The following is a 56010-nucleotide window of genomic DNA, read 5'->3' as shown; positions in this document are numbered from 1 at the left end:
CACAGATGGTCGTCGGGCTGGTGATCCAGCGCGATTAGGGCGCGGGTCAGGTAGTCAGCCCCGCGTGCCATCAGCGCCCGCCCGATGCTGTCGCCCTCTGCGGCGGCCTGTACCACATCAGGGGCGAGGGTGGCGAAGTCGCCGGGTCGCGCCTTGAGGCTGAATTGGACGATGCCCGTGCCGCCGCTGAACCTATCCAGCATCTGTTGTGAAAGCGGGCTGGCGGGGGTGATTCCGTCAACGGCCAGTAGCGTCTGTTCCAGCACCCCGTGCCCCAGCCACGCGCCAGAGGCCTGATCCGACACCTGATAGCCCCAGCCGCCGATGCATGTTTGCACACCTGCCTTCTGACGGCCCACAATAGTGCCTGTGCCAAGCGCGATCAGATAGCAGTCTTGCGCACCCACGGCACCGACGAGGGTGGTGGTCGTGTCTTCGGTCACGACGGATTTGGCAAAGGGCAGACCGGCCTGCACGCGCGGGCCCAATTCGGGCCCTGTGTACCCTGCGAGCCCCAGATGCGCCACGGCGCGGGACATATGGGACACGTCCAGACCCGCCTGCGCAACTGCCTCGCGGGTGGCGGTCAGGATGTTGTCGATTGCGGCGGCGCAGTCTGTGCTGACATTCGCGCGACCCCCTGTGGCTTCGGCAAGGATACGGCCATCGGGGGTGGCAACAGCGACGCGGCATCCGGTGCCGCCGCCATCAACGCCGATCAGAAAGGGAGGGTCAATTTGTGTCATTCGAATTGTGTAGGCCACCTGTTTTGGCGGGGAAAGACAATTTTCACCCTTCGGTTTGCCTGTGACGGCAACGGGTTTGCAAACGGCACTCTGGTGTGATAAGTTAGCGCTAACATACTCACGTATTTGCAGGGAGGCCCCTAGGGTCAACCCCCGCCGCGAAGGGAAGCCTGATGTTGAACGAGACCGTAGCCCGCGTCACCGACCGGATCATCGAACGCAGCGCGCCAAGCCGTGATGCCTATCTTGCGCGGATGCGTCGCGCCGCCGAAGACGGGCCAGCGCGGGCGCATCTGTCGTGCAGCGGGCAGGCACATGCCTATGCCGGTGCGGGGCAGGATCAGGCGGCCCTGGCGACGCAGTCGGCCGGCAATATCGGGATCATCACGACCTACAACGATATGCTGTCGGCGCATCAGCCGTTTGAACGCTACCCCACGTTGATCCGTGATACAGCGCGTGCCGCGGGCGGTACGGCACAGGTTGCGGGCGGCGTGCCTGCCATGTGCGACGGCGTGACCCAAGGCACACCGGGGATGGAGCTGAGCCTGTTTTCGCGCGATATCATCGCCATGGCGGCGGGGGTCGGGCTGAGCCACAACACCTTTGATTCCGCGATCTATCTGGGGGTTTGCGACAAGATCGTACCGGGGTTGGTCATCGCCGCGCAGGCGTTTGGTCATCTGCCTGCGATCTTCCTACCAGCGGGGCCAATGACATCGGGTGTTTCCAACGATGACAAGGCGATCGTCCGCCAGAAGTTTGCCGCAGGCGAAGCCACCCGCGAAGAGCTTATGGCCTCGGAGATGGCGGCCTATCACGGGCCGGGCACTTGTACCTTTTACGGCACGGCCAACACCAACCAGATGCTGATGGAATTCATGGGCCTGCACCTGCCCGGGGCGTCCTTCGTGAACCCCAACACGCCCCTGCGCGATGCGCTGACGGTGGCGGGCACGCAGCGGGCTTTGGCTGTCAGCCATCTGGGCAATGAATATACGCCTGTCTGCGATGTCCTGAACGAAAAGGCCTATGTGAACGGCATCGTCGGGCTGAATGCGACGGGCGGGTCGACCAATCTTCTGATCCACCTTGTCGCCATGGCGCGGGCCGGTGGTATCGTGTTGGACTGGCAGGATTTCTCAGATCTGGCTGATGTCACGCCCCTGCTGGCGCGGGTCTATCCAAACGGTTTGGCCGACGTGAACCACTTTCACGCGGCGGGGGGCTTGGGCTTTATGATCGGGCAGCTGATGTCGGGCGGTTTGCTGCATGACGAGGTCAAAACGATCGCGGGCGAGGGGCTGTCGCGCTATACCCAAGATCCCAAGCTCAAAGACGGTGCTGTCGAATGGGTGGCGGGGCCGACCAAGACGCTCAACGAAAAGATCGTGCGCCCCATTGGCGACCCCTTCCAGCCCACGGGCGGGTTGAAACGTCTGGCGGGCAATCTGGGCAATGCGGTCACCAAGGTCTCTGCCGTGAAGCCGGAGCATCACATTGTCGAAGCGCCGGTCCGCGTGTTCCATGATCAGGAAAGCGTGAAAGACGCCTATCGCAACGGTGAGTTCAACGAAGACGTCATCGTCGTCGTGCGCTTTCAGGGGCCCAAAGCCAACGGCATGCCCGAACTGCACAGCCTGACACCGGTGCTGGCGAACCTGCAAGCGCGCGGGTTGAAGGTGGCGCTGGTCACCGACGGGCGTATGTCCGGCGCGTCGGGCAAGGTGCTGAGCGCGATCCACGTCTGCCCCGAAGCGGTGGACGGCGGACCGATTGCACGTTTGCAAGACGGTGATATCGTGCGTGTCGATGCCCGCGACGGGCAGCTGACGGTATTGACCCCCGGCGCGATGGAGCGTCCGGTCACCACGGCTGATCTGTCGGGCAATGAATACGGGCAGGGGCGCGAGCTGTTTGCCACTTTCCGCAACACAGTTGGCACGGCCGATACCGGCGCCAGCAGCATTTGAACCTGACCAGAGGATGACCCGATGACCCCGCAAGACGCCAGCGCCGCTGCCTATGCCATCTGTAAACGTGCGCCCATCGTGCCGGTATTGGTGGTGCATGACGTGCTGCACGCCCGTCCCTTGGCCGAAGCGTTGGTCGCCGGCGGTTTGCCCGCGCTAGAGGTGACGTTGCGCACGGATGCCGCCCTTGAGGTCATTGCCGAAATGGCAAAGGTCGAAGGCGGCATTGTGGGGGCGGGCACGTTGCTGACGCCTGATGACGTCAAGCGTGCGGTGGATGCGGGGGCGACATTTGGTGTGTCCCCCGGTGCCACGGACAAGTTATTGCAGGCGGCCGAAGATCTGGGGCTGCCCATGCTGCCCGGTGCCGCCACCGCGTCAGAGGCGATGCGCCTGTATGAACGTGGCTATGACATGCTGAAATTCTTCCCCGCCGAAGCAGCGGGTGGGGCGCCGTTTCTGAAATCGCTGTCTTCGCCACTGCCACAGGTGCGGTTCTGCCCCACAGGCGGCGTCAGCCCCGCGAATGCGGAAAGCTATCTGTCGCTGCCGAATGTCGTCTGCGCGGGCGGCAGCTGGGTCGCGCCGGACAATCTGATGCGCAAGGGCGATTGGGCGGCGATCACCGAACTGGCCCGCGCCGCCAGCACCCTTGGCAGCCGCGGTTAAAGCGACGCCGCCGCACGACTGGCCTGATCATATTGACCCGAGATCGCGCGCAGCTGCGCCGCGATCTCGCGCAGGTCATCGCCCTTGATATCGGTGCGCCCCATGCTGTCGATCAGGCAGGTGTTGCGCACCGCGCGGTAGGTCTCTATCAGCTCGGCGCCGCTGGCGGAGGTGCGATAAAACACCTCTTTGCCACGTTTCTCTGCATCGAGCAGGCCGGACTTCAGCAGTTTGCGCAGCGCATAGTTCACCGTGTGCGTGTCTTCGATGTTCAGCAAAAAACAGATGTCCGTCAGCCGCTTTTCACGGTCGCGGTGGTTGGTGTTGTGCAGCACCAGAATTTCAAGCGGCGTCAGATCGGCATTGCCCGCCGCCGCCATGCAACGCGACATCCAGCGGGAGAAGGCGTTGTAGGCAATGATCATCCCGTATTCGAGCTCGGACGCCTCCCATCCTTCGCCCTCGGCAAGGTGGCGGGACGATACGATACGGCGGGATGGGTGCGATTTTGGGTCTGACATCGGGGCCTCGAGACTGGTTTTCACTGTCGTTATGTTAGCGTATTGTCGGTATGGCGCAATCGGTCTGTGCGCCAAGGACACGCCCGCCCGAGAAAAATGTAGCAAGGATGGCGTGACGCGGCGGGGCACGCTAGCAAAGGGACAACGGACGACGACCCTCACAGCCTTTGCGATAGGATAGACGATGCTGCGATTTCTTATGCCGGTATTGGCCGCGCTTTTGCTTCTTCCCATGGATGCACAGGCGACAGAACGGATGCGCCTTGGCTATGGCCGTCTGATCACCAATGACGCCATCGCAGAGTTCCGCGATCGCGAGCGGACCGGTTCCTACGTGTCCTCGCGTGTCTGGGGGCCAGAATGGACAGGTCGCTTGCCAGACCGCTTTGGGCAGTTGATCGAGCTGCGTTTGGGGGTAGAGCTGCTGGCCCCCGCGAGCCTGCGTCGCCCGCGACCTGGATCGCGCCCTTGGGCCGGTGCGTTGTCTGCCGGGGTGCACACGCATTTCGAACGTGACAGCGTCGAATATTCGGTCGGGGCCGCGATCTATGCCACAGGTCCGCAGACCCATCTGGATGACCTGCAACGGGGGCTTCACGATCTAATCGACGCGACCTCGCCCTCGGATCGGGTGCTGGATAACCAGATCGAAGACGGCTTTCACCCCACGGTTCTGGTCGAGGCGGCTCGCAGCTTTCCGATTGGCGCGCGGACAACGTTGCGCCCCTTTGTCGAAGGGCAAGCGGGGATAGAGACATTCATGCGCGTGGGCTTTGATCTGACCTTTGGCGATATCACGCGGGGCGAGCTTTTGGTGCGCGACAGCACCACCGGCCACCGTTACCGCGTGGTGCAGAACACTGACGCGACGGGGTTTGGCTTTGTTATCGGGGCGGATATGGCGCGGGTCAGCGACAGTGTGTTCCTGCCGTCGGACCGTGGCTATGACCTGACATCGCGCCGGGATCGTGTGCGTGCGGGGGTGCATTGGCAGGGCGAGCGTGCGTCGGCCTTTTATGGTCTGACGTGGCTGGGCAAGGAATACGAGACGCAGCCCGACAACCAGCTGGTGGGCTCGGTGCGCCTCAAACTGGTATTCTGACCCTCAAAGCGCGGCCTGCGCGTTGATTCGTTCTTTCCAGCTGGCGATGGCTTTGATACCGTTGCGTCAATAATAATACGAAATAATACGACGAGGCATCAGAGCAGTGGTCAAAACGGGCTTTCGAGGCACGTTTGTCATAAGCTGGTCGCAGACAGAAATAGACGGGCTGGACGCCGCACCGGTGCAATCCCTGAAGGTGGGGGCAGCTTGGGCGTGGCGGGGCGATTCACTTCGCGTTGACGGGCCGAATGACGTGTTGCGGCTGGATCAGGCAGACGAAGCAGGTGACCTGCGCAGACGGGCTGCGCGGATGGTGCATCGTTTGGTGGGGACTGCGTTGGACGGCACCGTGCCACCACACCGGACCTTTGCCAGCGACCGTGACACCCCGTTGATGGACAACAGTTTTACCGTGACCGACGGGGCGCAAAGCTATCTGGTGACGGTGATCGAAGTCGGGCAGGGCAGCCAGCCGCTGCTGATGTTCCTCGACGCACTGCCGCCGCGTAACACTGATTTGTGGGTGGTTTCGCATACGCTGAATACAGCCGCTGCAGATCGCGCGGCGCAGCATAGCAGCGGGGTGATCTGCTTTACCCCCGGTACGATGATCCGCACCGCCGACGGTGCCCGCCTCATCGAGCATCTGCGCGAAGACGATTTGATCCAGACTAAGGATAACGGCCTGCAACCCGTGCGCTGGATTGGCAGCCGCCGGATGAGCGGCGCACGTTTGTTCGCCATGCCTCAGCTGCGGCCTGTCCGCTTTCGCGCCAATGCTTTGGGGGCTGCGCGGCCTGACGCGGATTTGCTGGTGTCGCCCAGCCACCGGATGCTGGTGAAAGGCCCCGTCGCACACGCGCTGTTTAACACCGACGAGGTCTTGGTCACCGCACGTGATCTGGTGAACGGGCGCAGTGTCACCATCGATGCCCACGCGCGCGAGGTAACCTATATCCACCTGCTGCTTGATTTCCACGAGGTGCTTTGGGCCAACGGCGTCGAGACCGAGAGCTTTCACCCGGCCTCTGCCGCGCTGGAAGCATTAGACGCCGCAGACCGTGCGCGTCTGCTGGACCAGTTCCCCCAGATTGGGTCCGATCCGCATACCTATGGCGGCTATGCGCGGCGCAATCTTTCGATGTCCGAAGCGGCGATCCTGGCGCACGCCGCCTGACGCCGCCGGACCGCCTGCTTTGCAGTGGGGTTAGCTGTCTGTCTTGCCCGCGATCAACGCCTGAACGATGGCTTTTGCACTGTCGCTGGACCAATCCGCATCGCCGCGCAGGCGGGCAATCTCGCGACCTTCAGGGTCCATCACCACGGTGATCGGTAGCCCGAAGATGCCCATCTGGCTGGCCAACGCCTGTTTGGGGTCTTGGTGACGGGGCAGGCTGTCGACACCCGCGTCCTGAAAGAACCGTTTGATCCCGTCAGGCGTATTGCGGCCTGTCGCAATTGTCAGCACCTCGAAATCATCCCCGCCGAATTCCTTTTGCAACGCGTTCAGCTGGGGCATTTCCTTGCGGCACGGCGCGCACCATGTGGCCCAGAAGTTGACCAGCACATATTTGCCCTGCCATGCCTCAAGCGTGGTTTCGCCGCCGTCGTCCTCGAGCTGGAATGCGACAGACGACGTGGCGACGGGGGAACCGTGGACGACCAGTTTCTTCATATCACCGTCGCGAAGGGTCTTGATGTCGGCGCTTTGGGCAAAGCTGGGGTTTGCACCAAGGGCAAGGGCCGTATAAACGAGCGCGAGCATAATCTTTTTCATTTTCCCTCCGAGGGGTTGCCTGATGACCGAAACGACTTCGAACAAAATGTGGGGTGGCCGTTTTGCCGCCGGACCAGACGCGATCATGGAGGCGATCAACGCCTCGATCTCGTTTGACCAGCGTATGGCCGCCCAGGACATTGCCGGGTCGCGCGCCCATGCCGCCATGTTGGCTGCACAAGACATCATTAGTGATAGCGATGCCGACGCCATTCGAAAAGGCCTGCTCACGGTGTTGTCAGAGATCGAGGGCGGTACCTTCGCTTATTCGGCCGCGCTGGAAGATATTCACATGAACGTCGAGGCGCGCTTGAAAGAAGTTATCGGCGAACCGGCAGGGCGTCTTCACACGGGCCGGTCGCGCAACGATCAGGTGGCGACAGATTTCAAGCTGTGGACCCGCGACCAGTTCGACGCCGCCGAAAGCGGATTGTTGGCGTTGATCAAGGCGTTGCTGGATCAGGCAGAGGCCGGGGCCGATTGGGTAATGCCCGGTTTCACCCATTTGCAAACCGCGCAGCCGGTCACTTGGGGCCATCACATGATGGCTTATGTCGAGATGTTTGGCCGCGACCTGAGCCGTATGCGGGACGCACGGACACGGATGAATGAATCGCCGCTGGGCGCTGCGGCACTGGCTGGCACATCCTTTCCAATCGACCGCGACATGACGGCGCAGGCGCTTGGCTTTGACCGCCCGTCGGCCAACTCGCTCGATGCGGTCAGCGACCGTGACTTTGCGTTGGATTTCCTAGGCGCGGCGTCGATCTGCGCCATGCACCTGAGCCGTTTCGCCGAAGAACTGGTGATCTGGTCGTCGGCGCAATTCCGTTTCGTGACCCTGTCGGACCGTTTCTCGACCGGGTCCAGCATCATGCCGCAGAAAAAGAACCCCGACGCGGCAGAGCTGATCCGCGCCAAGATCGGTCGCATCATGGGGGCCAATGTGGCGCTGATGATGGTGATGAAGGGGCTGCCGCTGGCCTATTCCAAGGACATGCAGGAAGACAAAGAACAGGTCTTTGACGCCGCCGACAACCTGATGCTGGCACTGGCCGCGATGGAAGGCATGGTCAAGGATATGTCCGCCAACCGCGAAAGCCTTGCGGCAGCGGCGGGGTCGGGCTTTTCCACCGCGACGGATCTGGCCGACTGGCTGGTCCGCGTGCTGGGGCTGCCGTTCCGCGATGCGCACCACATCACCGGATCGTTGGTAGCACTGGCCGAACAGAACGGCTGCGACCTGCCGGACCTGACGCTGGAGCAGATGCAATCCGCTCATGGCGACATCACGTCGGACGTCTTTGACGTTTTGGGCGTGGAAAATTCTGTCAATTCGCGTATGTCTTATGGCGGGACCGCACCTGCACAAGTGCGCGCGCAGGTGGCCCGTTGGAAAGGGATCATCGGATGAAACCCGTCGCCGTTATTGCCTTGTTGCTGACCCTCGCTGCCTGTGGTGTGGACGGGGAACCCGTGCCGCCACAGGTGAATAGCACGGTGACGCTGTCGTCGTCAGGCATGTCGGTCGGGACGGCTGTCACCCTTGGCCGCGGCCCGTTCCGGCTGGGTCTGGGGGCGGCGCTATGATCCGCGCGGCGGCTCTGGCTGTGATCGCGACCGTGTTGCTGGCGGGCTGTGACGGCCCGCAAGCCCATGCGCCATCTGCCTATGACAGCCGCGCCTACCCCCCCGCGACGGACACCAGCACCCGCAAGAACCGCAGTAACTACCAACCCGGGGTGCATGTCTCGGGGCATGTGGATGTCGGTGTTTCCAAGACGTTCTGACCTTTGGGGCGATTGGCGCTGATTGCCATTCCCGCGCCCTTTGGTATTGGGGTAGGCAATGGTCTGCCGCTGTCTCTTTTCCTGCGGTCCGCCGCCTTTAAAATATCGCCGGCAGCTTTCGGCGGGAAAAGCTTAGGAGCCCGAAAACATGGATCATTTCCTGTACCGTGATGGCGCGCTGTTCGCCGAAGATGTCGCCGTATCCGAAATCGCAGCCGCGGTCGGCACGCCTTTTTACGTCTATTCAACCGCCACGCTTTTGCGCCACTTCAAGGCGTTTGATGATGCGCTCGACGGGATGGACCATTTGGTCTGCTACGCGATGAAGGCGAATTCAAACCAGGCGGTTCTGAAAACGCTGGCACAGGCTGGTGCGGGCATGGATGTGGTGTCGGCGGGCGAATATCTGCGTGCCAAGGCGGCAGGCGTACCGGGTGACAAGATCGTCTTTTCAGGCGTTGGCAAAACAGTGTCGGAAATCCGGCTCGCCCTCGAAGGCGGCATCCGGCAGTTCAACGTCGAATCCGAACCCGAGATGGCAGTGCTGGACGCCGTCGCACGCTCTATGAACAAGGTCGCGCCGATCACGATCCGTGTGAACCCCGATGTCGACGCCAAAACGCACGCCAAGATTGCCACCGGCAAGTCCGAGAACAAGTTCGGCATCCCCATCGCCCGTGCGCGCGAAGTCTACCGCATGGCCGCCGCGATGCCGGGGCTGGAGGTCGTGGGCATCGACGTGCACATCGGCAGCCAGTTGACCGATCTGACGCCATTCGAACTGGCGTACCAGAAGGTTGCCGAGCTGACAGAACAGCTGCGTGCCGACGGGCATACCATCCGCCGTCTGGATTTGGGCGGGGGTCTGGGCATCCCGTATGAACGTAGCAATGCGGCCCCGCCACTGCCCACAGACTATGGTGCGATGGTGCAAAAGACGCTTGGTCATCTGGGCTGCGAAATCGAGATCGAACCGGGCCGCCTGATCGCGGGCAACGCGGGCCTGATGGTGAGCGAGGTGATCTATGTCAAATCTGGCGAGGGCCGCGATTTCCTGATCATCGACGGCGCGATGAACGACCTGATCCGCCCCGCCATGTACGACGCCTACCACGACATCGTGCCCGTCGTCGAAGCCGAGGCGGGGGTAGAGCAGCAGCCTTATGACATCGTCGGACCAGTCTGCGAATCCGGTGATACCTTTGCCAAACAGCGCATGATGCCAAAGCTGGTTGCAGGCGATCTGGTGGCGTTTCGCAGCGCAGGTGCCTATGGCGCGGTGATGGCCAGCGAATATAATTCGCGCGCGCTGATCCCCGAGGTCTTGGTCCATGGCGATCAATTTGCGGTTATCCGCCGACGCCCGACCTTTGACGAAATGATAAATCGCGATACCATTCCTGAATGGCTGTGACCGCGCTTTGCGTGTCCGGCTTTTAGAGGCAGGGCCCGCATGACGCTTTTCACCGCCAAGGATCACGACACCACGCCCGAGCAGGGTCTCAAGGCGATCCGCTGGCCCTTGCGTCTGACGTGGGCCGGTATCTGGGCAGAGGTGGTGGTGCAGGCGTTCTGGCCGCTGATGGCATTGGTGCTGGCGGTGCTGGCTGTGCTGATGCTGGGGTTGCTCGATAGCGTTCCGATGTCCGTGGTGATGGGCGCTGTCGTTGTTGTGGGGCTCACGGGGGTGGGGGCGCTGGTTTATGCACTGCGCCACCTGCGGTTTCCCCGCCGGATAGAGGCGCTGACCCGCCTTGACGCCAGCCTGCCCGGACGTCCTATTCAAGCGCTGATGGATATGCAGGCGATCGGTACGGGGGATGACGCCTCTGCCGCGGTGTGGCAGGCGCACCAGCGCCGCATGGCCGCCCGTGCAGCGACCGCGCAGGCGGTGCCTGCAGATTTGCGCGTCGCAGGGCGTGACCCTTTCGCATTGCGCTATGTGGCACTACTGGCCTTTGTGACCGCGGTGGTTTTCGGATCGGTGCTGCGCATCGGATCGGTGGCGGGTTTGACCGCGGGCGGGGGGGCTTTGGCCTCGGGTCCGGTCTGGGAAGGCTGGGCCGAGCCGCCGCGCTATACCGGTAAGCCGACGCTGTATTTGTCAGACCTTGCCGAAGGGCCGCTGAACCTGCCTGCGGGCACGCTGATCACCCTGCGCATGTATGGCGAAGTCGGTGCGTTGTCTGTTTCCGAGACCGTTTCGGGCAAGTCCCAACCAAAGGGGGACGCCCCCGCCATCGTGCAGGATTTCAAGGTCACGCAAAGCGGGCAGATCGCCATCGAGGGGCCGAACGGGCGGGCGTGGAACGTGACAATGCTGCCCGATGCCAAGCCGCAGATTGAAATTACCGGCCCGCCGGACGTGACCGCGCTTGGCGAGATGCAGCTGCCGTTCGTGGCGCGGGATGATTATGGCGTAGAGGCGGGCGAGGCGCGGATCGATCTGGATCTGACCGCCGTGGATCGGCGCTATGGGCTGACCATCGCCCCTGACCCGCGTGCAAAGCTGATCGTACCACTGTCGCTGCCCATTGCGGGGGATCGCCGCGATTTCGAAGAAAACCTGATCGACGATTTTTCGAAACACCCTTGGGCCAACCTGCCAGTCGAGGTTACGCTCAGCGTGCTGGACGCATCAGAGCAGCAGGCGACCACCCCACCGACGCAAATGATCCTGCCGGGTCGGCGCTTTTTCGACCCGTTGGCGGCGTCGGTGATCGAACAGCGGCGCGATCTGCTGTGGTCCAAGGGCAATGCCGACAGTCTCGCGCAGGTGTTGCGGGCGGTGTCCTATCGCCCTGCGGATGTGTTCCGCTCTGACACGGCAGCGCTGCGTCTGCGGCGGCTGATTGAACGGATTGAAATTCGCGCCCGCTATGGATTGCCAGACGAGGTGCAGACCGAGATCGCGGATGATCTGTGGGATTTGGCGATTGAACTGGAAGAGGGCGTGCTGGCCGATGCGCTCGACCGGATGCGCCGGGCGCAAGAACGTCTGCAAGAGGCGATGAAGAACGGTGCCTCGGATGCCGAGATCGCAGAGCTGATGGAAGAGCTGCGCCGCGCCACTGACGACTACATGCGCCAGCTGCAACGCCAGCAGGCGCAAGAAGGGCAAGACGGCGAACAGCAGCAGGGCGAGACCATGCAGATGACGCAGGACGACCTGCAACGCATGATGGACCGCATCCAAGAGCTGATGGAACAAGGCCGGATGGCGGAGGCTGAACAGGCGCTGCGCGAGCTGCAAGAGATGATGGAGAACATGCGCGTCACCCAAGGTCCGCCGGGTGAAGGTGGGCAATCTCCGGGTGAGCAGGCGATGGAGGGGCTCGCCGACAGTCTGCGCGAACAGCAAGAGCTGAGCGATCAGGCGTTTCGCGATTTGCAGGACCGTTTCAACCCCAACGCGGATGACGGCCAGCAGCAGGGGCAGGAACAGGGCCAACAGTCCGGCCCGCCGCAGGACGGGAACCAGCCGGGCCAACCGGGGCAGCAACCCGGTCAGAACAACGGCCAAGGCGAACCCGGACAGGGGCAAGGATCAATTGCGGACCGCCAGCAGGCACTGCGCGATGAACTGCGCCGCCAAGAGGGGCGTCTGCCCGGTGGCGGCACCCCCGAAGGCGACGCTGCCAGTGATGCACTGGACCGCGCCGGTCGTGCCATGGACGGTGCCGAAGAGGCGCTGCGCCGCGATGATCTTGCCGAAGCGATCGACAACCAGTCGCAGGCAATGGAAGCGCTGCGCGAGGGGATGCGCGCCTTGGGCGAGGCGATGGATCAAGACCAGCAAGCGTCCGAACCGGGGCAGGGCACAGCCCAAGGCAACCGCCGTGCCGAGAATCAGGATCCTCTGGGCCGTGAACAGGGTGCCAATGGCGCACAGGGGTCAGAGGGCGAACTTGCGCTTGATAATGACGCCTATGGCCGTGCACGCGAACTGCTGGACGAAATCCGCCGTCGCTCGGGCGAGGCGACACGGCCAGAGGTTGAACGCGATTACCTGCGCCGTCTGCTTGACCGGTTCTGATACACTTGTTGCAGTCTAGGCGTCAGCGCAGGCTGCCCGCGCGGCCCTAGCTGCCTGACTGGGATGCCCGCGCATCGAGCCATTGCAGCGACACCTGCAATGCACCGTCGAGCCATTGCCGTCCGTTATCCACCTGCGCCACATAGCTGGCAAGATAGGGGCGCAACGCAGGAACAGCCTCTGAAATCTGCGGCGAAAAGACATAGAGCAGCACCAGCACCGACGCGAGTAGCACGATCAGCACGAAACCGCGGCTAAACCCGCTGCGCTTTTGCGGATCAGGCTGTGCGGCGTCGCCACCGGCATTGGGGATTGTGCGTCGCTCTGATCCGGTGCGCAGGGTCGAATTGATTTCTTCGATGTCGGGCAGCAATTCACGGCGCGATGCGACAGCCGCCGCGGCGGCATTTGTTTCGGCCACGCTGGGTTGCGCCTCGCCGCGCAGACGCGACATGCGGACCTTGGCCTGCTGCGCACGGTCGCTCTCGCTTGGGTGATCCGCCTCTTGCAGACCCAGCTCGGGCTGGCTTTCCAGCGGCTCTGCCTGACGGCGACGGCGGGCTTCCTGTTCGGCTTCGGCCTCTTGGCGCAAAATATCAGCAACCGAGGGGTCAAGCTGTTTGCGGGGCGGCGCGGCAGGAGGCACAGGGGCTGGCTGTGCCGGTTCCGGCTCTGCGGGCGTGTCAGCGGGGGCTGCGTTTACCTTGGGGGTATCCTCATCGGGCTGCGACACGGCAGCGGTGACAGTGCTAAGCCGGCCGCCATCCTCTTCGTCAAGGGGCATGAAATCGGGGTGATGCTGGAACCAGGTCTGGCCGCAGTTGGAGCATTGCACATCACGCCCGGACAAGGGCATCACCTCGTCCGGCACTTCGTACTGCGCATCGCAATTGGGACAGATCAGTCTCATGTTGCGCACCGAGCCATTGGAAACCTCTTTGTTTTCACGTCAGATCAACCTTATGTCCTAGAAAACCGTAGGAAAAGTGCAATCTTCATGCAATGCCTGCGCCGGGGTGCATTGAAACCCAAGCGGTGCTGGGGCACAACAGTTCAAACCAAGCGGGATATGCGTGTGATCGAGTTTGAAAACGTGGCCTACAGCTATGGCGGGGGCGAGCTTTTGTCCGATATCTCGGTCAAGCTGGCACCGGGATCGTTCCATTTTCTGACGGGTCCGTCCGGCTCTGGCAAAACCACCTTGATGAAGCTGTGCTATGGTGCGCTGCTGCCGACGGCAGGGCATGTGTCGCTGTTTGACAAGGACGTCCGCACAATGGAACGCGACGACATTGCGATGATCCGGCGGCGTGTGGGCGTGGTGCATCAGGACTGTCAGTTCCTGAACCATCTGCCGGTGGCCGAAAACATCGGGCTGCCGCTGACCGTTTCGGGCCGCCATGCGGAAACCGGCGGTGAAGATCTGCAAGAGCTGCTGTCCTGGGTCGGGCTCAGCAGTCGTGCCGATGCGCTGCCACCAGAACTGTCGGGCGGTGAACGCCAACGGGCCGCATTGGCCCGTGCGGTGATCATGTCGCCCGATGTGGTGCTTGCGGATGAACCCACTGGCAACGTCGACTGGGAGATGTCGCAGCGGTTGTTGCGCCTGCTGGTCGAGCTGAACCGCATGGGCAAGACGGTGCTGATCGCGACCCATGATCTAGGACTTATCCGCGCCACCAAGGCACAGGTGCAGGCGCGGGTGCTGCGCATCGCGAACCGCCGCATCCAGCTGGCGGGGGCGGATCTATGAAGATATTGCGCATTGCGCTGACGTCACTGTGGAACGGCGACCGTCAAGCGGACCGTGTGGTGCCACCGTCAGGATTTACCGCGCAGCTGACCTTGTTTGCTGCCGCAACAATGGCGTTTCTGGCGGTATTTGCGCTGGCGCTGTCGCTCGCGTCGGGGCGGTTGGCGCATATCTGGGGGCAAGAGCTGGCGCGTACCGCAACGATCCGCGTCGTAGCGCCCATTGACCAGCGCAGTGCCCAGACCGACGCCGCGCTGCGCATCCTCGAGACCACCAAAGGCGTCGCCACGGCGCGTGCATTGACCGATGAAGAACAGCAATCACTGCTGGCCCCTTGGTTCGGACCAGAGCTGGCGATTGACGCCCTGCCGGTGCCGCGCCTGATCGAGATTATCGAAGAAGACGACGGCATGGACGCCGACGGTCTGCGCTTGCGCCTTGCGGCAGAGGTGCCCGGGGCGGTGCTGGACAACCACAGCCGCTGGCGCGCACCGCTGGTCAAAGCGGCATCGCGGCTGAAGCTTCTGGGCTGGGTGTCCATGACGCTGATCATCGCGACCCTTGCCGCGATGGTGACACTTGCCGCCAATGCAGCGCTGTCGGCCAACGCTCAGGTCATCGCCGTGCTGCGTCTGGTGGGTGCGACCGACAGCTATATCGCACAGGCTTTCATCCGGCGCTTCACTCTGCGTGCGCTATCGGGGGCTGCGGCGGGTACGGGGTTGGGGCTGCTTGCCATTCTGCTGCTGCCAAGCACCGCGGACGCAGGGGGCTTTCTGACCGGCTTGGGCTTTCAGGGCTGGCACTGGATTGTGCCGTTGGTGATCCCGTTTCTCTCTGGTGGGGTGGCGTTTGCCGCGACAGGGGCCGCGGCGCGCCGTACACTGAAGGACCTTGCATGATGTTGCAGTGGGTACGATCGATCACCTTCATCGTGCTGGCCACCGTCTATATGCCCATGATCGGGTTGTTTTACGCACCTTGGGCCATGTTCTCGCGGCGGGGGGCCTATGCCGCGTGCAAGGCCTATGCGGCAGGGACCATGTGGATGGCCAAGGTCATCGTGGGGCTGGGGTGCGAGGTCCGCGGCGACGTGCCGGACGGGGCCGTGCTGGTTGCCGCTAAACACCAGTCATTTCTTGATATCCTGATGATCTTCCATGCCCTACCGCGCGCGAAATTCATCATGAAGCGTGAAATTTTGTTCACGCCGGTGATTGGGCAATACGCTAAACGCATGCAGATGATCGCGGTAAATCGGGGCAAACGCGGTGCGGCGATTTCCAAGATGCTGGCCGATGTTAAAGCGGGGGAAGCGGAACCGGGCCAGCTCGTTATCTATTCGCAGGGCACACGCGTCGCCCCCGGCCTGTCCGTGCCCTATAAGGCGGGCACTGCCGCGCTGTACGAGCAGATGAACCAGCCCTGCATCCCCGTTGCTACCAACGCCGGATACTTCTGGCCAAGGCGCGGGCTGTACCGGCGACCGGGTATTGCGGTGGTCGAATTCCTGACCCCGATTGCGCCGGGGCTGGAGCGGGGCACGTTCATGGAAATTCTCGAAAAAACGGTCGAGACACGGTCAGACGCGCTGCTGTCAGAGGCGGGCTTCAAGGCATTTCAACCGACATAGGCGCTGCCAACACGGATCGACGCGCAATACAATTAGAACACAATAAAAAAGGGTGGGCCTATCGGTCCACCCTTTGTCGTTTCACTGCAGGCGGCTGCCTTACATGTGGATTGCACCGTCCCCGCAGGCCAGTGCGGCTTCGCGGACCGCTTCGGAATAGGTCGGGTGCGCGTGGCAGGTCATGGCCAGATCTTCGGCAGAGGCACCGAATTCCATCGCGACGCAAACCTCGTGGATCAGATCGCCGGCACCGGGGCCGATGATATGTGCGCCAAGGATACGGTCGGTTTCCTTGTCGGCGATCAGCTTGACGAAGCCTTCGCCCGCGAAGACGGCCTTGGCTCGGGCGTTGCCCATAAAGCTGAACTTGCCGACCTTATAGGCGCGGCCTTCTTCTTTCAGTTGCTCTTCGGTGGCACCGACATTGGCCACTTCGGGGTGGGTGTAAATCACGCCGGGGATCACGCCATAGTTCACGTGACCATGCTTGCCCGCCACGACCTCTGCGGCGGCCATGCCTTCGTCTTCGGCTTTGTGGGCCAGCATCGGGCCTTCGATCACGTCGCCGATGGCGTAGATGCCTTTGACAGAGGTTTCCCACGTGTCGTTCACCGCGATCTGGCCGCGTTTAGTAAGCGCGACGCCTAGACTTTCAAGGCCCAGCCCGTCGTGGAACGGCTTGCGGCCTGTCGACACCAGAACAACGTCGGCGTCCAGCGTGTGTTCGCTGTCATCCTTGCGCAGTTTGTAGGTCACTTTGGCTTTGGTTTTGCTCGCTTCTGTGCCCTGCACCGCGGCCCCCATGACAAAGTTGACACCTTGCTTTTTGAGAATGCGCATGAAGTTCTTTTGCACTTCGCCGTCCATGCCGGGGGTGATCGCGTCCAGATATTCAACGACGGTCACTTCGGTCCCGAGGCGCGCGTAGACGGACCCAAGCTCGAGCCCGATCACGCCTGCGCCGATCACGACGAGTTTCTTGGGCACCTTGTTCAGCGACAGCGCACCGGTGGAGGTCACGACGACAGTCTCGTCGACCTCGACGCCGGGGAGGGAGGCAGGCTCGGAGCCCGTTGCGATGATGATGTTCTTGGCCTCGTGGACCTCGTCACCGACTTTGACCTTGCCGGCCTCGGGGATGGTGGCCCAGCCTTTGATCCAGTCGATCTTGTTCTTCTTGAACAGGAACTCGATCCCCTTGGTGTTGGTGTCGATCGTGTTCTGCTTGTAGGTCTGCATCTGCGCCCAGTCGACCGACGGGCTTTTGCCCTTGAGGCCCATGTCGGCAAAGTTGTGTTCGGCTTCGTGCAGCATATGGGTGGCATGCAGCAGCGCTTTGGACGGGATACAGCCGACGTTCAGGCACGTGCCGCCCAACGTCTCGCGGCCTTCGACGCAGGCGGTTTTAAGGCCCAGTTGGGCGCAGCGGATCGCGGATACATAGCCGCCGGGGCCGGAGCCGATGATGATGACATCGTAGCTGGACATGGAAGGTCTCCTTGGTGGTCGGAAAGTGGGTAATCGGGAAGGTGTGGGCGGTCAGGGCATAGGCGGGCGGGGCGTGATGTGGCCAAGGCTAGGGGGCGCTGCCCCCGTGCGCAAGCGCACGCCCCCGGGATCTATGCCAATTGGAAGATCAAAAGAGCGCGGCCAGCAGCATCAGCACTGTCGCGCCAAGGCCAACTGCCCAGATCAGCGAGCGTCCGGGGCGCAGGCCAAATGCATAGGCCGGCACGTAAGCGACGCGGGCCGCGAGGAAGACCCACGCGAGGATCGCGGTGTAGGTCGTGTTCTGGCCAGACAGGTGGAGCACAACCACAGCAACGGCGAACAGAGCAAGTGCTTCGAACATGTTATCAAAGGCGCGGCCCAGACGGGCGGTGCTGTCGGACAGCGACTTTGACGGTTCACGGTCGCGCGCGGACATGGTGTAGCCGGGTCCAAGCTGCCGGTTGGCGGGGATCGCATAGGCAACGAACGTCGCGACCTGAAGCAGCGCCGCAAGGGTGAGAACGGTAAGTTCGGGTGTCATGGGCGCGTTCCGCTATAGAGCGAGGAAGTAGAGAATGGCGGTGGCCGCAAAGCCTGCCAGCCAAGCGAGGGTACGAATTGCCGGCACGCCGAGGGCATAGACCGGCAGGTAGATGATCCGCGCAAGCAAGAAGACCTGCGCCGCCAGCAAAGACGTTGCATTGGTCCGGTCCAGCAGTTCAAGCAGCAGGATCGCAGGCGCGAAAAGGGCGAGCGCCACGACGGAGTTGTCTAGCGCACGTTTCACCCGGGCCGTCATACCTGTCATCGAGCGGCCTTCGTCGCGCGACGAGATCAGATAGCCCAAGCTGAGTTGTTGGACACCGCCCAGAACCTGAAGCAAGATTGTCAGCATAACGAGCAGGCCGTAAGCGGCGAGGATCGTGGTCTCTGTCATCATATGTCCTTTCTGGGCGGTGGAATGCGTGGATTACAGGTCCATCAGCAGGCGACGTGGGTCTTCGAGCGCTTCTTTGACGCGCACAAGGAAGGTTACAGCACCTTTGCCGTCAACGATACGGTGGTCATAGCTCAGCGCCAGATACATCATCGGACGGATCACAACCTGACCATTGATCGCCATGGGGCGGTCCTGGATCTTGTGCATCCCCAAGATACCCGACTGCGGCGGGTTCAGGATTGGCGACGACATCAGCGAGCCGTAGACACCGCCGTTGGAGATGGTGAAAGTGCCGCCCTGCATGTCGGCCATCGACAGTTTGCCGTCGCGGGCCTTGGCCCCGAGTTCACCGATTTCCTTTTCGATGGCGGCAAAGGACATCGCTTGCGCGTCCTTGACCACAGGCACGACCAGACCGGTTGGTGTTCCAGCCGCGATGCCCATATTGACGTAGTTTTTGTAAACCACATCGGTGCCATCGATTTCGGCGTTCACTTCGGGGACTTCGTTCAGGGCGTGGATACAGGCCTTGGTGAAGAAGGACATAAAGCCAAGTTTCACGCCGTGCTTTTTCAAGAACAGGTCTTTGTATTCGTTCCGCAGGGCCATGATCTCTGTCATGTCGACCTCGTTATAGGTCGTCAGCATCGCGGCGGTGTTCTGGCTTTCTTTCAGACGCTTCGCGATGGTCTGGCGCAGACGGGTCATCTTGACGCGCTCCTCGCGGGAGGCGTCTTGGGGGGCGGAAGGCGCGCGTGGCGCGGCGGCTGCGGGTTTTGCGGCGTTGGTCCCCGCGGCGACGGCCTTGGCCACGTCTTCCTTCATCACACGTCCGTCACGGCCGGTGCCGGTGACCTGATCACGGCTGATGCCTGCTTCGGCCATGGCTTTCTTGGCGGATGGCGCGTCTTCGACGTCGCCCGAGGGGGCGTTGCCTGGCGCAGACACCTGACCGCCGGCTTTGGGCTCGGAGGTTTTGTCAGCAGGGGCGCTGGCGCTGCCGCCTTCGCCCTGGCTGATCACCGCAAGCTTGCCGTTTGCTTCGACGGTGCTGCCTTCTTCGGCGATGATCTGGGTCAAGGTGCCAGAGGCCGGCGCAGGGACTTCGACGCTGACTTTGTCGGTTTCCAGCTCGCACAGCATTTCGTCTGCTTCGACGTGATCGCCGACATTTTTGAACCACGTGCTGACTGTCGCCTCAGAGACGGATTCGCCAAGCGTGGGGACCATGACATCGACATCATCCGCGGCATCGCGGGGTTTGACGTCTTCGGCACCGGCATCGACGGATTTCGGCGCGTCATTCTTGACCGGTGCGGCGTCCCCTTCGGAGATATTGGCCAACAGCGCATCAACGCCGACGGTTTCGCCTTCGGCAGCAACGATATCGGCCAGAGTGCCCGCCACGGGAGAGGGCACTTCGACGGTGACCTTATCCGTCTCAAGCTCGCAGAGCATTTCGTCAACTGCGACGCTATCGCCCGGCTTTTTGAACCATGTCGCCACGGTCGCTTCGGTCACGGATTCACCCAGAGTAGGGACGCGTACTTCGCTTGTCATGGTTATTTTCCTTCGATGGTCAGCGCATCGTCAACGAGGGCTGCTTGTTGTGCTTTGTGTTGGGAGGCAAGGCCGGTTGCAGGCGAGGCCGAAGTGGCGCGGCCGACATAGGTCGGACGGGTGTGGGTGGCGTCAATGCGGCCCAGAACCCATTCGATGTTGGGTTCGATAAAGGTCCAGGCCCCTTGGTTCTTGGGCTCTTCCTGACACCATACCATTTCCGCATTCTTAAAGCGTTCCAGCTCTTTTACCGCGGATTGTGCAGGGAACGGATAGAATTGTTCAAAACGCAGCAGGTAGATGTCGTCGATGCCACGCGCGTCGCGTTCTTCCAGCAGGTCGTAGTAGACCTTGCCCGAACACATCACGACGCGTTTGATCTTGTCGTCTGCCGCCAGTGTCGTGTCGGAGTTGCCCTGTTGTGCATCGTCCCAGAGGACGCGGTGGAACGAGGAACCGGTTGTGAACTCTTCGGCCTTGCTGACAGCCAGTTTGTGGCGCAGCAGCGATTTCGGCGTCATCAGCATCAGCGGTTTGCGGTAGCTGCGGTGCAACTGGCGGCGTAGCAGGTGGAAGTAGTTCGCAGGCGTGGTGCAGTTGGCCACGATCCAGTTGTCGCCACCACACATGGTCAGGAAGCGTTCCAGACGGGCAGAAGAGTGTTCGGGCCCTTGGCCTTCATAGCCGTGCGGCATCAGGCAAACGAGGCCGGACATGCGCAGCCATTTGCTTTCGCCTGAGCTGATGAACTGGTCGAACATGATCTGCGCGCCGTTGGCAAAGTCGCCGAACTGGGCTTCCCACAGGGTCAGGGCGTTGGGTTCAGCCAGCGAGTAGCCGTATTCAAAGCCCAATACCGCGTATTCCGACAGCATGGAGTCGATGACTTCGTATTCTGCCTGACCTTCGCGGATGTGGTTCAGCGGGTAGTAGCGGTCTTCGTTTTCCTGATTGATCAGGGCCGAGTGACGCTGAGAGAACGTGCCACGGGAGGAGTCCTGACCGGACAGACGTACTTTGTACCCTTCGGTCAGCAAGGACCCAAAGGCCAGCGCCTCGGCGGTGGCCCAGTCGAAACCTGTACCGGAGTTGAACATCTCGGCTTTGGCATCCAGCAGGCGCGCGACAGTTTTGTGCAGCGGGAACCCGTCGGGTGCGGTGGACAGCGCCTTGCCGACATCGGCCATGGTTTCGGGCGCGATGGCCGTCTTGCCGCGCTGATATTTCTTTTCTTTCGCCTTATCGAGGTGCGACCACTTGCCATCCAGCCAGTCGGCCTTGTTGGGGCGGTATTCTTTGCCGGCCTCGAATTCGGTGTTCATCTTCGCTTGGAAGGCGGCCTTCATGTCCTCGATTTCGCCTTCGGGGATCAGACCGTCCTTGACCAGCCGCTCGGTATAGAGCGTCAGCGTGGTCTTTTGCTTTTTGATCTTTTTGTACATCACCGGGTTGGTGAACATCGGCTCGTCGCCTTCGTTGTGACCAAAGCGGCGGTAGCAGATGATATCCAGCACCACGTCTTTGTGGAACTTCTGGCGGAATTCGGTGGCCACGCGGGCGGCGTGTACGACCGCTTCGGGATCGTCGCCGTTGACGTGGAAAATCGGTGCCTCGACCACCAGCGCGTTATCGGTGGGGTAGGGGCTGGAGCGGCTGAAATGCGGCGCGGTGGTAAAGCCGATCTGGTTGTTCACCACGATATGCATGGTCCCGCCGGTGCGGTGACCGCGCAGACCCGACAGCGCGAAACATTCGGCTACAACACCCTGACCGGCAAACGCGGCATCGCCGTGCAGCAATATGGGAAGAACGGAGGTGCGTTCCTTGTCGTTCAACTGGTCCTGCTTGGCGCGGACCTTGCCCAGAACAACGGGGTTCACGGCCTCAAGGTGCGAGGGGTTGGCGGTCAGCGACAGGTGGACGGTGTTGCCGTCGAATTCACGGTCAGAGGACGCGCCAAGGTGGTATTTCACATCGCCGGACCCATCGACATCATCGGGTTTAAAGCTGCCACCCTGAAATTCGTTAAAGATCGCGCGATAGGGTTTCTGCATGACGTTTGCCAGCACGGACAGACGGCCGCGGTGCGGCATACCGATGACAACGTCCTGAATGCCCAGCTGACCACCGCGCTTGATGATCTGTTCCATCGCGGGGATCAGGGATTCACCGCCATCAAGGCCGAAGCGCTTGGTGCCCATGTATTTGACGTGCAGGAATTTCTCGAAGCCTTCGGCTTCTACCAGCTTGTTCAGGATGGCCTTGCGGCCATTACGGGTGAACTGGATTTCCTTGCCGTAGCCTTCGATCCGCTCTTTCAGCCAAGCGGCCTGTTCGGGATCAGAGATGTGCATGTACTGCAGCGCGAAGGTGCCGCAGTAGGTGCTTTTGACGATATCGACGATCTGCTTCATGGTCGCGATCTGCAGGCCAAGCACATTGTCGATAAAGATCGGGCGATCCATGTCCTTTGGACCAAAGCCATAGGCGGCAGGGTCCAGTTCGGGGTGGGTGTCGCTGTCGCGCATGCCAAGCGGGTCAAGGTCAGCGGCCAAGTGGCCACGGATACGGTAGGCGCGGATAAGCATCAACGCGCGGATACTGTCGAGCACGGCACGTTGCACCTGCGCATCAGACAGTTCGATCCCCTTGGAGGACGCTTTCTCAGTAATCTTCTGACCGGCGGCTTTTGCTTCGGTCGGGACGGGCCATTGGCCGGTCAGCGCCGCAGTCAGGTCGTCTTGGGGCATGGGGGGCCAGTCGCTGCGTGCCCAGGACGGGCCAGCGGCCTCGGCCTTCACGTCGGCGTGGTCGTCATCCATCGCTTCGAAGAATGCCTGCCATGCGCCATCAACCGCATTGGGGTCGTCTGCATAGCGGGCATACATTGCCTCTAGGTATTCGCCGTTCTGCCCCTCAAGAAAGGAGGTATCGTGGAACTGGGCGTTTTTCGGTTGGTCTGTCATGGCGATACCTCTGATGAGAGCGCGACGTTTAAGTAATAGCGGTCGGGCCTGACGAATGCAGGCCCGACCATCTGGCGTTAGCCGTTGTTGATGGCTTCCTGAACGGCTTCGCCCAAAGTTGCGGGGCTGTCCGCAACGACGATGCCTGCTTCTTTCATGGCTGCGATCTTGGATTCCGCGTCACCTTTGCCGCCTGCGACGATCGCACCGGCGTGGCCCATGCGGCGGCCGGGAGGGGCTGTACGGCCCGCGATGAAACCGGCTGTTGGCTTCCAACGGCCTTTTTTCTTTTCGTCGGCCAGGAACTGTGCCGCTTCTTCTTCGGCGGACCCGCCGATTTCACCGATCATGATGATCGACTGTGTCTCTGGATCGGCCAGGAACATCTCGAGGATATCGATATGCTCGGACCCTTTGATGGGGTCGCCGCCGATACCAACCGCAGTGGATTGGCCGAGGCCAAGATCGGATGTCTGTTTCACAGCTTCGTACGTAAGCGTGCCCGAGCGTGAGACAACCCCGACGGTGCCGCGCTTGTGGATGTGGCCGGGCATGATGCCGATTTTGCAGGCGTCAGGCGTGATCACGCCGGGGCAGTTTGGCCCGATGAGGCGCGACTTGGACCCTTCGAGCGCGCGCTTGACGCGCATCATGTCCAGAACCGGGATGCCTTCGGTGATGCAGATGATCAGTTCCATCTCGGCGTCGATCGCCTCGAGGATCGAATCCGCTGCAAAGGGGGGCGGCACGTAGATGACTGTCGCGTTGGCTTCGGTGACGTGGCGGGCTTCGTGGACAGAGTTGAACACGGGCAGGTCAAGGTGGGTCTGGCCGCCTTTGCCGGGGGTCACACCGCCGACCATTTTGGTACCATAGGCGATGGCCTGTTCGGTGTGGAACGTGCCCTGCGAGCCGGTGAGGCCCTGACAGATCACTTTGGTGTTTTCGTTTACGAGTACGGCCATGTTATGTGCTTTCTTCTCAAGTTCAATTCAGGTGGCGCCGGTCTCAGGGCGCGGTGGAAGGGGCCGCCGCCGCAATGCGCGGCAGTCGGTATGTCAGATAAATCGCAACGGCGAACATCAGCGGGATGCCCAGTTCGCCGACTTCCTCGATGACGTAGGCAAGGTCGATCTGTTCGCGGCCGAGCGTGATGCCAAAGGGTTCCAGCTTGCGGGCCAGCCCGTCGGTCAGCTTGTAGACGACGATGAACAGCAGGCCGATCAGGACAGCCAGCTGCGGTGCCGCGCCTTTTACGACCCCACGGATGAAGCCCCGCGTTTCGCGACGCAACAGGATCAGACCCGCCACGATGATTGTCAGCAGAATGATGCCGGCAATGCCCTTTTCCATCAGGCTGACGCCATCGCTGGAAAACTGGCGCGCTTTCAGCAGACCTTCGGTGAACGGCTTTTTATCCAAGTCCAGCTCGCGGGCAGCGAACAGGGCCATGAACACCGCAAAGTACCACCGACGCGCAACCGATGCCTTTGGCCACAGCGCGAACATCATCAAGATGCACAGGCCATAGCCGACCACAGACAGCGTCTCGAACGGGCCGCCTTCGGCCAGCAGGGAGCCCTGCATTGGCAAGGGCAGCTGCGCGACAACCGCCATCATTGCGAAAACCAGAAGGGTCATCCCAAGGACGATGGTTTTGCCACCCAAGACGGTGTTTTGCGGGGCTGTAGTCATTGGTTTGCCTCGTTCAGCGGGATCAAGCGTTCGACCCGCGCAAAGGTTTCGACGCCTTGTGCCCCGTCACGGACCCCCGATTGCACCACAGCGATGCGGTTGGGGTTCAGCATGACGGCAGCGCGATAGGTGGCCCCCGTCGTGGTGGGGAACCCTGCGGGGATGTCTACCAGATCAGTCAGGTTTTCCTGTGCCAACCCGGTCGTGATCCCTTGGTGCGCAGCCTGCGGTTCAGCCCCGTCAAAGGATACTTCGCAGCGACGGTCCGTGCCCGCCGTTGCAGCCGCGCCCGTCACCGGAGACTGAGGTGCCGAGGTAAAGGGAAGCAGGTCATAGAAATCGACCCGCGCCCCTGTGGTGCCAAGCTGTGCCAGCGCCGTCCGAGCCGTCAGTCGCGGGCTGAAACAATGGTCTGCAAAGGCTTGGGCGATGTCCGCCGCGCGCGTTGTCTGTGCCATAGCGCTACTGGCCGCCCCGAAAGGGACAGCCAGCAACGTGATGGAAAAACAAAAGGCGAGACGATGCATCATCCAAGCTTTCCAGCCAGTTTTAGCCCTTGACCGCTTTCACGATCTTTTGCGCGCCATCTTTCAGGTTGTCCGCAGCGATCACGTCCAGGCCGGAGTTGTTGATGATGGCTTTGCCTTCTTCAACGTTCGTGCCTTCCAGACGGACAACCAGCGGAACCTTCAGACCGACTTCTTTTACGGCTGCAACCACGCCTTCGGCGATGACGTCACAGCGCATGATGCCGCCGAAGATGTTCACCAGGATACCTTTTACCTGCGGGTCGGAGGTGATGATCTTGAACGCTTCGGTCACTTTCTCTTTGGTCGCACCGCCACCAACATCAAGGAAGTTCGCGGGCTCGGCACCGTAGAGCTTAATGATGTCCATTGTGGCCATCGCAAGACCGGCACCGTTCACCATGCAGCCGATTTCACCGTCCAGAGCGATGTAGTTCAGGTCGTACTTGGACGCCTCGAGCTCTTTGGGGTCTTCTTCGGTGGTGTCGCGCAGGTCGGCAATATCGCCGTGGCGATACATTGCGTTGCCGTCAAAGCTGACTTTGGCGTCCAGCACTTTCAGGTCGCCGCCGTCGGTGACGATCAGCGGGTTGATTTCCAGCATCTCCATGTCTTTTTCGACGAATGCTTTGAACAGCTGGCCCATCAGGGTGACACACTGTTTGACCTGCTTGCCTTCAAGCCCAAGGGCGAAAGCAACGCGACGGCCGTGGTAGGGCTGGAAGCCCGCGGCGGGGTCTACAGAAAAGCTGATGATTTTTTCAGGAGTTGACTCGGCCACTTCTTCGATGTCCATGCCGCCCTCGGTGGAGCAGACGAACCCGATGCGCGACGTCTGGCGATCCACCAGCAGCGCGAGGTACAATTCGGTTTCGATGCCCGAACCGTCTTCGATGTAGATGCGGTTGACCTGTTTGCCCGCGGGGCCGGTCTGGTGCGTAACCAAGGTGCGGCCCAGCATTTTCTTGGCTTCTTCGGCGGCTTCTTCAACCGATTTGGTCAGGCGTACACCGCCTTTGTCGCCAGCGTCGGCTTCTTTGAAAGAACCCTTGCCGCGGCCACCTGCGTGGATCTGTGCCTTGACGACCCAAAGAGGTCCGTCCATCTCGCCTGCGGCTGTTTTCGCATCTTCGGCTTTCAGCACGACCCGGCCTTCGGATACTGGCGCGCCGTAGCTACGCAAAAGGGCTTTTGCCTGATATTCATGGATGTTCATAAAAAACGGTCCCGTCTTTGTTCCAGTCTAATCGCGGTATACGATTGAGTCTTGATACTCGGTAAACAGTTTTTCGGAGAAATACAGGATTATCCAGAGAAAAGCGACATTTGTGATCACACGAATTTCGCGTGTGATCACAAATTAGCGCTAACGGTGTAAAATCTGCGGAATGTTGCCGATGCAACGGCTGTCGCGCTCGAAATCCCCAAGTTTTAAGGGCCGAACGCGACATATAGTTGTTTGTTTTGCGACCGATCAGGTGTCGTCAAGGGGGCGTCTTACTTGGGAATCAGTGCCCAGTAATCGAGGTCGAGCAGGACATCGGGCAGATATTTGCCGTCTTTGCCCTTCAGCTTGAACGGCTCCCCGCCTTTGGTCGCGACCAGACGCAAGCGCAGCGCGCCGACGCCAGGTTTGTCGGTATCGGCTTTGTCCAGAACCTCGGTCCAGGCGCGGATGGTGTCGCCGGACAGACAAGGGTTCGCATGGGCCCCGCCGTTCAGCCCGACGATCATCTGCGCATTGGCCAGCCCGTTGAACGACAACGCACGGGCCATTGAAATCACGTGCCCGCCATAAATCAGCCGCGAACCGTCAGGGCGGGCGGAGGTGTCAAAGTGCACTTTCGCCGTGTTCTGCCACAGGCGGGTGGCCAGCATGTGTTCGGCCTCTTCGACAGTAACGCCGTCCACGTGGTCGATCATCTCGCCCACCGTATAGTCGTCCCAGCGGTGCGCTTCGCCCGCGAGGGTAAAGTCATAATTGCTGAAATCGAGCGTTTCGGGGATCGACAGATCGGCAACCGCCAGCGCGTCGGGCAGGTCGGGCACGACCGTTTCGGGGGCAGGCGCATCGACATCGCGTTTGCGCACCATCACCCAGCGGACATATTCCAGCACTTTGGTGTCATTCTGGTTAAAGCCGGTGGTGCGTACATAGACGACGCCGGTTTTTCCGTTGGAGTTCTGCTTGAGCCCGATCACTTCGGATTCCGACCGCAGGGTATCGCCGGGCCAGACCGGTGCCAGCCAGCGACCCTGCGCATAGCCAAGGTTGGCGACTGCGTTCAGCGATACATCAGGCACAGTTTTCCCGAACACGATGTGAAAGGTGATCATATCGTCCAGCGGGCTGGCGGGCAGGCCGCAGCTTTGCGCGAACTGGTCAGAGGAATAAAGCGCATGACGCGCAGGATATAGTGCGTGGTATAATGCCCGCTCGCCATCTTTGACGGTGCGCGGCACCGCGTGGTGCAGTGTCTCGCCGACTTTATAGTCCTCGAAGAAGCGCCCTTTGTTGGTTTTTGCCTGTGCCATCAATGCGCCCCTAGTTTTGTATCCGGCGTGTAGGTGCCTTCGACTTCCTTGGTGACGGCCTGACCGCAGCGCATAACATTCGCCGCCGCGTCCCATGTCTGTGTGGGCGTGCCGTATAGTTCCCAACCCTTGTTCAGCGCGTCGGTGACTTTGTGGCAAAAGGCGGAAGTGTCCTCTTCGGACAGGAAACGATAGAGTTTCATGGGGGTTCTTTCAGTAACTCAGGAAAAGGGAGAGACGCCAAGCAGGGTGTGGATCGCGGTCACAACAACCAGCATCACCAGCGTAATCACCACAAGGCGGATATAGGTAGCTTTGCCCGCAGGGGCAGGGGGCGTCCAGTTGGGTTCGGCGCGGTTGATCAGGATCACGGACCCGACGGCCCAAGCCAGCATAGAGCCAAACAGCAGGATAGACGCAACATCGCCGTTCACCAGCAAGTGCGCGACCGCCCAGATTTTGACGGCCATCAGCTGCGGGTGGCGGGTTTTCGACGCGGGCCATGCCTTGGCCCCTTTGGCGGCGCTGGACCCGTAGACCCAGAATGCCAGCACCATCAACAGGTTGTTAAGATGCGTCAGGAAGGGCGGAGGCGTCCAGACGGGGATAAACTCGGCCCCGCGGTATCCGATGATGATCAACACCAGCGCCACCACGATGGCGACAGCGATGATGCCTTTGCCCTTTTTACCCATGGCGGCGCGTTGGTCCGGCATGAAGCGACGGAAATAATGGGCACCGACCCATAAGATCAGACCAAGGATCAAAAGCGCCATCATCAAATTCACTCCGTTTGCAGGGCCGCAATTGCGTCCAGTTTTGCCAATGTTTCGCGCGCGGTGGCGACATGCAGGTTTTCAACAATCCGCCCGTCCACGACCGCCACACCCTGACCTGTCGCTTGCATTTCGTCAAACGCTGCAATCTGACGGCGGGCCAGATCGGCCTCGGCCTCGGAAGGGGAAAACGCCTCGTTTGCGACGTCCAGCTGGGCGGGGTGGATCAACGTCTTGCCGTCAAACCCCATGTCACGGCCCTGATCACATTCGACGCGGTGACCTTCGTCGTCCTTGAACGCGTTATAGACACCATCCACAATCGCGATGCCGTTGGCTTTGGCGGCCAGCACACATAGGCCAAGCCCCGTCATCAGCGGCAGCCGGTCCGGGCGCACGCGGGTTTGCAGGTCTTTGTTCAGGTCGTTGGTGCCCATTACCATGCACTGCAATTTCGAATGCGCGCCGATCGCGGCGGCGTTCAGCATAGCGCCGGGCGTTTCCATCATCGCCCAAAGCGGGATGTTGCCGGTGATTTCGGCCAACGCGTCCAGATCGGCAGGGCTGCCGACTTTGGGCAGCAAAATGGCGTCGCATTCCATGTCGACAGCGGCGCGGGCATCGTCGGCCCCCCACTCGGTGTCCAGCCCATTGATGCGGATTACCTTGAACCGGGTGCCATAGCCGCCGTCTTTCAGCGCCTTGGCGAGTGTTTCACGTGCAGCGGTTTTCTCTTCGGGGATTACGGCGTCTTCAAGATCAAAGATAATCGCATCGGCTGGCAGTCCGCGGGCTTTGTCTAACGCACGGTCCTTGGAGCCGGGGATATATAGAACAGAACGCAGGGGGCGGGTGATTTTCGACATTTGCGAGTCTCCAAGAAATAATGTTGCGTGCAGGTCTGCATTTTTAGACGAAAACTTCAAGCTCAAACGCGCCGCAGCGCAGCGTCGGATTTTTTTGCGGCTTTAACCTGCCCTTCAGCTTTCTGCGCCACAAAGACCCGGCAGGATCATGAGGGGTGTCGTCTAGGCTGGCGAAATACGCGTGGTGCCACGTGGAAAGGGGCGAGAATGATAAAGTTTTTTAATCTCATCGGGCTGGCGACGGCCGCGGCGGCGGTGGTCGCGTTGTCGCAAGATGTGTCAGCAGCCGTGCTGATGTGTACTGCGGATGATAGAGTGACGATTTTCGTTAGAAATTCTTCTTCGATGGATGATCAACAAACAAAGGGGAATGACGCCCTTTGATACGTCATAGATTAAAAAATTTGCGAAAAAAGATGCGGAGCGTCGGAACGCAATCGCCTGATCTTGGTTGATATCACAACGGAGTGATTATCACCCGGAACTTCTAAAGGAGTATCAACAATGAAACGTATTCTTGGCACAACCGCAATCATCCTGAGCTTGACTGGCCCCGCATTTGCAGACGCACATTCTGCTGGTTTTGGTACCGTGACAGCGCAAGAAACTGACTTCTTCGCGTCCGACCTGATCGGCATGCGCATCTACAATTCCGAGACCGAAGTCGAAGCGAACTCCACCATCGCTGCTGACGGCGAAAAAGAATGGGACAACATTGGCGAAATCAATGATGTTCTTCTGGATGCCGAAGGCAACGTAAAAGCTGTTATTCTTGGCATTGGTGGCTTCCTCGGCATGGGCGAGCGCGACGTAAGCGTTAACATGGACGAAATCCGCATCGTGACCGAAGAAGGTGACATGGGCGATCGTTTCCTCGTCGTCACCACAAGCAAAGAGATGCTTGAGCAAGCCCCCGTTTTCGAACGTATGGACGACGACGCGGACATGGACAAAGAAGCGAAAGTGGACGCTGACGCCGACATGAAGGCCGATGCTGAAGTTAAAGAAGCAGATGTAGACGCCAACGCTGACGTCGACACCGAGACCGAAGTTGAAGCAGATGCCGAAGCACTGGCAAACGAAGCTGAAATGGAAGCAAAAGAAGCTGCGGCTGACACCGAAAAGGCCGTTGACGAAGCAACCACCGAGCTGAACGAAGAAGCGAACGACGTTGAAAAAGCCGACATGGACCGCCCCATGCTGACAGCCCCAGCGGTTGAGCGTGAAGGCTATGCCAACGCCACAGTTGACGACCGGAATGCGCTGACCGCAGAAGACCTGGAAGGGTCTTATGTTTACGGTGCTGACGACGAAACTGTTGGTGAAATTGGTGCCTTGGTGATGGGTGACAACGGCGAAGTAAGCCAGGTTGTGATCAACGTAGGTGGTTTCCTGGGCATTGGCGAAAAGCCAGTAGCCGTTACATGGGACGAGCTGCAAGTCATGAAGAACGCTGAAGGCGACGACTTCCGCATCTACATCGACAGCAGCGAAGAAGCTCTGGAAGCACAGCCCGAATACAAAGGCTAAGCTATCGACCCAGAAAACCTCAGCAATAACGTGCTGAAAAGCTGATCAGACGGGATCGTTTCGCAAGAAACGGTCCCGTTTTTTATGACGTTCGCGATGGTGACGTGACGCAGGTTGACGCGCAACTTGCACGGTGCGCCGCATTTCGGTATCCCGAGGCGAAATGTAACCCTGTCGGAGTATACCACATGGCCAGACCCAAGATCGCGCTTATCGGCGCAGGGCAAATCGGGGGCACGCTTGCCCACCTCGCAGCAATCAAAGAACTGGGCGACGTTGTCCTGTTCGATATCGCCGAAGGCATCCCACAGGGTAAAGCCCTCGATATCGCAGAATCAGGCCCATCCGCCAAATTCGACGCGACGATGACCGGCGCGAACGACTATTCCGAAATCGCTGGTGCAGACGTCTGCATCGTCACCGCCGGTGTCGCCCGCAAGCCCGGGATGAGCCGCGATGACCTGCTGGGCATCAACCTCAAGGTTATGAAATCCGTTGGCGAAGGCATCGCAGCCCACGCGCCAGACGCATTCGTTATCTGCATCACCAACCCACTGGACGCTATGGTTTGGGCGCTGCGCGAATTCTCCGGTCTGCCGCACCACAAGGTATGTGGCATGGCTGGCGTTCTTGATTCGGCGCGCTTCCGTCACTTCCTCGCGTCGGAATTCAATGTTTCCATGAAAGACGTTACGGCCTTCGTTCTGGGCGGCCACGGCGACACCATGGTCCCCCTGACGCGCTATTCCACCGTTGCGGGCATCCCTTTGCCTGATCTGGTGAAAATGGGCTGGACCACACAGGACAAACTGGACGCGATCGTTCAGCGCACCCGTGATGGCGGTGCCGAGATTGTTGGCCTGCTAAAGACCGGTTCGGCTTTCTATGCGCCTGCTACTTCGGCAATCGAAATGGCCGAAGCCTATCTGAAAGACCAAAAGCGCGTCCTGCCCTGTGCCGCCTATGTTGATGGTGCCTATGGTCTGGACGGTTTCTATGTCGGCGTGCCCACCGTGATCGGTGCCGGCGGCGTAGAGCGTGTTGTCGAGATTTCTATGAACAAAGACGAGCAGACGATGTTCGACAACTCTGTCAGCGCCGTTAAAGGTCTGGTCGATGCGTGCAAAGGCATCGATGAATCGCTGAAATAATGTGACGGGGCGCAGCGGGCGGGGGCGTAATATCCTCTGGTACCACCCGCTGCGCCCGTTTTTCGATGACAGAGCCGCCGGGACCACCAGTGCCCGAATTGCTCTGCCACGCGGCGTAGATGCCGCTGTTGACCCAACCGCATCTCACAATTTCCGGATCATTTGCTGGCATTCAGCCCAGCGATATTCACGGTTTTCCGGAGTTGTGATCACACTTTCAAAATTAGTGATCACAAATATCATCAATGTCCGGCGCTAACCGAAGGGTTTCGGCAACTGGGCCAATAAACCGTTGCAAAATCACGCCTCTGGACGTGACAGTGCGGAAAATACCGTTATCTATGACCGTAACCTGACGAGAAAAGGAATCCATCATGGCAGATGTGAACCGGGGCAACCGCCCGCTGTCACCCCACCTGACGATCTATCGCCCGCAACTGACCTCCATGACGTCGATCCTGACGCGCATCACCGGCAACGCAATGCTGATCGCTGCGCTGCTGATCGTATGGTGGTTCCTGGCAGCTGCGACGTCGGCGGATTATTTCGACTTTGTAAACGGTTTCATCACCAGCTGGTTCGGTGACCTGATCATGTTCATGTCGCTGTTGGGGCTGTGGTATCACACGCTGGCCGGCATCCGGCACCTGATCTGGGACAACGGCTATGCGCTGGACATCCCGACGGCTGAAAAGCTGGGCTGGGCCGCGCTGATCGGTTCCGTCGTTTTGACCATCATCACCGCGCTGATCATCTGAGGAATAGACACATGGCTTATTTGACAGACCGCAAACGCGCTATGGGCTTGGGCTCGGCCAAATCGGGCACCGCACATTTCTGGGCGATGAAAGTCAGCTCTGTTGCGCTGCTGATCCTGATCCCCCTGTTCGTTTTCACCTTCGGGTCCGCCCTGGGTGGCACCTACGAAGCGATCATCGCTTACTACAGCAAGCCCTTCCCTGCGATTGTCGCTGCCCTGACGCTGATCGTTGGCTTCAAACATTTTAATGACGGTGTCCAAGTGCTGATCGAGGATTACGTCCACGGGCTGTCGCAGAAAGTTGCGATCATCCTGATGACCTGCCTCAGCTATGGTGCGGCCGCGGTTGGCGTTTTCGCCATCGCCCGCATCGCGCTTTAACACACGCCTACGCTATACCGGAGACCGAGACATGGCTGCATATGAATATGAAACGCATGAATATGATGTCGTTGTCGTGGGGGCTGGCGGTGCTGGCTTGCGTGCGACACTTGGCATGGCCGAGCAGGGGCTGAAGACAGCCTGCGTCACCAAAGTTTTCCCGACCCGTTCGCACACAGTTGCGGCGCAGGGCGGTATCGCGGCGTCCTTGTCCAACATGGGCCCCGACAACTGGCAGTGGCATATGTATGACACCGTTAAGGGGTCGGACTGGCTGGGCGACACGGATGCGATGGAATACCTCGCGCGCGAAGCCCCCAAGGCCGTGTACGAGCTTGAGCACTACGGTGTGCCTTTCTCGCGGACCGAAGCGGGTAAAATCTACCAGCGTCCGTTCGGTGGCCACACCACCGAATTCGGCGAAGGCCCCCCCGTGCAGCGCACCTGTGCTGCAGCCGACCGGACCGGCCACGCGATCCTGCACACGCTTTATGGTCAGTCGCTGAAGCATAATGCTGAATTCTACATCGAATATTTCGCCATTGATCTGATCATGTCAGATGACGGTGTGTGTCAGGGTGTGCTGTGCTGGAAGCTGGATGACGGCACCATGCACCTGTTCAGCGCCAAGATGGTTGTTCTGGCGACAGGTGGTTACGGTCGCGCCTATTTCTCGGCGACATCGGCGCACACCTGCACTGGTGATGGCGGCGGTATGGCGGCACGTGCAGGCCTGCCATTGCAGGATATGGAATTCGTGCAGTTCCACCCCACCGGCATTTATGGCGCGGGTTGCCTGATCACCGAAGGCGCACGTGGCGAAGGCGGGTATTTGACCAACTCCGAAGGCGAACGCTTTATGGAGCGGTATGCCCCCACCTACAAAGACCTTGCCAGCCGTGACGTTGTTTCGCGCTGTATGACGATGGAAATCCGCGAAGGCCGCGGTGTGGGCGAGAACAAAGACCACATCCACCTGCACCTGAACCACCTGCCCAAAGAAACGCTGGATCTGCGTCTGCCGGGGATCTCTGAGTCCGCGCGCATCTTTGCCGGTGTGGACCTGACCAAAGAACCGATCCCGGTTCTGCCGACCGTGCACTACAACATGGGCGGCATCCCCACCAACTATTGGGGCGAAGTGCTGGCACCGACCGACGACGCACCGGACCGCGTGGCACCCGGGCTGATGGCCGTGGGCGAAGCTGGCTGTGCCTCGGTGCACGGCGCTAACCGTTTGGGCTCGAACTCTCTCATCGACCTTGTGGTCTTTGGCCGCGCCGCTGCGATCCGCGCAAAAGATGTCGTCGACGCAGAGGCCCCCGTGCCGACGCCGAACCAGAAATCGGTCGACGCCGCGTTTGAACGCTTTGACAGCCTGCGCTATGCCAAGGGCCAGACCACCACAGCCGAGCTGCGCCTCGAGATGCAGAAAACCATGCAGGCCGACGCCGCCGTTTTCCGCACCGACAAGACGCTGAACGAAGGCAAGGCCAAGATGGATGAAGTCGCGGCCAAGATCGCTGATCTGCACGTGACCGATACATCGCTGGTCTGGAACTCTGACCTGATGGAAACGCTCGAGCTGACCAACCTGATGCCGAACGCCGTGGCCACCATCACCGCCGCTGCCGCACGCAAGGAAAGCCGCGGTGCCCACGCGCACGAGGATTACCCTGATCGTGACGACGCAAACTGGCGCAAGCACAGCCTCGCGTATTTCGACGGTAACAATGCCACGCTCAGCTACCGTGGCGTGCACCTTGATCCGCTGACGACAGAGGCCGAAGGCGGCATCGATATGAAAAAGATCGCACCCAAAGCACGGGTGTATTGATCTTAAACCCTGCTCCCGCTTTTGGGGGCAGGGGACCAAATTGGGGGCTCTTGCCCCCGTCCTGCAAGGCGGAGGGCAGGCGACATGAAACAGTTTATCGCTATGACCATGATCCTGGCCGCGTCTGCTTGTGCGCAAGCAACGCAGCAGGTTGACAGCATCGGCCGCGAAGCCGCCAAAGGGGTCATCACCGAAACCCTTGCCACCCGCTTTCCGCAGGTGCCCAAGCAGCTGATTACGCCGTTTACCAATTGCATCGTCGACAACGCCGACGCCCTAGAGGTGCGCGTTTTCGCCAAATCCGCTGTGATCGGCGTGGATGATACAACCGTCGCCACTGTGCGCTCGGTTCTGTCGCGCCCCGAAACTGTGCAATGTCTGTCGCGCTCTGCCAGCGGCGTCCCGGGGCTTCTGGGCTAATGGGTCACCCGATTGCCACCTCAGATGCGGACGTCGTAGACGCGGGCCATATGGCCGATTTGCGCGCGCAATTTCGAGAGGGCGATACCCATGTGCGGACCCGTATCAAGTCGCAGCTTGGCCCCACAGAGGTTGAGTTTGCCGACATCCGGATGGTGGTGGACCCGCGCGACAATTACACCGAAACCTGCATCTGGCTGAACGAATACCCGCCCGAGATCAAATCGCTGGTCGCCTTGGTCGAACTGGTCGAAGATCGCAACGTGCTGGTCTTTGATATCGGTGCGAACTGCGGTGCGTATTCGATCCCGCTGGCCATGGCTTCGGGCGAAGGGTCGCGCGTCGTTGCGTTCGAACCCAACCCGCTGATGATTGGCCGCCTTGGAATGAACATCGCGCTGAACAATCTGACCGACAAAGTCCGCATCGAAGGCTGCGCTCTGTCCGACCGCGACGGCGAGGCGATGCTGAACTTCCGTGGCCACAACTACGGTCAGGCATCGCTGCTCCCGATCGAGGGTAAACAACAAAACGGCGGCGTGCTGGTGCCCACCCGGCCCCTGTCCGCCTTTACACACGCCGCACGGCACCACGACGCGGCGATCCTCAAGATTGACGTCGAGGGGGCCGAAGAAGTCGTGCTGAAGCCGATCCTCGCGCAGGGCAAATCCGGCGGCTGGCTGCCCGATGCGATCTTGATAGAGGTCCGCCACGCGGACCAATGGGGCACCGACTTGTGTGCAGAAATACTGGCCTGCGGGTACCGCCAAACCCTGCGCGCCGAAGGAAATGCGCTTTACATCCGAAAGACGTAAGCGCCAAAATTGTAACGAACTGGGCATCTGCCCGACAGACCAGGAGAAGCGATATGGTTCAACTCACGCTCCCCAAGAACTCCCGGATGACGACCGGTAAGACATGGCCGAAACCCGAAGGTGCCAAAAATCTGCGGCAGTTTCAGGTGTATCGCTGGAACCCCGATGACGGGAAAAACCCGGCGATCGACACGTATTTCGTCGATATGGATACCTGCGGCCCGATGATTCTGGACGCGCTGATCAAGATCAAGAACGAGATCGACCCGACGCTGACCTTCCGCCGGTCCTGCCGCGAGGGTATCTGCGGGTCTTGCGCAATGAACATCGACGGGATCAATACGCTTGCCTGTACCTATGGCGTGGACGAGGTGAACGGCGCGGTGAAAATCTATCCGCTGCCTCACATGCCCGTGGTCAAGGATCTCATCCCCGACTTGACGCACTTCTATGCGCAGCACGCATCGATCCAGCCGTGGCTTGAAACCAAGACAGCTGAACCCGCCAAGGAATGGAAGCAGTCAATCGATGACCGTGCCAAGCTGGACGGGCTCTATGAATGTATCATGTGCGCCTGCTGCTCGACATCCTGCCCCAGCTACTGGTGGAACGGCGACCGCTACCTCGGGCCAGCAGCATTGCTGCATGCCTACCGCTGGATCATCGACAGCCGCGATGAGGCCACAGGCGAACGTCTGGACGAACTTGAAGATCCGTTCAAACTGTACCGCTGCCACACCATCATGAACTGTGCCAAAACCTGCCCCAAGGGCCTGAACCCTGCCGCAGCCATTGCCAATATCAAAAAGATGATGGTCGAACGCACCGTTTGATCCCATCGCAACCCACGGCCCCCGCCGCCATTGGCGCGTGGGGCCGTGACAAGTGCCCCTTATGATCCTCATTGCCTTTGTTATCGCCTTTGCGATTGTCGCCTATTTTGCCTACCGCGATAAAGCGGTGCGCGGGTGCCGCTGGCGCAAGGACAGCAACCGCGACAAAGGCAGCCTTCAGTTCTATCACTGCGTTGCGTGCGGTGCCGAAGCCTATACCGGCACCAAAGGCCCGCCCCGCGACTGCAAGGCCAACGTTGGCGGCCGGCCGCTCTGATGTCGCGAAAGCTTGGCGCGGGATCGAACCCTAGCAGACAGGATACCCCCTATGACCATGCCCATCGATGCGGATGCCCGCCGCGCTGTCGCGCCCGTGATTTGCTACCCCGTTGAAACCCTGCCCGCGCCTGACATGGCACAATATGGCCGTGCGCGCGAAACGCTGACCAAGGTAGACGAGGCCCTGGTCGCACCCCACGACGCGCGCTGCTTTACCGTGCCCGCGGGGCATTTCTTTCGCATCACTTCAGTCGAAGGGCCGCAGGTCGGCGATTTGAACCTTTGGGCACGGCACGACCTGTCTGAACGGTTCTATTCCGGCAAGACGCGCGCGTTGCATGGCACGCATATCACCACAGGCCAGCGTATGTGGTCCAGCTTTCCTACGCTGCGCCCCATGGCGACCCTGACCCATGATACGCTGGATTGGTACGGTATCGATGATTTTGGCGGCTCTGTGCATGATGTGATCGGCACGCGTTGCGATCCTTATACCAACCAGCTTTTATCCGGCGGGCAGTATCACCATTGCTGCCATTCAAACCTGATCCGCGCATTGGCGGACCATCAGGGTATATCCTACGCCGAAGCAGAGCCGTTTGTGCATGATGTGCTGAACGTCTTTATGTGCACCGGCTTTACCCGTGATACCGGCCAGTATTTCATGAAGGCCAGTCCGGTGCGCCCCGATGATTACCTCGAGTTTTTTGCCGAGATCGACCTGCTCGGCGCGCTCAGCGCTTGTCCGGGCGGCGACTGTTCGTCGAAGCATTCGGCCGATACCGCCGCTTGCTATCCGCTGCTGGTAGAGGTTTTTGCCCCCGCAAGTGGCACGCTTGACGGCTGGCAAAGCCCGCAGCCTAACGGATACGACCGCAGCCACGGGGGCTGAGGGCTAGGGTCGACACCGGCCTGATAATTCAAAATGGCAATAAATCCCCCGCGGAGCGTCCGACGGGGGATCAAGACGCATCAGCTGTTCGGGAACGCCGCCTGCAGCGCGATCTCTACCATATCGCCAAACGACTTCTCACGCTCTTCCGCAGGCAGCGCCTCACCGGTTTGCAAGTGGTCGCTAACGGTCAGCACAGCCAGCGCACGGCGCTTGTGACGCGCGGCAAGCGTATAGAGTTCAGCTGCTTCCATCTCGACGCCCAGAATGCCGTGGCGGGTCATCTGTTCGTCCAGATCAGGGCGTTCGGCATAGAATACATCCGAGGAATAGATCCCGCCGACATGTGTTTTTGTGCCTTTTGCTTCGGCAGCATTCACAGCGGCACGCAGCAGGGACCAATCGGCGCAAGGGGCGTAATTCATCTCGCGGAAGATACCGGAAGACGGCGAGGTAATTGTCGTCGCCGTCATGGCAATAATCACATCGCGAATGCCAACTTGCGGTTGCATCCCGCCACAAGAGCCAATCCGAATTAGGGTTTGTGCGTTGAATTCGGAAATCAATTCATTGGCATAAATCGAGAGCGACGGCATCCCCATGCCCGAGCCTTGAATCGTGACGCGGTTGCCATTCCATGTGCCCGTGAAACCCAACATGCCGCGGACTTCATTCACAAGTTTTGCATCTTTAAGAAATGTTTCCGCCGCCCATTTCGCGCGATAGGGGTCGCCCGGCATGAGAACTGTTTCCGCGATGTCGCCGGGTTTTGCGCCGATATGAATTGTCATAGGATGCTCGTCTATTTCCAAAGCCAAGAGGATGCGCCGCGGGGGCACGGACATCGCAAGGGGTGCGATGTCCAAGTTTACTTACAGTTCCAGGGATTCCGGTGCTGTGCCATTGGAAACAAGATTGCGGAACCAGTTGGGCTGACGGCCTTTGCCGGTCCATGTCTGGCTAGGATCTTCGGGGTTGGCGTATTTCGCGGCAGCTTTTGCAGCTTTGCCCTTTTTCGCGCCGCTGGAAACTTCGTCCAGTGAAAAGCCGTATTCGGCGGCTGCTTTTTCAGCTGCTTTGCGGGCTTCTACACGGTCGCGTTCATATGCGTTTTTAATCGCCATCTTCACGTCTTCCAAATGCTGTTCAAGCTCTTTGTGGGACATTGTGCTCAGATCAATACTCATTTCGCTCATTCCTTTGTCGAAAAGCCATTCGTTGCTTTACTCCAAAAGAATGAACAAAAAAAGTATTTATTGAATAAGCGGCTTTTATTCCGCGGCCACTGTTTCAGGATCGGCCAGTGTGACGATGTCTGCCATAATCGTATTCAATTCAAAGTCCTTCGGCGTGTAAACGCGGGCAACACCCATGGCGCGCAATCTTTTGGCGTCTTCTTCTGGAATAATTCCACCTACGATTACGGGAATATGCGCCAATCCGGCGTCACGCATTTGTTTCATCAAATCCTCGACCAATGGAATATGCGATCCCGAAAGAATGGAAAGTCCGACGACGTGATGCTCTCCCTCCAGGGCGGCGGAAACAATTTCGGACGGGGTAAGCCGAATACCCTCGTAGGCGATTTCCATACCGCAATCGCGTGCGCGCACGGCGATCTGTTCGGCACCGTTGGAATGGCCGTCCAGCCCCGGCTTGCCCACCAGAAAGCTCAGGCGGCGGCCCAGACGGGTGCTTACGGCGTCAACGGCGTCGCGCAGATCGTCCAGCCCTTCGGTCTTGTTCGACCGGCCTGATGCGACACCTGTGGGCCCGCGGTATTCCCCGTGGACGCTACGCATCTGTTCCGCCCATTCGCCCGTTGTGACGCCCGCTTTGGCGGCTGCGATCGACGGCTCCATGACGTTGCGACCTTCGGCGGCGGCGGCGCGCAGATCGGCAAGGGCTTTGTCTACGGCCGCTTGATCGCGGCTGTCGCGCCATGCATTCAGACGGTTGATCTGGTCTGCCTCAACCGCGGGGTCCACGACCATGATGCCACCATCGCCGGTCATCAACGGCGAGGGTTCGCCCTGCTGCCACTTGTTGACGCCCACCACGATCGTCTCGCCCGCTTCGATGCGGCCCAGACGGTCGGCGTTGCTTTCGACCAGACGCGACTTCATGTAGTCAATCGCGGAAATTGCGCCGCCCATGTCGTCAAGGTTGGCAAGCTCGGCCCGTGCGCCTTCTTTCAGCGCTTCGACTTTGCGGTCCACAGCGGGGTTGCCGTCGAACAGGTCGTCGAACTCAAGCAGGTCGGTTTCGTAGGCCATGATTTGCTGCATCCGCATTGACCACTGCTGGTCCCACGGGCGTGGCAGGCCAAGCGCTTCGTTCCAGGCGGGCAACTGCACGGCGCGGGCGCGAGCGTTCTTTGACAGGGTCACCGCCAGCATCTCGATCAGGATACGGTAGACGTTGTTTTCGGGCTGTTGTTCGGTCAGTCCCAGCGAATTCACCTGCACACCATAGCGGAAGCGCCGGTATTTGGGGTCCTCGACGCCGTAGCGTTCAAGGCAAATCTCGTCCCACAGATCACCAAAGGCGCGCATCTTGCACATCTCGGTGACGAAACGGATGCCGGCATTCACAAAGAAGGAGATCCGGCCAACGAGTTTCGGAAAATCTTCTTCGGGGACGCGGGGGCGCAGAGCGTCCAGCACGGCGGTCGCAGTGGCAAGGGCAAAGGCCAGTTCTTGCTCGGGCGTCGCGCCGGCTTCTTGCAGGTGGTAGGAACAGACGTTCATCGGGTTCCATTTGGGCACGTTTGTATAGCAGTATTCGGCCACATCCGCGATCATCTTGAGCGACGGGGCAGGCGGGCAGATATAGGTGCCGCGCGACAGGTATTCCTTGATCAGGTCGTTTTGTACGGTGCCTTGCAGCTTAGACACGTCCGCGCCCTGTTCCTCGGCCGCGGCGATATACAGCGCCAGCAGCCATGGGGCAGTGGCATTGATCGTCATCGACGTGTTCATCTGTTCAAGCGGGATGTCCTTGAACAGGCTGCGCATGTCGCCCAAATGGCCCACGGGCACGCCCACCTTGCCGACTTCGCCGCGCGACAGGATGTGGTCGCTGTCATAGCCAGTCTGTGTGGGCAGATCAAAAGCGACCGACAGGCCGGTTTGCCCTTTCAAAAGGTTTGCGCGGTACAGCGCATTGGATGCCTCGGCGGTAGAGTGTCCGGCATAGGTGCGGATCAGCCAGGGGCGGTCTTTTTGCGGTTGCGACATGGGGCGGCCTTTCGTGAATCGAATGGGTAATATTATTGCGCTGGTCGATTGATACGTGAAATAATCGGGCGCTGTCAATTCGCTGCATCGCGGCATGGCACCTAAAGGCTTCGCGCTGCCTTAGGCGGCGGCGGGTATGGCGTTCTTTCGGGTCTTCTTAACGCAGCGCATTTTGCTTTTGTGTTGCCCAGACTGTGCGCCTCCTGCAAGGGTTGGGCAATGACGCAAACTATTGAACTTCCCGTTTGGCTTTTCGCCGTGATCCTGCTTTTCGCCGCGGTGACCGCGCTGAGCCACTTTTTACTGCCCTCGGTCAGGTGGTTTTTTCGCAGACGGCTGGAAAAGGCTGTCGCGCAGTTGAACACACGGCTGACCCGCCCAATCGAGCCGTTCAAGCTCGCGCGGCGTCACGATATGATCCAGCGGCTGATTTATGATCCGCAGATCAGTCAGGCCATCGTGGATCACGCCCGCGCCAACGGCATCCCTGAAAACGTCGCGTCAGAACAGGCGCGACGCTATGCCCGCGAAATTGTCCCGAGCTTTAGCGCCTTTGCCTATTTCAGCTTTGGCATCCGGCTGGCGCGGTTTCTGGCGAACGCGCTTTACGATGTGCGCACGGGTACCCAAAATGACGCCGTGATCGAAGGTATTCCGTCAGACGCCACGGTCATCTTTATCATGAACCACCGAAGCAATATGGATTACGTGCTGGTCACCTACCTCGCGGGGGAGGCATCCGCGCTGAGCTATGCCGTGGGGGAATGGGCGCGGGTCTGGCCCCTAAGCCGGTTGATCCGGTCAATGGGGGCCTATTTCATCCGGCGCAAATCGCGCGGTGCGCTGTATCGCAAGGTGCTGGCGCGCTATGTGCAGATGGCGACCGAAGGCGGCGTGACCCAAGCGATCTTCCCCGAAGGCGGGCTGAGCCTGAATGGCAAGCTGATGCCGCCCAAGATGGGGTTGCTCGGCTATGTACTGGAGGCCGACCTGAAAGACCGCGATGTCGTTTTTGTGCCCGTGGCGATCAACTATGACCGGGTACTGGAGGATCGCGTCCTGATCTCGGCGGATGAGGCGGGCACGCGGCGGTTCGACGCGCAAATCTCGGTCATTCTGAAGTTCATTGTGCGCAAGGTCTGGCTGCGTATGCGCGGCAAGTTCCTGCGCTTCGGAGAGGCCGTGGTGGTGTTTGGCACGCCGGTGCATCTGCGCGACTATGGCAGCACCCCCGATGTCGACGGGATCGCGCAGGACCTGATGGGCCGGATCGAACACGAGATGCCGCTGCTGTTTGTACCCTTGCTGGCACGGGTGTTGTTGTTGGCGGAAGTGCCGCTGGACGGTGTGGCGCTTGAACAAGAGATGGCCCATATGGCAGCCCTTGCTCCGGTCAATACATTTGAAGGGGACGAAGGGTTTGGCACCAATGTGGTCAAGGCACGCCAACATCTGTTGCAACGCGGGATAATCACAGCGGTAGAGCGGGGATATCGGCCTGCTGACAGTCAGCGGTCGGTGCTGCGCTTCTATGCGAACTCGATCGCGCATTTCTTTGATCGATAGGTCAAACAGGTGAAATTGCTGCGACTGCAAAGTCATAAAGTTACAATTGGAGGGCAATTGGTGTTGCATTGTTGCGTCAAGGATCATATTCCACCTGTAGACGCCGCGATTCTGCACTGCGGCACAAACCTATTCTGACTGTGGAGACCGACATGGCCTTGGACACGAATATCGCGCAATATGACGCTCCGGAAAAAGACCTTTACGAAATCGGGGAAATTCCTCCGATGGGCTATGTTCCCAAGCAGATGTACGCATGGACCATCCGCAAGGAACGTCACGGGAATCCCAATACGGCGATGCTCGAAGAAGTCGTGGACGTGCCGACGCTCGACAGTAACGAAGTGCTTGTCCTCGTGATGGCAGCGGGTGTGAACTATAACGGTGTCTGGGCTGCGTTGGGCAAACCGATTAGCCCGTTTGACGGGCACAAGCAGCCCTTCCACATCGCGGGCTCTGATGCGTCCGGTATCGTCTGGGCCGTCGGTGACAAGGTTAAGCGCTGGAAGATCGGCGACGAGGTCGTGATCCACTGCAACCAGGATGACGGCGACGACGAAGAGTGCAACGGCGGCGATCCGATGTATTCCCCGAGCCAGCGCATCTGGGGCTACGAGACACCCGACGGGTCGTTTGCACAGTTCACCAACGTTCAGGCGCAGCAGCTTATGCCACGCCCCAAGCACCTGACATGGGAAGAGGCGGCGTGCTACACGCTGACGCTGGCCACTGCGTACCGGATGCTGTTTGGCCACGAGCCGCACGATCTGAAACCTGGTCAGAACGTTCTGGTCTGGGGCGCATCGGGTGGTCTGGGGTCTTATGCGATCCAGTTGATCAATACCGCAGGTGCCAATGCGATCGGTGTGATTTCGGACGAATCCAAGCGTGACTTTGTGATGGATCTGGGCGCCAAAGGCGTGTTGAACCGCAAGGACTTCAACTGCTGGGGCCAGATGCCCACCGTGAACACGCCCGAATACGCCGCGTGGTTCAAAGAGGCGCGCAAATTCGGTGCCGCAATCTGGGAGATCACCGGCAAGGGTGTGAACGTCGATATGGTGTTTGAACACCCCGGCGAGGCGACATTCCCTGTATCCACCTTTGTCTGCAAAAAGGGCGGCATGGTCGTGATCTGCGCGGGGACCTCGGGCTTTAACCTGACGTTCGACGTGCGCTATATGTGGATGCACCAGAAGCGCTTGCAGGGCAGCCACTTTGCCCACCTCAAGCAGGCGTCGGCGGCGAACAAGCTGATGGTCGAACGCCGTCTTGATCCATGCATGTCCGAAGTGTTCACTTGGGCCGATCTGCCTGACGCGCACATGAAGATGCTGGCAAACGAACACAAGCCCGGCAACATGTCGGTGCTGGTGCAGTCGCCTAAAACCGGCCTGCGCACTCTCGAAGACGCGCTGGACGCGAAAAAATAATCAGACAGCTCATTTCGCGGGGGCACTGACCAGACACCCGTGCGCCGCATCCCGGCGTGCGGGTGTTTTGCGTTTCGGGCCTCGCAGGGACGTTGTGGCGCAAGCTGAATGTGCGAATAACCGTGATGCCATCTGGCCCCCGGCGCGGCGCTCAACTAGGGTCGCGCCATGACAGTACCTGCCCTTACCTATTCCGACGATCAGGCCGCTGCTTTTGATAGCGTAGCCGAAATGTTGCGCCATGCGGGCATTGATCTTGATGACAACTTGCTGATGCCGCCTGCGGGCGGTGCAGATCAGGTGCTGGCGGTGACCGGCAAGGCGGGGTCGGGCAAGACTCTGCTGCTGGCAGAGCTGTACAAGGCATTGGAAAACGCGGGCGTCGACATCGTGTCGGGTGACTATGAACGCAAAAAGAAAGACAAGCGCACGCTGGCGATCCTCGCGCCCACCAACAAGGCGGCATCGGTCCTGCGTTTGCGCGGTGTGCCGGCGACCACGATCCACCGTATCCTCTATACCCCTGTGTATGACCCCGAATATGAACGCATCGCAGAGTGGCTGGCAGGCAACGGCGACCGTCCGGTGATTGAGGGGATGAACGAGATTGCGTTGGATAGGGCACTGGCGTTCTATCAGAAAAACAAATCAATCCCCGGCGCATTGGCTGCAGCGGGGCTGCGCGGCAGTGATTTCATCACCGGATGGAAACGCCGCGAAGAACCGCTCGACATCGGTTTCGTCGATGAAAGCTCTATGCTGGATGACAAGCAGTTCGAGGATCTAAAAGAGATTTTCCCGACGCTACTGCTATTTGGCGATCCGGCACAGCTGGCCCCCGTGGGGCAGTCCGGCACGATGGTGTTCGAAAAACTACCCAAAGAACGCGTGTTGAACCTGAGCCGTATCCACCGGCAGAAGGCCGACAACCCGATCCTTGATCTGGCGCACGCGCTTGCCGATCCGGCGCTGACATTCGAGCAGTTCGAACGCATGATCGAAGACGCGTCAAAGAAAGATGACCGCGTGGTCTGGGGCCAGCGGGTAGAGGTTGACCTGATGGCGCGTTCGCCTGTGCTGGTCTGGCGCAATGCGACGCGCATCCGGCTGATCAACGCATTCCGGGCGGTTTATGGGGCGCCAGAAGACGCCCTATTGGAAGGCGAGCCGCTGATTTGTGACGGGATCGAGCTGCCACTGAAACACCGCAAGAAACGGCTGGACCTCGAAGCACGAGGCCTGATCAAAGGCGCGCAGGTCGTCTATCTGGGCAATGGTCGCAAGCCGGGTTTCAGCCGCCTGCATGTGATGGGGGCCGAAGACCCTCAGATCTCTGCCGCGTCCATCGTAAAGATCGAAAAACCGGACGAGGAAGAGCCGTTCATCCCCTTTGCCGCGCGCATGGGGGCCACGTTCTTGCACGGGGCTGCCGTCACCATCCACAAGGCGCAGGGCAGCCAGTGGGATACAGTGCAGGTGTTTGCACCCGATCTGTTCGCAGCGGCGCGTATGGGCCGGTCTGAGGCGGGGCAACCCCTGTGGAAGCGCCTTGCCTATGTGGCGATCACCCGTGCGCAGGAGCGCCTGATTTGGGTGGTGCGTAACCGTCTGTCGAAACCGTCGGGCGTGTTGCGAGTAGATGACTTGCGTGCAGCCCCTGCGGCACCGCTCAGCCTTGATGTGCAGACGGATGACCCCGCCGCATAAAGGCTGGTTTTGGCTGCTCCCTGCACCGCCACTTAGCGGCGCAGCGCACCAAAGATGGCAGATGCACCCCATCCTGCGGCAATAGCGATGGCGAGTGACATCAGCCCGTATAGCAGCGCGTTTTCACGCGACATGTTGTAAAGCCAACGTTCCAACCCGACCTTGCGCACGTCGATTAACGTCCCGTATTGGGCCACGACCGATCCGCCACGGGTCAGGAAAATGCGGGTATTATAGTCGCCCTCTATCAATGATGCGGGCAGCTGTACCGTCGCCCGGAACAGGGTTTGTTCGTCAACGCTCACGCCTGCTTCGTCCAGCTGGTACTGGTTTGCGTTGCTGCGGATACGGATCAGCGCGTCTGAAAAGGCGGCGGAATCCTCGATATCCATCGGGGCCCCGACAGATCGGATGGCACGGGGCACAGAGATTTTGTAGCGCAGGTCTTCGGTGCGGCTCAGGACGTCTTGGAGTGGGCCGCTGGTGGCGACGGCGTAGAAGCTGGGGGCGCGGTCCACCTCTACGGCAGCGGTGTTAATCCAGATGCCAAAAGTCTTTTCCTTGCGCCGGACTGTCACGGGGGCAGACGGGCCCGAAACGGTAACCACGACCTCAAGCTCGGGGCCCTCTGGGATAGGCTCCTCGCGTTTAACCGCGCCAAAAATGATGATCTCGGACCCGTTAAAGTTGGTCGAGATAGATACTTCGCTTTGGTTCAGCCCCAAAACGATTGCCTCTTCGGCGAGCGCAGAGAACGCGATGCAGGTCAGGACTGCAGCGATTAAAGCACGCCAACGGATCATGATTTGAACCCGATGGAGTAAAGTTCAGCCGGTTGCAACAGCAGGTCCAGCGCCAGCTTGCCGCAGACGATCAGCACCAAAAGCGCCAACAGGATGCGCAGCTGTTCCGCCTTGAGCTTGGTCCCAAGGGTAGTGCCGAACTGTGCGCCGATGACGCCACCGATCAGCAGCAGCACGGCCAGCACGATATCGACGGTATAGTTGGTGGTGGCATGTAACATCGTGGTAAATGCTGCGACAAAGATGATCTGGAACAGCGACGTGCCGACAACGACTTTGGTCGGCATCCCCAGCAGATAGATCATCGCGGGCACCATGATAAAGCCGCCGCCAACGCCCATGATCGCGGCCAGAAGCCCGACAAAGGCCCCGACCAGCAGTGGTGGAATGACCGAGATATAAAGCCCCGTAACCCGAAAGCGCATCTTGAATGGCAGCTTTTGTATCCACGTGTGTTTCTTGCGCGGGGGGCGTTTTCCGGTGCGTGTCTTGTACATCGCGTTCAGCGATTCAATCAACATCAGCCCGCCGATGATCCCAAGGAAAACGACGTAGCAAAGGTTTACCAGCAGATCGACCTGGCCCAGCGATTTGAGGTAGTTAAAGATCGTGACACCAGCCGCAGCCCCGACCAGACCGCCCGCCAGCAAGACGCTGCCCATGCGCAGATCAACCGTCTTGCGTTTAAGATGCACCAACAGCGCCGAAAACGACGACGCCACAATCTGGTTCGCGCCTGTGGCCACGGCCACCGCTGGGGGGATGCCGATAAAAAACAGCAGGGGCGTGATCAGAAACCCGCCTCCGACGCCGAACATGCCGGATAGAACGCCCACAATCCCGCCCAACCCCAAAAGGAGGAACGCGTTGACCGACAATTCGGCGATGGGCAGATAAATTTGCATAGACGCAGTTAGTCCGATCGAAAGGTTGAAATCAATCGCGGATGCTGCGCCGCCGCAATTTGCAACGGCGCAACGAGAGTTAGCGTTCTTTCACGTAGGGCTCGCCACCGGCACGCGGCGGGATCGCCTTGCCGACGAAGCCCGCCAGAATGATCACGGTCATCACATAGGGAAGGGCCGCGAGCAACTGCCCCTGAACCTTGAAGTTCACCAGCGCCTCGATCACGTCGGGGCGGGTTTCAAGCGCACCGAACAGGCCGAACAGCAGCGTCGCCCATAGCGCGTACCACGGGCGCCATTTCGCAAAGATCAGCGCCGCCAATGCGATATAGCCACGGCCTGCGGACATGTCCTTGATAAAGCCGGCCTGAAGCGCTGTGCTAAGATACGCGCCCGCAACGCCGCAAAGCACGCCGCAGATCAACACCGCCGCATAGCGCAGGCCAACGACGGAAACCCCCGCCGTATCGACTGCCGCAGGGTTTTCACCCACCGCGCGCAGGCGCAGGCCGAAACGTGTACGATAGAGCAGCCACCACGTCGCAGGCACCGCAAGGAACGCCATATAGACAAGGATCGAGTGACCCGAGATCAGCTCGGCGTAGAGCGGTCCGATGATGGGTGTTTGAGCAATGTCGTCAGCGAAAGGCAGGGTGATCGGGCTGAACCGCGCCCCGCCGATCAGCGACGGCGTACGCCCGCCTTGCTGGAACCAGTCTTGCGCGATCAGAACGGTCAGCCCCGCCGCGAGAAAGTTGATCGCAACGCCTGAAATCAGCTGGTTGCCCCGAAAGGTAATCGATGCAAGCCCGTGCAGCAGGCTCAGCGCCATCGACGCCGCGATCCCCGCCAACAGCCCCAGCCAGACGTTACCCGTCAGTGACGCCACTGCCGCCGAAAAGAATGCCGCCGCCAGCATCTTGCCATCAAGGCCGATGTCGAAAATGCCTGCACGTTCTGAAAACAGACCGGCAAGGCACGCCAGCAGCAATGGTGTCGCAAGGCGCACGGTGCTGTCGAACAGTTGGATGAGCGTGATGTAATCCATTATTCCGCTGGCTCCACCGGTTTGCGTTCAGGCTTGGGGGCGCGTGCGGCGCGCAGCGCCAAAAAGATTTTCTCGAGCGGCATACGCACCATATTGTCCAATGCGCCGGTAAAGAGGATCACCAGCGCCTGGATCACGACGATCAACTCGCGCGGGATCGAGGTCCAGAGCGCCAGTTCCGCGCCGCCCTGATAGAGGAACCCGAACAGGATCGCGGCAAGGAACACGCCCAAAGGATGGCTACGCCCCATCAGTGCAACAGCGATGCCGATAAAGCCCGCGCCTTCCGTGGCGTTCAAGACCAGCCGTTCGGCTTCGCCCATGACGTTGTTAATCGCCATCATCCCCGCCAGACCACCCGAGATGGTCATCGCGATCATGGTGATCTTGACCGGAGAGATACCGGCGTATTTCGCAGCCGATTCCGAATGGCCATAGGCGCGGATTTCATAGCCAAGCCGCGTGCGCCAGATCAGCACCCACAAGAAGATACAGGCCGCAACCGCCACCAAAAGCGAGATATTGGCCGGTGCCGCCTTGGAAAATTCGATCCCGAGCGGGGCCAGAAGATCGTGCAACGTTGGCAGTTTTGTCGCGTCAGGAAAGCGGGCGGTCGCAGGGTCCATGCTGCCTTGAGGGCGCAGCATGTTGACCAGAATATAGTTCAGTGCCGCGGCGGCAATAAAGTTGAACATGATCGTTGTGATCACGATATGGCTGCCGCGCTTGGCTTGCAGGAACGCGGGGATCGCGGCCCATGCGGCACCAAAGACAGCCGCCATCGCAGTGGCACCAAAAAGCGCCAGCGACCAGTGGGGCCACGGGATATACAAACAGGCGAGCGCCACACCCAAACCGCCCAGCATTGCCTGACCTTCGCCGCCGATATTGAACAGCCGCGCATGAAAGGCGATGGCGACGCACAGGCCGGTGAACATAAAGTTGGTGGCGTAATACAGCGTATAGCCCCACCCATAGGTGCTGCCCAAAGCGCCGGTTACCATCAGTTTAACGGCGGCAACGGGGTCTTCACCGATGCCCAGAATGACCAGCGCCGACAGGATCGCTGCCAGCAAAAGCGATATCAAAGGCACGAGGACGACCTCGGCCCATTTTGGCATTACGTCCATGTCACACTTCCTTATGCGGATCGCCGCCCGCATGGGCCAGATTGTCTTCGATTTCGTCGATGGAATGGGGCGCATCGGTATCGGTGATGCCGGCCATCAACAAGCCCAGTTCTTTTTCATCGGTCTTGCTGGCGTCGCGAATGCCCATGACCTGACCGTCGAACATGACGGCAACCCGATCGCTCAGCGCCAGAATTTCCTCCAGCTCGACCGACACCAGCAGGATCGCCTTGCCCTGATCGCGCAGGGCGACAATCTGTTCGTGGATGAATTCGATCGCACCGATGTCGACGCCACGGGTCGGTTGACCGATCAGCAGCAGGTCCGGGTTGCGTTCGATCTCGCGGGCCAGAACAATCTTTTGCTGGTTGCCGCCCGAAAAGTTCTTGGCCGCCAGTTTGGGGTTGGGGGGGCGCACGTCGAAACGTTCCATCTTTTCGACAGTGTCCGCTTTGATCGCCGCGTTGTCCATCAGCAGGCCGCTGCGATAGGCGGGGTCTTTGTGATAGCCGAAAGCGGTGTTTTCCCACGCCTGATAGTCCATGATCAGACCTTCGCGCTGGCGGTCTTCGGGGACGTGGGCGATGCCATGATTGCGGCGCGACTGGCCGTCGGATTTATTGCCGGTGAGGTCCAGCGCCGTGCCATTGACGCGCACGCTGCCCTTGCCGGGCCGGTAGCCGCCCAGAACCTCCAGCAGTTCGGATTGCCCGTTGCCAGCCACGCCAGCGACGCCAAGGATTTCGCCCGCACGGACTTGCAGATCAATGCCGCGCAGACGCTCTACGCCTTTTTCATCAACGACGCGCAACCCTTCGATATCCAGAATGACAGGGCCGGGGGCGGCGGGTTTTTTGTCCACACGCAGCAGGACCTTGCGGCCGACCATCAGCTCGGCCAGTTCGGCGGGCGAGGTCTCGGCGGTTTTGACGGTGGCGGTCATCTGGCCACGGCGCATGACGGATACGGTGTCGGTCGTTTCCATGATCTCGCGCAGCTTGTGGGTGATCAGGATGATCGTCTTTCCCTCAGAGCGCAGACGCCCGAGGATGCGGAACAATTGATCCGCTTCGGCAGGGGTCAACACGCCGGTGGGTTCATCCAGAATGAGAATATCTGCCTGACGATACAGCGCCTTGAGGATCTCTACGCGTTGCTGCATGCCCACGCCGATGTCTTGTACCAGCGCATCGGGATCGACCTTGAGCCCGTAATCATCCGCCAGTTTCAACAGCGACTTGCGCGCCTTGGCGAGCGACGGTTTCAGCAGCCGTCCGTCTTCGGCCCCCAGAATGATATTTTCCAGAACCGTAAAATTTTCAACCAGTTTAAAGTGCTGGAACACCATCCCGATGCCTGCGGCAATCGCGGCCTGGCTGTCAGGGATATCGGTCTTTTTGCCGGCGATAAAAATGTCGCCTTTGTCCGCTTTGTAGAATCCGTAAAGGATCGACATCAGCGTCGATTTGCCCGCACCGTTTTCACCGATAATCCCGTGGATTGTACCGGGCATGACGCGGATAGAGATGTCTTTGTTGGCCTGTACCGGACCAAAGGCCTTGGAAATGCCTTTCAGCTCGATCGCCGGAGCGGCAGTTTCCTGCCGCTCCGTCTGTGTTGGAGTGCTCACGCTTAGAAGCTCAGGCTCGGGCAGCTGTCGTCGGACATGTAATCATGTACCTCAAGCGACCCGTCCGCGATCTTGGCCGAAGCTTCGTCGACAGCGGCTTGCATTTCAGCTGTGATAAGCGGCTTGTTGTGTTCGTCGATCGCAACGCCCACGCCTTTGTTGCCCACGCCCATGACGTTAAAGCCTTTTTCCATGCCGGGGCCGTCGGACATCGCGTCATACACAGCGTTATCCACGCGTTTGATCATCGAGGTCAGGACCTTGCCTGCGTGCAGGTGGTTTTGGTTGCTGTCCACGCCGATCGACAGGATGTCTTCGTCAGCGGCGGTTTGCAGAACGCCGACGCCTGTGCCGCCAGCAGCCGCATACACAACGTCAGCACCTTGGCTGATTTGCGCTTTGGTCAGTTCGGACCCTTTTACGGGGTCGTTCCATGCAGCAGGAGTCGAACCGGTCATGTTCGAGATCACGGTCGCGTCGGGGTTCACGGCCAGAACACCTTGGGCATAGCCACAGGCGAATTTGCGGATCAGGGGGATATCCATGCCGCCAATAAAGCCGACCGTGTTGGATTCGGACGCCATCGCCGCCATCATGCCAACCAGATAGGACCCTTCGTGCTCGTTGAAGACCACGGAACGAACGTTCGGCGCATCGACAACCATGTCGATGATGACGAAATCGGTGTCGGGGTAATCGCCGGCCACTTGACCAAGGGCATCACCAAAGGCAAAGCCGGTCATCACGATGGGGTTGGAGCCCGCTTCGGCGAAACGGCGTAGGGCCTGTTCACGCTGCGCTTCGGACTGCAGTTCAATCTCGCGGAAGCTTTCGCCGGTTTCTTCGGCCCAGCGTTGCGCGCCGGCAAAGGCGGCTTCGTTGAAGGATTTGTCGAATTTGCCGCCAAGGTCGAAGATCAGGGCAGGTTCGGCCAAAGCAGCACCGGCGCTAAGCGCGGTTGCCGCAGCGGCGCCGAGGAATTTGGTCATAAGGGTCATGGAATGTCTCCCGGTTTATTGTGTTGGGGCGCAAGCAAGGAGCCTTTGCCCGGTCGCAGGTCCGCACTTGTGCACGGCTCCGTTGATCAGATGTACGATACTGCGTAGCCCATGGGTGGGGTCAACCGGATTCTCAAGCGAGGGCAGATGATATTGCGCGTTAACCCTGCGTAAAGCATCGCGAAAGGATCAACGCATCAACTGGCGGCGTATCTTTACGCAGATAATACCCGCGTCGGCTGGCCGTTTGGCTAAACCCCGCCGCCGTATAAAGCGCGATGGCGGCAGCGTTATCTGCGGCGACCTCAAGAAAGGCGGTTTCTGCCCGCCCCTCGAGCCCGTCCAGCCAGCGTTGCAACAGCCTGCGGCCAATGCCCTGACGCTGTGCCGCGGGATCAACGGCGAGGGTCAAAAGCTCTGCTTCGCCCGCAATCAGGCGGGTCAGGGCAAAGCCGTGCGGCTCTGCCAGATGATCCACAAAGGGGGAGCTTAGCAGATCAGCAAACTCTTGCGCGCCCCAGCTGCGGTCATGGATGAAAGCGGCAGCATGGATCTGCGCCATGGTTTGCGGGGTCATGCAAGGATCGTTGGCGGCTTGTCGCGGGCGGGGGCGGCATCGGCCGGGCGCAGATATAGCGGAGCAGGGCGCGGGTTTTGCGTGCCCAAGCGGGCCCTCGCGATATGCGCCGTCGCCTCTGCCACGGGGCTGCGCGGGGGTAGGGCGGTGCCATTGCACAGCGCTGCGATCAGGTCAGCCTGATGCCCCACACAGATAGGGTCGGCACGCGATGGCACTGCGGGCAAATTATCAAGGCTGCACATCACCGGTTCGCGGTCGTCCATGGTGCCGAATACCTGCACGAACAGCTTGTCCTGACGGGCATCGATGCTGCTGATGACCACACCGTCATGCCCATAGGCCAGCGCCTGCAAATGCGACACGCCAATCGCGGACACCCCAAGTCCAAGCGCCAGCCCGCGTGCGGCGGAGACGGCGATGCGGATGCCCGTGAAATTCCCCGGCCCGACGCCGACGCCGATCGCGGTCAGATCGCCATAGGTCACATCCGCGCTGGTCAGAACCTCGGCGCAAAGGCCAAGCAGACGTTCGCCCTGGCCCTTGCTCATGGGTTCCTGAACGCTGGCTATGATCTGGTCGTCTGACAGCAAAGCGGCCGCACAATGTGCGGCCGATGTATCAAACGCCAGGATAAGAGGCGTCTTAGGCAACCGGGCGTACCTCGGTCACTTCGGGGATGTAGTGACGCAGTAGGTTTTCAATGCCCATTTTCAGCGTCAATGTGGACGATGGGCAGCCAGCGCAGGCCCCTTGCATATGAAGGTATACAACACCGCGCTCAAAGCCGTGGAAAGTAATATCGCCGCCATCTTGGGCAACAGCAGGGCGCACGCGGCTGTCCAGCAGTTCCTTGATCTGGCCCACGATCGCACCGTCTTCGCCGGTGTGTTCTGCGTGGCCCGATGCGTGGTCATGGCCCTTTTCCATCACGGTCTGGCCGGATTGGAAATGCTCCATGATCGCGCCAAGCAGGGCGGGTTTCAGGTGGTCCCACTCGATCCCGTCGGCCTTGGTGATGGTCACGAAATCAGTGCCAAAGAACACGCCGGTCACACCTTCGACGGCGAACAGACGCGTGGCCAAGGGCGATGCGCTTGCTGCTCCGGGGGCGGGGAAATCGGCAGTGCCCATTTCCAGCACGGTCTGACCGGGCAGGAATTTCAACGTTGCGGGGTTGGGCGTGGATTCGGTCTGAATAAACATCACATGCTCCTCAAAGGGTTGATGCAGATATGCGACTTGAATGCGGCCAAGTCAAGGTTTGGAACGATTCTAAGTTGGCGGAGGCTTGCCGTGCCGCCTTAGGTAATCATCTCTAGGCGCTCTTTGCTCATGTCGCCGGGAACGATCGTAATCGGTACCGGCAGCGAGCCTGCGTTGCGCGACAGCTGGGTGACCAAGGGGCCGGGGCCGGATTTCTTATCCGTACCCGCGCCGAGCACCAGCACGCCGACTTGGGGGTCTTCGTCCAGCTGGTTGATGATCTCGTCCACGATCACACCTTCGCGAATGACCAAAGTGGGTTCCACGTTCAGCCGGTCCCGCATCCATTTCGCGAAGACCTCGAAATGCACCTCGATCCGTTCGCGGGCCTCGTCACGCATGACCTCGGCCACACCAATCCAGTGGTTGAATTCATCCGGCGGGATGACCGATAGCACAACGACGCCGCCGCCAGAGTTGGACGCCCGCATCGCGGCAAATCGCATGGCATTCAGGCATTCGCGGCTGTCATCCAGCACGACCATAAATTTACGCATAGCTTTCTCCTGCAAAGCAGCGGGGCGCGGGATCAGCCACGGTCAGAGGCCGCCCAATCCCAATACATCTCGCGCACGCGGCGGGTCATGGGGCCGATGTCGTACTGGGTGTCATCAAAGGCCTTTACCGGCGTGACCTTCATCATGTTGCCGGACAAGAACACCTCGTCTGCGGCGTGAAAATCATCAAAGCTCAGGACGGTTTCGTGCACCTTGATCCCGTCGGCGCGCATGTTCGCCATGTGCCGTGCGCGTGTGATACCTGCCAGAAACGTGCCGTTGGGGATCGGGGTGAAAACCTCGCCATCCTTGACCATAAACACGTTGGCAGAGGCCGATTCCGCAACATTGCCCATCGCGTCAGCCACCAGCGCGTTGCCAAACCCTTTGGAGCGCGCCTCGACCATCATACGCGCGTTATTCGGATACAGACATCCCGCCTTGGCGTTTACCACGTTATCTTCGAGCACGGGACGCCGGAAACGAGTCCGCGTGAGGGTGGTGGCTGCATCGGGTGCGGCCATGGGGATCTGTTCAAGGCTGATGGCGAAACCGGTCGCGTCCTTCAGTGGCACGATGCCCAATTCATCGCCCGCCAGCGCCCAGTACATCGGACGGATATAGACGGCGGCGTCCTTGGGGTAGCTTTTCAGACCTTCGCGCACCATCTCGATCATATCGTCTGTCTCGACCGTGGGGGTGATCATCAGCGCCTTGGCAGACCGGTTGATCCGGGCGCAGTGGGCCTCCAGATCCGGGCTCAGTCCGTCGAACAGGCGGGCGCCGTCGAACACGGTCGTGCCCAGCCATGCGCCGTGGTCAGCGGCCTTGATGACAGAGATGTCGCCCTCGTGCCAACTGCCTTCGAAGTACGTCTTGATATGTGTGCCGGTGGCCATTTTCTTTCCTTTAACTACCGCTTGGGCGCGGTGCGGTAGATGCCTTCGGGCAGGT

At 60.2% G+C, this 56010-nt stretch carries 58 protein-coding genes (2 of these 58 only partly in view); 26 read left to right on the top strand and 32 right to left on the bottom strand.

The window, feature by feature from the left end; all coding sequences use genetic code 11:
• Window positions 1-746: the 5' portion of a BadF/BadG/BcrA/BcrD ATPase family protein gene (locus E5180_RS10480; RefSeq protein ID WP_138924330.1), read on the bottom strand. 142 nt of this gene lie to the left of the window's left edge; only the first 746 of its 888 coding nucleotides appear in the window; it begins with the start codon at window positions 744-746; the stop codon falls past the left edge of the window.
• Window positions 747-919: 173 nt separating this feature from the next.
• Here E5180_RS10480 and edd point away from each other — a divergent pair, with 173 nt between their 5' ends.
• Window positions 920-2719, top strand: coding sequence for a phosphogluconate dehydratase (gene edd, locus E5180_RS10475; protein ID WP_138924329.1), 1800 nt, complete (start codon window positions 920-922; stop codon window positions 2717-2719).
• Window positions 2720-2740: 21 nt separating this feature from the next.
• A complete protein-coding gene (eda, locus tag E5180_RS10470) occupies window positions 2741-3388 on the top strand; it encodes a bifunctional 4-hydroxy-2-oxoglutarate aldolase/2-dehydro-3-deoxy-phosphogluconate aldolase (protein ID WP_138924328.1) in 648 nt (215 codons plus the stop codon).
• Here the strand turns inward: eda and E5180_RS10465 are convergent.
• Window positions 3385-3909, bottom strand: coding sequence for a winged helix DNA-binding protein (locus E5180_RS10465; RefSeq protein ID WP_171048980.1), 525 nt, complete (start codon window positions 3907-3909; stop codon window positions 3385-3387). The two genes, eda and E5180_RS10465, sit on opposite strands and share 4 nt — an antisense overlap.
• A 184-nt stretch (window positions 3910-4093) precedes the next feature.
• On the opposite strand from E5180_RS10465, the gene E5180_RS10460 reads away from it, so the two are divergent.
• Together E5180_RS10460 and E5180_RS10455 are read left to right on the top strand one after the other, a co-directional pair.
• Complete coding sequence (locus tag E5180_RS10460) at window positions 4094-5011, top strand: lipid A-modifier LpxR family protein (RefSeq protein WP_138924326.1); 918 nt, start codon at window positions 4094-4096, stop codon at window positions 5009-5011.
• Window positions 5012-5117: 106 nt separating this feature from the next.
• On the top strand, window positions 5118-6191 hold the full coding sequence (locus E5180_RS10455; protein WP_138924325.1) for a Hint domain-containing protein: 1074 nt from the start codon (window positions 5118-5120) through the stop codon (window positions 6189-6191).
• 30 nt (window positions 6192-6221) lie between these two features.
• Here E5180_RS10455 and E5180_RS10450 read toward each other — a convergent pair whose 3' ends face one another.
• The gene (locus E5180_RS10450) at window positions 6222-6791 is read right to left on the bottom strand and encodes a TlpA disulfide reductase family protein (protein ID WP_138924324.1); all 570 of its coding nucleotides are present in this window, start codon (window positions 6789-6791) and stop codon (window positions 6222-6224) included.
• Window positions 6792-6813: 22 nt separating this feature from the next.
• Between E5180_RS10450 and argH the strand changes: the two genes are divergently transcribed.
• The 5 genes from argH (at window position 6814) to E5180_RS10420 (ending at window position 12617) form a co-directional block, all read left to right on the top strand.
• The gene (gene argH / locus E5180_RS10445; protein ID WP_138924323.1) at window positions 6814-8205 is read left to right on the top strand and encodes an argininosuccinate lyase; all 1392 of its coding nucleotides are present in this window, start codon (window positions 6814-6816) and stop codon (window positions 8203-8205) included.
• Window positions 8202-8381 carry a hypothetical protein gene (locus E5180_RS10440; protein ID WP_093731374.1) on the top strand — a complete coding sequence of 60 codons (180 nt, stop codon included), beginning with the start codon at window positions 8202-8204 and terminating at the stop codon, window positions 8379-8381. The genes argH and E5180_RS10440 overlap by 4 nt, the downstream gene beginning before the upstream one ends.
• Complete coding sequence (locus E5180_RS10435; protein ID WP_138924322.1) at window positions 8378-8581, top strand: hypothetical protein; 204 nt, start codon at window positions 8378-8380, stop codon at window positions 8579-8581. Before E5180_RS10440 ends, E5180_RS10435 begins: the two co-directional genes overlap by 4 nt.
• A 148-nt stretch (window positions 8582-8729) precedes the next feature.
• Window positions 8730-9995, top strand: a complete 1266-nt coding sequence (lysA, locus tag E5180_RS10425; RefSeq protein ID WP_138924321.1) for a diaminopimelate decarboxylase — start codon at window positions 8730-8732, stop codon at window positions 9993-9995.
• A gap of 39 nt (window positions 9996-10034) precedes the next feature.
• Window positions 10035-12617, top strand: a complete 2583-nt coding sequence (locus tag E5180_RS10420) for a TIGR02302 family protein (protein WP_138924320.1) — start codon at window positions 10035-10037, stop codon at window positions 12615-12617.
• 46 nt (window positions 12618-12663) lie between these two features.
• Here E5180_RS10420 and E5180_RS10415 read toward each other — a convergent pair whose 3' ends face one another.
• Window positions 12664-13527, bottom strand: a complete 864-nt coding sequence (locus tag E5180_RS10415; protein WP_138924319.1) for a zinc-ribbon domain-containing protein — start codon at window positions 13525-13527, stop codon at window positions 12664-12666.
• A 165-nt stretch (window positions 13528-13692) separates the two neighbouring features.
• On the opposite strand from E5180_RS10415, the gene E5180_RS10410 reads away from it, so the two are divergent.
• The 3 genes from E5180_RS10410 to E5180_RS10400 are packed head-to-tail and all read left to right on the top strand — an operon-like array spanning window position 13693 to window position 16003.
• The gene (locus tag E5180_RS10410) at window positions 13693-14370 is read left to right on the top strand and encodes a cell division ATP-binding protein FtsE (protein WP_138925190.1); all 678 of its coding nucleotides are present in this window, start codon (window positions 13693-13695) and stop codon (window positions 14368-14370) included.
• On the top strand, window positions 14367-15272 hold the full coding sequence (locus E5180_RS10405) for a cell division protein FtsX (RefSeq protein WP_138924318.1): 906 nt from the start codon (window positions 14367-14369) through the stop codon (window positions 15270-15272). Before E5180_RS10410 ends, E5180_RS10405 begins: the two co-directional genes overlap by 4 nt.
• On the top strand, window positions 15272-16003 hold the full coding sequence (locus tag E5180_RS10400; RefSeq protein ID WP_138925189.1) for a lysophospholipid acyltransferase family protein: 732 nt from the start codon (window positions 15272-15274) through the stop codon (window positions 16001-16003). The genes E5180_RS10405 and E5180_RS10400 overlap by 1 nt, the downstream gene beginning before the upstream one ends.
• Before the next feature lie 99 nt (window positions 16004-16102).
• Here the strand turns inward: E5180_RS10400 and lpdA are convergent, their stop codons facing one another.
• From lpdA to E5180_RS10335, 13 genes are all read right to left on the bottom strand, one after another.
• Window positions 16103-17491 (bottom strand): dihydrolipoyl dehydrogenase, encoded by a 1389-nt coding sequence (gene lpdA / locus E5180_RS10395; protein WP_138924317.1) that lies wholly within the window; start codon window positions 17489-17491, stop codon window positions 16103-16105.
• A gap of 148 nt (window positions 17492-17639) precedes the next feature.
• Window positions 17640-18035, bottom strand: coding sequence for an MAPEG family protein (locus tag E5180_RS10390; protein ID WP_138924316.1), 396 nt, complete (start codon window positions 18033-18035; stop codon window positions 17640-17642).
• A gap of 12 nt (window positions 18036-18047) precedes the next feature.
• Window positions 18048-18434 carry an MAPEG family protein gene (locus tag E5180_RS10385; protein ID WP_138924315.1) on the bottom strand — a complete coding sequence of 129 codons (387 nt, stop codon included), beginning with the start codon at window positions 18432-18434 and terminating at the stop codon, window positions 18048-18050.
• 30 nt (window positions 18435-18464) lie between these two features.
• Entirely contained in the window at window positions 18465-19994 is a 1530-nt protein-coding gene (gene odhB, locus E5180_RS10380; protein WP_138924314.1) for a 2-oxoglutarate dehydrogenase complex dihydrolipoyllysine-residue succinyltransferase, read from the bottom strand.
• Window positions 19995-19996: 2 nt separating this feature from the next.
• Window positions 19997-22960 (bottom strand): 2-oxoglutarate dehydrogenase E1 component, encoded by a 2964-nt coding sequence (locus tag E5180_RS10375; RefSeq protein ID WP_138924313.1) that lies wholly within the window; start codon window positions 22958-22960, stop codon window positions 19997-19999.
• A gap of 77 nt (window positions 22961-23037) precedes the next feature.
• Window positions 23038-23925, bottom strand: coding sequence for a succinate--CoA ligase subunit alpha (gene sucD, locus E5180_RS10370; protein ID WP_093731362.1), 888 nt, complete (start codon window positions 23923-23925; stop codon window positions 23038-23040).
• A 43-nt stretch (window positions 23926-23968) separates the two neighbouring features.
• A complete protein-coding gene (locus E5180_RS10365; RefSeq protein WP_138924312.1) occupies window positions 23969-24655 on the bottom strand; it encodes a hypothetical protein in 687 nt (228 codons plus the stop codon).
• Entirely contained in the window at window positions 24652-25113 is a 462-nt protein-coding gene (locus tag E5180_RS10360) for a succinyl-CoA synthetase subunit beta (protein WP_138924311.1), read from the bottom strand. Before E5180_RS10360 ends, E5180_RS10365 begins: the two co-directional genes overlap by 4 nt.
• 91 nt (window positions 25114-25204) lie before the next feature.
• Window positions 25205-26398: an ADP-forming succinate--CoA ligase subunit beta gene (gene sucC, locus E5180_RS10355; protein ID WP_093731359.1), complete on the bottom strand. Its 1194-nt coding sequence runs from the start codon at window positions 26396-26398 to the stop codon at window positions 25205-25207.
• 281 nt (window positions 26399-26679) lie between these two features.
• A complete protein-coding gene (locus E5180_RS10350; protein ID WP_138924310.1) occupies window positions 26680-27717 on the bottom strand; it encodes a MaoC family dehydratase in 1038 nt (345 codons plus the stop codon).
• Entirely contained in the window at window positions 27717-27920 is a 204-nt protein-coding gene (locus tag E5180_RS10345; RefSeq protein WP_005851513.1) for a DUF1737 domain-containing protein, read from the bottom strand. Before E5180_RS10345 ends, E5180_RS10350 begins: the two co-directional genes overlap by 1 nt.
• Window positions 27921-27938: 18 nt before the next feature.
• Entirely contained in the window at window positions 27939-28496 is a 558-nt protein-coding gene (locus tag E5180_RS10340; RefSeq protein ID WP_138924309.1) for an NnrU family protein, read from the bottom strand.
• Window positions 28497-28501: 5 nt separating this feature from the next.
• Entirely contained in the window at window positions 28502-29359 is an 858-nt protein-coding gene (locus E5180_RS10335) for an HpcH/HpaI aldolase/citrate lyase family protein (protein WP_138924308.1), read from the bottom strand.
• Window positions 29360-29566: 207 nt separating this feature from the next.
• On the opposite strand from E5180_RS10335, the gene E5180_RS15755 reads away from it, so the two are divergent.
• The 11 genes from E5180_RS15755 to E5180_RS10285 all read left to right on the top strand — a co-directional run bounded on the left by E5180_RS15755 (window position 29567) and on the right by E5180_RS10285 (window position 38257).
• On the top strand, window positions 29567-29743 hold the full coding sequence (locus E5180_RS15755) for a hypothetical protein (RefSeq protein ID WP_171048876.1): 177 nt from the start codon (window positions 29567-29569) through the stop codon (window positions 29741-29743).
• A 120-nt stretch (window positions 29744-29863) separates the two neighbouring features.
• On the top strand, window positions 29864-30889 hold the full coding sequence (locus E5180_RS10330; RefSeq protein WP_138924307.1) for a PRC-barrel domain-containing protein: 1026 nt from the start codon (window positions 29864-29866) through the stop codon (window positions 30887-30889).
• Window positions 30890-31077: 188 nt separating this feature from the next.
• Window positions 31078-32040 carry a malate dehydrogenase gene (mdh, locus tag E5180_RS10325; RefSeq protein ID WP_138924306.1) on the top strand — a complete coding sequence of 321 codons (963 nt, stop codon included), beginning with the start codon at window positions 31078-31080 and terminating at the stop codon, window positions 32038-32040.
• Between the two features lie 374 nt (window positions 32041-32414).
• Entirely contained in the window at window positions 32415-32798 is a 384-nt protein-coding gene (sdhC, locus tag E5180_RS10320) for a succinate dehydrogenase, cytochrome b556 subunit (RefSeq protein WP_138924305.1), read from the top strand.
• Window positions 32799-32809: 11 nt separating this feature from the next.
• The gene (sdhD, locus tag E5180_RS10315; protein ID WP_138924304.1) at window positions 32810-33181 is read left to right on the top strand and encodes a succinate dehydrogenase, hydrophobic membrane anchor protein; all 372 of its coding nucleotides are present in this window, start codon (window positions 32810-32812) and stop codon (window positions 33179-33181) included.
• 31 nt (window positions 33182-33212) lie between these two features.
• Window positions 33213-35018 carry a succinate dehydrogenase flavoprotein subunit gene (gene sdhA / locus E5180_RS10310; RefSeq protein WP_138924303.1) on the top strand — a complete coding sequence of 602 codons (1806 nt, stop codon included), beginning with the start codon at window positions 33213-33215 and terminating at the stop codon, window positions 35016-35018.
• 84 nt (window positions 35019-35102) lie between these two features.
• Entirely contained in the window at window positions 35103-35438 is a 336-nt protein-coding gene (locus E5180_RS10305; protein ID WP_138924302.1) for a hypothetical protein, read from the top strand.
• Window positions 35438-36253, top strand: coding sequence for an FkbM family methyltransferase (locus E5180_RS10300; protein ID WP_138924301.1), 816 nt, complete (start codon window positions 35438-35440; stop codon window positions 36251-36253). Before E5180_RS10305 ends, E5180_RS10300 begins: the two co-directional genes overlap by 1 nt.
• A 53-nt stretch (window positions 36254-36306) precedes the next feature.
• Window positions 36307-37086, top strand: a complete 780-nt coding sequence (locus E5180_RS10295; RefSeq protein ID WP_093731349.1) for a succinate dehydrogenase iron-sulfur subunit — start codon at window positions 36307-36309, stop codon at window positions 37084-37086.
• A gap of 61 nt (window positions 37087-37147) precedes the next feature.
• Window positions 37148-37363, top strand: a complete 216-nt coding sequence (locus tag E5180_RS10290; protein ID WP_138924300.1) for a hypothetical protein — start codon at window positions 37148-37150, stop codon at window positions 37361-37363.
• Between the two features lie 51 nt (window positions 37364-37414).
• Window positions 37415-38257 (top strand): urea carboxylase-associated family protein, encoded by an 843-nt coding sequence (locus E5180_RS10285; RefSeq protein ID WP_138924299.1) that lies wholly within the window; start codon window positions 37415-37417, stop codon window positions 38255-38257.
• Between the two features lie 80 nt (window positions 38258-38337).
• On the opposite strand, the gene deoD is transcribed toward E5180_RS10285, so the two are convergent.
• The 3 genes from deoD to E5180_RS10270 all read right to left on the bottom strand — a co-directional run bounded on the left by deoD (window position 38338) and on the right by E5180_RS10270 (window position 41496).
• Complete coding sequence (gene deoD, locus E5180_RS10280; protein ID WP_138924298.1) at window positions 38338-39048, bottom strand: purine-nucleoside phosphorylase; 711 nt, start codon at window positions 39046-39048, stop codon at window positions 38338-38340.
• An 81-nt stretch (window positions 39049-39129) separates the two neighbouring features.
• Window positions 39130-39444 (bottom strand): H-NS histone family protein, encoded by a 315-nt coding sequence (locus tag E5180_RS10275; protein WP_138924297.1) that lies wholly within the window; start codon window positions 39442-39444, stop codon window positions 39130-39132.
• A gap of 84 nt (window positions 39445-39528) precedes the next feature.
• Window positions 39529-41496, bottom strand: a complete 1968-nt coding sequence (locus E5180_RS10270) for a protein meaA (RefSeq protein WP_138924296.1) — start codon at window positions 41494-41496, stop codon at window positions 39529-39531.
• 219 nt (window positions 41497-41715) lie between these two features.
• Between E5180_RS10270 and E5180_RS10265 the strand changes: the two genes are divergently transcribed.
• The 3 genes from E5180_RS10265 to E5180_RS10255 all read left to right on the top strand — a co-directional run bounded on the left by E5180_RS10265 (window position 41716) and on the right by E5180_RS10255 (window position 46202).
• Window positions 41716-43062: a 1-acyl-sn-glycerol-3-phosphate acyltransferase gene (locus tag E5180_RS10265; RefSeq protein ID WP_138924295.1), complete on the top strand. Its 1347-nt coding sequence runs from the start codon at window positions 41716-41718 to the stop codon at window positions 43060-43062.
• 152 nt (window positions 43063-43214) lie between these two features.
• Window positions 43215-44495 carry a crotonyl-CoA carboxylase/reductase gene (gene ccrA, locus E5180_RS10260; protein ID WP_138924294.1) on the top strand — a complete coding sequence of 427 codons (1281 nt, stop codon included), beginning with the start codon at window positions 43215-43217 and terminating at the stop codon, window positions 44493-44495.
• 168 nt (window positions 44496-44663) lie between these two features.
• On the top strand, window positions 44664-46202 hold the full coding sequence (locus E5180_RS10255) for an ATP-dependent DNA helicase (RefSeq protein WP_138924293.1): 1539 nt from the start codon (window positions 44664-44666) through the stop codon (window positions 46200-46202).
• Window positions 46203-46234: 32 nt separating this feature from the next.
• Here E5180_RS10255 and E5180_RS10250 read toward each other — a convergent pair whose 3' ends face one another.
• From E5180_RS10250 to E5180_RS10195, 12 genes are all read right to left on the bottom strand, one after another.
• Window positions 46235-47005: a TIGR02186 family protein gene (locus tag E5180_RS10250; RefSeq protein ID WP_138924292.1), complete on the bottom strand. Its 771-nt coding sequence runs from the start codon at window positions 47003-47005 to the stop codon at window positions 46235-46237.
• Window positions 47002-47910, bottom strand: coding sequence for a sulfite exporter TauE/SafE family protein (locus E5180_RS10245; protein WP_138924291.1), 909 nt, complete (start codon window positions 47908-47910; stop codon window positions 47002-47004). The genes E5180_RS10250 and E5180_RS10245 overlap by 4 nt, the downstream gene beginning before the upstream one ends.
• A gap of 79 nt (window positions 47911-47989) precedes the next feature.
• Window positions 47990-48958 carry an ABC transporter permease gene (locus E5180_RS10240; RefSeq protein ID WP_138924290.1) on the bottom strand — a complete coding sequence of 323 codons (969 nt, stop codon included), beginning with the start codon at window positions 48956-48958 and terminating at the stop codon, window positions 47990-47992.
• Window positions 48958-50088: an ABC transporter permease gene (locus tag E5180_RS10235; protein ID WP_138924289.1), complete on the bottom strand. Its 1131-nt coding sequence runs from the start codon at window positions 50086-50088 to the stop codon at window positions 48958-48960. Before E5180_RS10235 ends, E5180_RS10240 begins: the two co-directional genes overlap by 1 nt.
• A gap of 1 nt (window position 50089) precedes the next feature.
• Window positions 50090-51718, bottom strand: a complete 1629-nt coding sequence (locus E5180_RS10230) for an ABC transporter ATP-binding protein (RefSeq protein WP_138924288.1) — start codon at window positions 51716-51718, stop codon at window positions 50090-50092.
• A 2-nt stretch (window positions 51719-51720) separates the two neighbouring features.
• Window positions 51721-52716 (bottom strand): BMP family lipoprotein, encoded by a 996-nt coding sequence (locus E5180_RS10225; protein WP_138924287.1) that lies wholly within the window; start codon window positions 52714-52716, stop codon window positions 51721-51723.
• A 160-nt stretch (window positions 52717-52876) separates the two neighbouring features.
• On the bottom strand, window positions 52877-53293 hold the full coding sequence (locus E5180_RS10220) for a GNAT family N-acetyltransferase (RefSeq protein WP_138924286.1): 417 nt from the start codon (window positions 53291-53293) through the stop codon (window positions 52877-52879).
• Window positions 53290-53946, bottom strand: coding sequence for a tRNA (adenosine(37)-N6)-threonylcarbamoyltransferase complex dimerization subunit type 1 TsaB (tsaB, locus tag E5180_RS10215; RefSeq protein WP_138924285.1), 657 nt, complete (start codon window positions 53944-53946; stop codon window positions 53290-53292). Before tsaB ends, E5180_RS10220 begins: the two co-directional genes overlap by 4 nt.
• Window positions 53939-54499, bottom strand: coding sequence for a NifU family protein (locus E5180_RS10210; protein ID WP_138924284.1), 561 nt, complete (start codon window positions 54497-54499; stop codon window positions 53939-53941). Before E5180_RS10210 ends, tsaB begins: the two co-directional genes overlap by 8 nt.
• Window positions 54500-54597: 98 nt before the next feature.
• Complete coding sequence (locus E5180_RS10205; RefSeq protein WP_093731331.1) at window positions 54598-55056, bottom strand: universal stress protein; 459 nt, start codon at window positions 55054-55056, stop codon at window positions 54598-54600.
• Window positions 55057-55088: 32 nt separating this feature from the next.
• Window positions 55089-55955, bottom strand: a complete 867-nt coding sequence (locus E5180_RS10200; RefSeq protein ID WP_138924283.1) for a branched-chain amino acid aminotransferase — start codon at window positions 55953-55955, stop codon at window positions 55089-55091.
• Between the two features lie 14 nt (window positions 55956-55969).
• Window positions 55970-56010: the end of a hypothetical protein gene (locus tag E5180_RS10195; RefSeq protein WP_093731329.1), read on the bottom strand. Its footprint extends 196 nt past the window's final position; only the last 41 of its 237 coding nucleotides appear in the window; its start codon lies off the right edge, out of view — the gene reads right to left on this strand; its stop codon occupies window positions 55970-55972.

Origin of the sequence: Sulfitobacter sp. BSw21498 (genome assembly GCF_006064855.1) — a bacterium.
GTDB lineage: Bacteria > Pseudomonadota > Alphaproteobacteria > Rhodobacterales > Rhodobacteraceae > Sulfitobacter.
The sequence above is the reverse complement of the archived record's forward strand: the minus strand, read 5'-3'. Positions and strand labels throughout refer to the sequence as shown.

Bases quoted from the DNA above. Each gene is read 5' to 3' on its own strand.
- edd (WP_138924329.1), top strand. From the start codon at position 920: ATGTTGAACGAGACCGTAGCCCGCGTCACCGACCGGATCATCGAACGC.
- eda (WP_138924328.1), top strand. From the start codon at position 2,741: ATGACCCCGCAAGACGCCAGCGCCGCTGCCTATGCCATCTGTAAACGT.
- E5180_RS10465 (WP_171048980.1), bottom strand. From the start codon at position 3,909: ATGTCAGACCCAAAATCGCACCCATCCCGCCGTATCGTATCGTCCCGC.
- E5180_RS10460 (WP_138924326.1), top strand. From the start codon at position 4,094: ATGCTGCGATTTCTTATGCCGGTATTGGCCGCGCTTTTGCTTCTTCCC.
- E5180_RS10450 (WP_138924324.1), bottom strand. From the start codon at position 6,791: ATGAAAAAGATTATGCTCGCGCTCGTTTATACGGCCCTTGCCCTTGGT.
- argH (WP_138924323.1), top strand. From the start codon at position 6,814: ATGACCGAAACGACTTCGAACAAAATGTGGGGTGGCCGTTTTGCCGCC.
- E5180_RS10440 (WP_093731374.1), top strand. From the start codon at position 8,202: ATGAAACCCGTCGCCGTTATTGCCTTGTTGCTGACCCTCGCTGCCTGT.
- E5180_RS10435 (WP_138924322.1), top strand. From the start codon at position 8,378: ATGATCCGCGCGGCGGCTCTGGCTGTGATCGCGACCGTGTTGCTGGCG.
- lysA (WP_138924321.1), top strand. From the start codon at position 8,730: ATGGATCATTTCCTGTACCGTGATGGCGCGCTGTTCGCCGAAGATGTC.
- E5180_RS10420 (WP_138924320.1), top strand. From the start codon at position 10,035: ATGACGCTTTTCACCGCCAAGGATCACGACACCACGCCCGAGCAGGGT.
- E5180_RS10415 (WP_138924319.1), bottom strand. From the start codon at position 13,527: ATGAGACTGATCTGTCCCAATTGCGATGCGCAGTACGAAGTGCCGGAC.
- E5180_RS10405 (WP_138924318.1), top strand. From the start codon at position 14,367: ATGAAGATATTGCGCATTGCGCTGACGTCACTGTGGAACGGCGACCGT.
- E5180_RS10400 (WP_138925189.1), top strand. From the start codon at position 15,272: ATGTTGCAGTGGGTACGATCGATCACCTTCATCGTGCTGGCCACCGTC.
- lpdA (WP_138924317.1), bottom strand. From the start codon at position 17,491: ATGTCCAGCTACGATGTCATCATCATCGGCTCCGGCCCCGGCGGCTAT.
- E5180_RS10390 (WP_138924316.1), bottom strand. From the start codon at position 18,035: ATGACACCCGAACTTACCGTTCTCACCCTTGCGGCGCTGCTTCAGGTC.
- E5180_RS10385 (WP_138924315.1), bottom strand. From the start codon at position 18,434: ATGATGACAGAGACCACGATCCTCGCCGCTTACGGCCTGCTCGTTATG.
- odhB (WP_138924314.1), bottom strand. From the start codon at position 19,994: ATGACAAGCGAAGTACGCGTCCCTACTCTGGGTGAATCCGTGACCGAA.
- E5180_RS10375 (WP_138924313.1), bottom strand. From the start codon at position 22,960: ATGACAGACCAACCGAAAAACGCCCAGTTCCACGATACCTCCTTTCTT.
- sucD (WP_093731362.1), bottom strand. From the start codon at position 23,925: ATGGCCGTACTCGTAAACGAAAACACCAAAGTGATCTGTCAGGGCCTC.
- E5180_RS10365 (WP_138924312.1), bottom strand. From the start codon at position 24,655: ATGACTACAGCCCCGCAAAACACCGTCTTGGGTGGCAAAACCATCGTC.
- E5180_RS10360 (WP_138924311.1), bottom strand. From the start codon at position 25,113: ATGGCACAGACAACGCGCGCGGCGGACATCGCCCAAGCCTTTGCAGAC.
- sucC (WP_093731359.1), bottom strand. From the start codon at position 26,398: ATGAACATCCATGAATATCAGGCAAAAGCCCTTTTGCGTAGCTACGGC.
- E5180_RS10350 (WP_138924310.1), bottom strand. From the start codon at position 27,717: ATGGCACAGGCAAAAACCAACAAAGGGCGCTTCTTCGAGGACTATAAA.
- E5180_RS10345 (WP_005851513.1), bottom strand. From the start codon at position 27,920: ATGAAACTCTATCGTTTCCTGTCCGAAGAGGACACTTCCGCCTTTTGC.
- E5180_RS10340 (WP_138924309.1), bottom strand. From the start codon at position 28,496: ATGATGGCGCTTTTGATCCTTGGTCTGATCTTATGGGTCGGTGCCCAT.
- E5180_RS10335 (WP_138924308.1), bottom strand. From the start codon at position 29,359: ATGTCGAAAATCACCCGCCCCCTGCGTTCTGTTCTATATATCCCCGGC.
- E5180_RS15755 (WP_171048876.1), top strand. From the start codon at position 29,567: ATGATAAAGTTTTTTAATCTCATCGGGCTGGCGACGGCCGCGGCGGCG.
- E5180_RS10330 (WP_138924307.1), top strand. From the start codon at position 29,864: ATGAAACGTATTCTTGGCACAACCGCAATCATCCTGAGCTTGACTGGC.
- mdh (WP_138924306.1), top strand. From the start codon at position 31,078: ATGGCCAGACCCAAGATCGCGCTTATCGGCGCAGGGCAAATCGGGGGC.
- sdhC (WP_138924305.1), top strand. From the start codon at position 32,415: ATGGCAGATGTGAACCGGGGCAACCGCCCGCTGTCACCCCACCTGACG.
- sdhD (WP_138924304.1), top strand. From the start codon at position 32,810: ATGGCTTATTTGACAGACCGCAAACGCGCTATGGGCTTGGGCTCGGCC.
- sdhA (WP_138924303.1), top strand. From the start codon at position 33,213: ATGGCTGCATATGAATATGAAACGCATGAATATGATGTCGTTGTCGTG.
- E5180_RS10305 (WP_138924302.1), top strand. From the start codon at position 35,103: ATGAAACAGTTTATCGCTATGACCATGATCCTGGCCGCGTCTGCTTGT.
- E5180_RS10300 (WP_138924301.1), top strand. From the start codon at position 35,438: ATGGGTCACCCGATTGCCACCTCAGATGCGGACGTCGTAGACGCGGGC.
- E5180_RS10295 (WP_093731349.1), top strand. From the start codon at position 36,307: ATGGTTCAACTCACGCTCCCCAAGAACTCCCGGATGACGACCGGTAAG.
- E5180_RS10290 (WP_138924300.1), top strand. From the start codon at position 37,148: ATGATCCTCATTGCCTTTGTTATCGCCTTTGCGATTGTCGCCTATTTT.
- E5180_RS10285 (WP_138924299.1), top strand. From the start codon at position 37,415: ATGACCATGCCCATCGATGCGGATGCCCGCCGCGCTGTCGCGCCCGTG.
- deoD (WP_138924298.1), bottom strand. From the start codon at position 39,048: ATGACAATTCATATCGGCGCAAAACCCGGCGACATCGCGGAAACAGTT.
- E5180_RS10275 (WP_138924297.1), bottom strand. From the start codon at position 39,444: ATGAGTATTGATCTGAGCACAATGTCCCACAAAGAGCTTGAACAGCAT.
- E5180_RS10270 (WP_138924296.1), bottom strand. From the start codon at position 41,496: ATGTCGCAACCGCAAAAAGACCGCCCCTGGCTGATCCGCACCTATGCC.
- E5180_RS10265 (WP_138924295.1), top strand. From the start codon at position 41,716: ATGACGCAAACTATTGAACTTCCCGTTTGGCTTTTCGCCGTGATCCTG.
- ccrA (WP_138924294.1), top strand. From the start codon at position 43,215: ATGGCCTTGGACACGAATATCGCGCAATATGACGCTCCGGAAAAAGAC.
- E5180_RS10255 (WP_138924293.1), top strand. From the start codon at position 44,664: ATGACAGTACCTGCCCTTACCTATTCCGACGATCAGGCCGCTGCTTTT.
- E5180_RS10250 (WP_138924292.1), bottom strand. From the start codon at position 47,005: ATGATCCGTTGGCGTGCTTTAATCGCTGCAGTCCTGACCTGCATCGCG.
- E5180_RS10245 (WP_138924291.1), bottom strand. From the start codon at position 47,910: ATGCAAATTTATCTGCCCATCGCCGAATTGTCGGTCAACGCGTTCCTC.
- E5180_RS10240 (WP_138924290.1), bottom strand. From the start codon at position 48,958: ATGGATTACATCACGCTCATCCAACTGTTCGACAGCACCGTGCGCCTT.
- E5180_RS10235 (WP_138924289.1), bottom strand. From the start codon at position 50,088: ATGGACGTAATGCCAAAATGGGCCGAGGTCGTCCTCGTGCCTTTGATA.
- E5180_RS10225 (WP_138924287.1), bottom strand. From the start codon at position 52,716: ATGACCCTTATGACCAAATTCCTCGGCGCCGCTGCGGCAACCGCGCTT.
- E5180_RS10220 (WP_138924286.1), bottom strand. From the start codon at position 53,293: ATGACCCCGCAAACCATGGCGCAGATCCATGCTGCCGCTTTCATCCAT.
- E5180_RS10210 (WP_138924284.1), bottom strand. From the start codon at position 54,499: ATGTTTATTCAGACCGAATCCACGCCCAACCCCGCAACGTTGAAATTC.
- E5180_RS10205 (WP_093731331.1), bottom strand. From the start codon at position 55,056: ATGCGTAAATTTATGGTCGTGCTGGATGACAGCCGCGAATGCCTGAAT.
- E5180_RS10200 (WP_138924283.1), bottom strand. From the start codon at position 55,955: ATGGCCACCGGCACACATATCAAGACGTACTTCGAAGGCAGTTGGCAC.